A 51,499-nucleotide genomic window follows, 5' to 3' on the forward strand; every position below is an offset into this window, starting at 1 on the left:
ACTGATCGCGCCGATCGCGATGGAAGAAAGCCTGCGCTTCGCCATCCGCGAAGGCGGCCGCACGGTCGGCTCGGGCGTCGTCTCGAAGATCATCGAGTAACAACACCGGCCCGCCTCAACGGCGGGCCAGTTAGAAATTTCGGGCGCGACGAGGGGGCCGGGTGGTCCGTCCTCCTCCTCTCCGCTCCAACGCCTAATCGAAGGCTGACAAGAACATGCAAAGCCAGACCATTCGCATCCGGCTCAAGGCGTTCGACTACCGCGTGCTGGACGCCAGCACGCAGGAAATCGTGAACACCGCCAAGCGCACCGGTGCCGAGGTTCGCGGTCCGATCCCGCTGCCCAACAAGATCGAGAAGTTCACCGTTCTGCGCGGTCCGCACGTCAACAAGAAGTCGCGCGACCAGTGGGAAATCCGCACGCACAAGCGGATGCTCGACATCGTCGACCCGACCCCGCAGACCGTGGACGCCCTGATGAAGCTCGACCTCGCCGCCGGCGTGGATGTCGAGATCAAGGTGTAAGGAGGGCAGGAACAGATGCGCTCTGGAGTGATTGCAAAGAAAGTCGGCATGACCCGGCTGTTCATGGAAGACGGCAAGCAGATTCCCGTCACCGTGCTGCAGCTGGACAAGCTGGAAGTCGTGGCCCAACGGACCGCTGACGCGCATGGCTATACCGCCGTGCAGCTGGGCGCCGGCACCGCCAAGGCAAAACGGACCTCGAACGCGATGCGCGGCCACTTCGCCGCCGCCAAGGTCGAGCCCAAGCGCAAGGTCGTGGAATTCCGCGTCGCGCCCGAGAACCTGATCGAAGTGGGCGAGGAAATCATCGCCGATCACTACTTCGAAGGTCAGTTCGTGGACGTGACGGGCACCTCGATCGGTAAGGGTTTCGCCGGTGCCATGAAACGGCACAACTTCGGCGGCCTGCGTGCCTCGCACGGTGTCTCGATCAGCCACCGTTCGCACGGTTCGACCGGTCAGTGTCAGGACCCGGGCAAGGTGTTCAAGGGCAAGAAGATGGCCGGCCACATGGGCGCTGCCCGCGTGACGACGCAGAACCTGCAGGTCGTCCGCACCGACAGCGACCGTGGCCTCATCATGATCAAGGGCGCTGTCCCTGGATCGAAAGGTGGCTGGGTCACCATCAAGGACGCGGTCAAGAAACCGACGCCCGACAACGTGATCCTGCCCGCGGCGCTTGCCTCGGCCAAGAAGGAAGCACAGCGTCTGGCCGAAGAAGCCGCCGCTGCCGCCGAAGCCGAAGCCAAGGCCGCCGAAGAGGCACGCCTGGCCGAGGAAGCCGCAGCACAGGAAGCCGCGATGAAAGAGGCCGAAGCCTCGATCGAAGCGGATCAGGCTGCCGACGCGCAGACTGAGAAGAAGGAAGGTGACGAATAATGAAACTCGACGTCATCAAACTCGACGGCGGCAAGGCCGGTTCGGTCGACCTGTCGGACGACCTGTTCGGGCTGGAGCCGCGCGGCGACCTGCTGCAGCGCGTCGTGCGCTGGCAGCGCAACAAGGCGCAGGCGGGTACCCACAAGGTCAAGACGCGGTCCGAGACCTCGTATTCGACCAAGAAGATCTATCGCCAGAAGGGCACCGGCGGCGCACGCCACGGTGACCGCAACGCGCCGATCTTCCGTAAGGGTGGCATCTACAAGGGCCCGACGCCCCGCAGCCACGCCCACGACCTGCCCAAGAAGGTCCGCAAGCTGGGCCTCGCCCACGCGCTGTCGGCCAAGGTCAAGGAAGGCAACCTGGTTGTCATCGACACCGCTCAATCCGACGGCAAGACTGCCGCGCTGGCCAAGCAGGTCAAGGAACTGGGCTGGAAACGCGCTCTCGTCATCGACGGGGCCGAGGTCGATGCAGGTTTCGCCAAGGCGGCGGCCAACATCAACGGGCTGGACGTCCTGCCCTCGATGGGTGCCAACGTCTATGACATCCTGAAACGCGACACTCTCGTTCTGACGAAAGCGGGTGTCGAAGCACTGGAGGCTCGCCTGAAATGAGCGCCAAGGCAGAACATTACGACGTGATCCGCAAGCCGATCATCACCGAGAAAACCACGATGGCGTCCGAAAACGGCGCCGTGGTGTTCGAGGTGGCGATGGCCGCGAACAAGCCCCAGATCAAGGAAGCGGTCGAAACGCTCTTTGGTGTCAAGGTGAAGGCCGTGAACACGACCATCACCAAGGGCAAGGTCAAACGCTTCCGCGGCCAGCTGGGCAAGCGCGCGGACGTGAAAAAGGCTTACGTCACCCTGGAAGAAGGCAACACGATCGACGTCTCGACCGGGTTGTAAGGGGTGGTGGGCTAAAGCCCGGCCTACGGAATATGGAAAAGCCCCGCCGGTTGGTGGGGCTTTTCTTGGTTAGGGCAGGGTATTCCTTACTTTCTAAATAGATTATTGTCCGTAAATTTAGCGAGTTATTTCAATCGGAGAATATCAAATGTCATTGAAGAGTATCTTGGAAAGAGAGGGCTCGCTTAGCTTGCATCTCAAGAGTTTTGAAGAAGCTGACGCGACAATCGCGGCTTTAGAAGAAGTGGTGGAGTCAAGGCAATTGTCTGTCTTAAGGGAAGCGCAAACCCTTGCTAAATCAAGCGCGGAAAAATTTAGTATGCTGACTGGAGAAAATGACAAAGAGCCTAGCGATGACACGCCGCCGATTAAGGTCTCAATCGTTTTTCACGGATTTGAAATTTACTCCTTTGAATTCTTGCCTTTTATTGAAATGAACATCGAAATAAATGTTACGATGCCGCTATGAGTGATTTTGCAGTTTATGGATTTTTGGCGCTTGCCTTTCTCGGAGTCCTGGCATTCGCAGAAGTCAACGTTACATTTAAGAAATGGATGCGTGGGGACACTGCTGCAGTGATCTGCTGGAAGTGTTTGATTGTTCTAATTTTGACGGCGATTTTGATTTTGCTAGTCATATACGGTTAGGCTTATGCAAGCTGTTCTTGACCCGCCCGGTCCCAGTCTCTAACTACGCGCATCAGAAACGCTCGGGATTCGTCCAGGGCGCTTCTATTGCGCGTGTTGCAGCGCGTCTAACATAGGCAGGGCAACCTGCCGTTTGCTAAACGGAAGACAGAAAGCATGGCACTCAAGTCGTTCAAGCCGACGACGCCGGGCCAGCGCGGGCTGGTGCTGATCGACCGTTCGGAGCTGTACAAAGGACGCCCCGTCAAGGCCCTCACCGAGGGTTTGACGAAATCGGGCGGCCGGAACAACACCGGGCGGATCACATCGCGGCGTCGTGGTGGCGGGGCAAAACGCCTCTACCGGATCGTTGATTTCAAACGCACCAAAAGGGATGTCGATGGCGTCGTGGTGCGGATCGAGTACGATCCCAACCGGACCGCGTTCATCGCGCTCATTCAATACAACGATGGCGAACAGGCCTATATCCTTGCACCGCAGCGTCTGGCTGTGGGTGACAAGGTGGTCTCGGCCGACAAGGCAGACATCAAGCCGGGCAACGCGATGCCGTTCTCGGGCATGCCGATCGGGACCATCGTGCACAACATCGAACTGAAGCCCGGCAAGGGTGGTCAGATCGCGCGCGCGGCGGGCACCTATGCCCAGTTCGTCGGCCGCGACGGTGGCTACGCCCAGATCCGCCTGTCCTCGGGCGAGCTGCGCATGGTGCGTCAGGAATGCATGGCAACCGTTGGTGCCGTGTCGAACCCCGACAACAGCAACCAGAACTACGGCAAGGCCGGCCGGATGCGCCACAAGGGCAAGCGTCCGTCGGTCCGTGGTGTCGTGATGAACCCGGTCGATCACCCGCATGGTGGTGGTGAGGGTCGGACCTCGGGTGGCCGGACGCCGGTGACGCCCTGGGGTGTCGACACCAAGGGTAAGCGCACCCGCAACAAGAACAAGGCAAGCCAGAAGCTGATCATCCGGTCACGGCACGCCAAGAGAAAGGGGCGCTAAATGAGCCGCTCTGTTTGGAAAGGCCCCTTTGTCGACGCTTACGTGCTGAAAAAAGCCGAAGCGGCGCGCGAATCGGGGCGCAACGAAGTGATCAAGATCTGGTCGCGTCGTTCGACGATCCTGCCGCAATTCGTCGGTCTCACCTTCGGCGTCTACAACGGGCAGAAACACGTGCCCGTGAACGTCTCGGAAGACATGATCGGCCAGAAGTTCGGCGAATATTCCCCCACGCGGACGTATTACGGCCACGCGGCGGATAAAAAAGCGAAACGGAAGTAAGTCATGGGCAAGGAAAAGAACCCCCGCCGCGTGGCTGACAACGAAGCCATGGCGAAGCTGCGGATGCTGCGTACCAGCCCGCAGAAGCTGAACCTTGTGGCCGCGATGATCCGTGGCAAGAAGGTCGAGAAGGCGTTGCAGGACCTGACGTTCTCGCAAAAGCGCATTTCGGACGATGTCCGCAAATGCCTGCAGTCCGCGATTGCGAACGCTGAAAACAACCACAATCTGGACGTGGACGAGCTGATCGTGGCCGAGGCCTATGTCGGCAAGAACCTGATCATGAAGCGCGGTCGCCCGCGGGCGCGTGGCCGGTTCGGTCGCATTCACAAGCCGTTCAGCGAGTTGACCATCAAGGTCCGCCAGATCGAGGAGCAAGCCTGATGGGTAACAAGACGAACCCGATCGGTATGCGCGTTCAGGTCAACCGGACCTGGGACAGCCGCTGGTACGCCGACACCAAGGATTACGGTGATCTTCTGCTCGAAGACATCAAGATCCGCGACTTCATCCATGAAGAGTGCAAGCAGGCCGGCGTGGCCCGCGTCATCATCGAACGCCCGCACAAGAAATGCCGCGTGACGATCCACACGGCCCGTCCGGGTGTGATCATCGGCAAGAAGGGTGCGGACATCGAGACGCTGCGCAAGAAGGTCGCCAACATGACCGACAGCGAGCTGCACCTCAACATCGTCGAAGTGCGCAAGCCGGAGCTTGACGCGCAGCTGGTGGGCGAAAGCATCGCACAACAGCTCGAGCGTCGTGTATCGTTCCGTCGCGCGATGAAGCGTGCGGTGCAGAACGCGATGCGCATGGGTGCCCTTGGCATCCGCGTGAACGTCGCGGGCCGCCTCGGCGGGGCCGAGATCGCGCGGACCGAATGGTACCGCGAGGGTCGCGTGCCGCTTCACACCCTGCGTGCCGACATCGATTACGCCAATGTCGAGGCCACCACGGCCTATGGCATCATCGGGATCAAGGTCTGGATCTTCAAAGGCGAGATCATGGAGCACGATCCCTCGGCGCGTGACCGCAAGGCACAGGAACTGCAAGACGGACCCGCACCGCGCGGCGCCGGCGGCGGTCGGAGGAACTAATCATGCTGCAACCAAAGCGCACGAAATTCCGCAAACAGCACAAGGGCCGCATCCACGGTGAGGCCAAAGGCGGGTCGGACGTCTCGTTCGGCACCTACGGTCTGAAAGCCACCACGCCCGAGCGCGTGACGGCCCGTCAGATCGAAGCCGCCCGTCGTGCCATGACCCGTCACATGAAGCGTCAGGGCAAGGTGTGGATCCGCATCTTCCCCGACACGCCCGTGACCTCGAAACCCGTCGAAGTTCGGATGGGTAAGGGTAAGGGTTCGGTCGATTACTGGGCATGCAAGGTCAAACCCGGCCGCGTCATGTTCGAAATCGACGGCGTCAACGACGACATCGCCCGCGAGGCCCTGCGCCTCGCCGCGATGAAGCTGCCGGTCAAAACCCGCGTCGTGGTCCGCGAGGACTGGTAAGCGGGTTCGGGCTGATGCCCGACCTTTGAAATCAAAAGCCCCCGGCGCGTAAAGCGGCGGGGGCTTTTTGCTGTCAGTGTGGCGCGGGCTCTTTCCGTTTCCGTTTGGTCAGCCCCACGCGTAGTTGAAACTCACGCTCACCCGGTCCTCGTCCGTCATGTTCATCGGCACCTCGTGGCGGAGCCAGCTTTCCCACAGCAGGACCTCTCCGACCTTCGGGTTGGGATAGATGAACTGGCGCAGGTGCTCGGGCGCGTCGGCGGTCCGGGGCGGGGCGGCCATCATCATCGCAAGGCGCGGGTCCTCGAACTTGATCGAGGACGTGCCCTCGGGCAGCGCCACGTAGGTCGTGCCCGAGATCACCGAATGCGGGTGGATGTGGGCGGTATGGATGCCGCCGGGGGGCAGGATGTTGATCCAGATGTCTTCCAGCTTCAGCTCCCGGTCACCCAGATCGAAATGCAGATCGCGCGCGAAGGCGGCGACATGGGCATCGAGCGATTTGACGAGGTCGGCAAAGATCGGGAAGCGCCACGGCAGGTCGGTCAGGGACGCGTACGAAGTGTAGCCGGGAAAGTCGTTCTCGTCGCACCAGACCTGTCCGGCCTCGTCATCCTCGGCGATGGTCTGGCACGAGACGTCCAGCTCCCGTGTGTCTATTGCGGGTTCATGTTCGCCAAGGCTGGCGCGGTAAATCGGGGTCGTAAAAAGTGAAGTGATCTGGGCCATGCCCGTCCCTTACCTCACCCGCACCCACGAGGCGAGACATCACGCGGGGCCGAGTCCCAGAATCGCCGCGTTATGGCTCGGGCTGTCAGATATCACGTAACTGCCATGGGCGATCTTCCACCCGTCCGGAAACCGCTTGATTATGGTAAAGCACCGGTAAGGACGCTGCAGCAGTTTGTCCCCCTGCAACAGGCGACTGATATGTGTCGCTGCCAGAAGGTCTGCGTTGAGGTATTCGGCCGCAATGCATGTCCGTTCAAGCCGCGTCGCACCACAGGCATTGAAATGCCCGACAACCGCGTTGAAGAGGGCGCGCAACTCGGAATGGCTCTCGATCCTGACAGTGCCATCGGGCGTTTCGGTCTCGTGGGGCACGTGGAAGCATTTGCAGAAGGTATCGACATCGCCGTTGAAAAAGCACGCGCCGGTCACCCGCAGGAACCATTCGGCCATATGTGTGGCCGAGAGACGGCATTCGGTCGCTGATATGTCTTCTGTGTTTTCTGACATTTTAAAGAAAGACGTGACGTATGGCCGGTGATCTACACGCCTGATTGGAAAATGTCTTGTTCCTCGATGTCGCAGACGCCGAAAAAAATTTCAAACGATCAATAATCGGACCTTTGTCACCCGTCGCGGCGGACGAGTGCCCCGAATTTTCACGAAGAGAGCGAAGATGCGCGCGGGCCGAGGCACGCGATCACCGCGCAATTGCACCGGGTAGGGCCACGATTCTTTGCGTATCGTGGCGGCGACGCAGGGATGGGCCGCGAATTGACCTGGCGCGTGTTGACAGGCGGGCACATCGCGGCTACCCCGCACGCTCGTTGAACCTCCACCAGAATCGCGGGTGACCCGAAAGGGGCCGGCTGGTGACGTTGAAAAAGGAAAACGGCGATGGACGCCACTGATCTGCGGGACAAGACGCCCGACCAGCTTCGTGACGAGCTGGTAACCCTCAAGAAAGAAGCCTTCAACCTGCGCTTCCAGGCCGCCACCGGCGCGCTGGAGAACCCCGCACGCATCCGCCAGGTGCGCCGCGATGTTGCGCGCGTGAAGACAATCCTGAACGAAAAAGCGGCTGCTGCCGCAGGCGAGGAGTAAGCCACATGCCCAAGCGTATCCTCCGCGGCACCGTGACTTCCGCCGCCAACGAACAGACCGTCACCGTCCAGGTCGAGCGTCGCTTCACTCATCCGGTTCTGAAAAAGACGATCCGGAAGTCCAAGAAGTACCGCGCACACGACGAGACGAACCATTTCCAGAAGGGCGATGCCGTTCGCATCCGCGAATGCGCGCCCAAGTCCAAGACCAAGCGCTGGGAAGTGCTGACGCCTGACATGCTGGACGCAATGAAGGCAGAGCAAGCCGACTGAAGACAGGGCCGCGTTCTGCGGTTCTGACGAAGTCGTTGACAGACGGGCTGCGCGGGTTCATACGCGCGGCTTGACATACGAAACCCCGGGCTCAATGCCGCCAGTTTGGTGCGGGCCCGGACGTCGGGAGAAAACTCATGATCCAGATGCAGACCAATCTGGATGTGGCTGACAATTCCGGAGCCCGGAAGGTTCAGTGCATCAAGGTTTTGGGTGGGTCCAAGCGGAAGTACGCAAGCGTCGGTGACATCATCGTCGTGTCCGTGAAGGAAGCCATCCCGCGTGGTCGCGTGAAGAAAGGTGACGTCCGCAAGGCCGTCGTCGTGCGCACCGCCAAGGAAGTTCGTCGTGACGATGGCACCGCCATTCGCTTCGACCGCAACGCAGCCGTCATCCTGAACAACGCCGGCGAGCCGGTCGGCACCCGTATCTTCGGGCCGGTGGTTCGCGAGCTGCGCGCGAAGAACTTCATGAAAATCATCTCGCTCGCCCCGGAGGTGCTGTAAGATGGCAGCCAAGCTGAAAAAGGGTGACAAGGTCATCGTTCTGGCCGGCAAGGACAAGGGCAAGACGGGCACGATTTCGTCCGTGGACCCGAAATCCGGCAAGGCCGTCGTGGACGGGATCAACATCGCCATCCGCCACCAACGCCAGACCCAGACGGAACAGGGCGGCCGCATGCCCAAGGCATTGCCGATCCAGCTGTCGAACCTGGCCTTTCTCGATGCCAACGACAAACCGACCCGCGTAGGCTTCCGCATGGAAGGCGACAAGAAGGTCCGGTTCGCCAAGTCGACGGGAGATGCGATCGATGCTTGATGCAGCAGACTACACGCCGCGCCTCAAGGCCCAGTACCGCGAAAGCATTCGCGCGGCGCTGAAGGAAGAGTTCGGCTACAAGAACGACATGCAGATCCCCTCGCTCGAGAAGATCGTGCTGAACATCGGCTGTGGTGCCGAAGCGGTCAAAGACAGCAAGAAGGCCAAGTCGGCGCAGGAAGACCTGACGGCGATCGCGGGCCAGAAGGCGATGACCACGGTGGCCAAGAACTCGATCGCGGGCTTCCGCGTTCGCGAAGGCATGCCGCTGGGCGCCAAGGTGACCCTGCGCGGCGACCGGATGTACGACTTCCTCGACCGCCTGATCACCATCGCGATGCCGCGTATCCGTGACTTCCGCGGCGTGAAGCCGTCCTTCGACGGTCGCGGCAACTTTGCCATGGGCATGAAAGAGCACATCGTCTTCCCCGAGATCGATTTCGACAAGGTGGACGAAACGTGGGGGCTCGACATCGTCATCACGACGACGGCGAACTCCGACGCGGAAGCGCAATCGCTTCTGAAGCACTTCAACATGCCCTTCATGAGCTGAGCCAGGAGAGATCACATGGCAAAGAAAGCAATGATCGAACGCGAAAAGAAGCGTCAGAAGCTCGTGGACCGCTACGCTGCGAAGCGCGCCGAGCTGAAAGAGATCGCGAACGACGAATCCAAACCGATGGAAGAGCGGTTCAAGGCGCGCCTGAAACTGGCGAAACTGCCGCGCAACTCGTCGCCCACCCGTCTTCACAATCGCTGCCAGCTTACGGGACGTCCGCACGCGTACTACCGCAAGCTGAAAGTCAGCCGTATTGCCCTGCGGGAGCTGGCCTCGAACGGCCAGATGCCCGGCATGGTCAAGTCGAGCTGGTAAGGGGGAGCACCAGATATGAACGATCCTATCGGTGATATGCTGACCCGCATCCGCAACAGCCAGCTGCGTGGCAAGTCGACGGTGTCGACCCCCGCATCGAAGCTGCGCGGCTGGGTCCTGGATGTGCTGGCCGACGAAGGCTACATCCGCGGCTATGAAAAAGGCACGGATGCCAAGGGGCACCCGACGCTGGAAATCAGCCTGAAATATTTCGATGGCACGCCTGTCATTCGCGAACTCAAGCGGGTCTCGAAACCCGGCCGTCGCGTGTACATGGGTGTCGATGACGTGCCGCAGGTCCGCCAGGGCCTGGGCGTGTCGATTGTCTCCACGTCGAAAGGCGTGATGTCGGATGCAAACGCACGTGCAGCCAATGTCGGCGGCGAAGTGCTTTGCACCGTGTTCTAAGGAGGGATCCATGTCTCGTATTGGCAAAAAGCCGGTTGAGCTGCCCTCGGGTGTGTCCGCCGCCATCAGCGGTCAGACGATCGAGGTGAAGGGCCCCAAGGGCACGCAATCCTTCACCGCGACCGATGACGTGACGCTGACGGTGGAAGACAACGTCGTGAAAGTCGAACCGCGCGGCAAGTCCAAGCGCGCACGCCAGCAGTGGGGCATGAGCCGCACGATTGTGGCCAACATGGTCCACGGTGTCACCAGCACTTTCAAGAAAGAGCTGGAAATCCAGGGCGTCGGCTACCGGGCACAGCTTCAGGGCAACACGCTCAAGCTGAACCTCGGCCTGTCGCACGACGTGAATTTCGAAGTGCCCAGCGACGTCACCGTCACGGTCCCCAAACCGACCGAGATCATCGTCGAAGGTCACGATCCCCAACTGGTCGGGCAAGTCGCCGCGAACATTCGCGAGTGGCGCCGCCCCGAGCCCTACAAGGGCAAGGGTATTCGCTACAAGGGCGAGTACATCTTCCAGAAGGAAGGCAAGAAGAAGTAAGGACGCAAGACAATGGCAAACACGAAACGTCAGCTGTTTCTCAAGCGCCGCCTGCGCGTCCGGAACAAGCTTCGCAAGGTCAACTCCGGCAAGATGCGCCTCAGCGTGCACCGGTCGAACAAGAACATCAGCGTGCAGTTGATCGACGATGTCGCGGGCCGCACGGTCGCGGCGGCCTCGTCGCTCGAACCGTCGCTGGGTGTTGTTGGCAAGAACAACGTCGAAGCGGCCGCAAAGGTCGGTTCGGCCATCGCCGAGCGGGCCAAGAAGGCCGGCGTCGACGAAGCCTATTTCGATCGTGGTGGGTTCCTCTTCCATGGTCGGGTGAAGGCCCTGGCCGACGCGGCACGCGAAGGCGGGCTGAAAATCTGATGATGGCGCGGGGCGGGTGAGGTCTCATCCGTCCCGCGTCGTTTCTGCAGGCGGTTCGCCGCCTCGATGATGCGGGCGCAGTCGCGCACCAGCATTGATCCACCGCCGCGCCACGCGGCACATGAACAGGAGGCCACATGGCCGAGAGAGATAACCGCCGGGGCAACCGCCGCGACCGCGACGAAGCCCCCGAATTCGCCGACCGCCTGGTCGCCATCAACCGCGTGTCGAAAACCGTCAAGGGCGGTAAACGCTTCGGCTTCGCGGCGCTTGTCGTCGTGGGCGACCAGAAAGGCCGCGTCGGTTTCGGCAAGGGCAAGGCCAAGGAGGTCCCCGAGGCGATCCGCAAGGCGACCGAACAGGCCAAGCGCAAGATGATCCGCGTGCCGCTGAAGGAAGGCCGCACGCTGCACCACGACATCGAAGGTCGCCACGGCGCCGGCAAGGTCGTGATGCGCACCGCACCGAACGGGACCGGTATCATCGCCGGTGGTCCGATGCGCGCCGTGTTCGAGATGCTGGGCGTTCAGGACGTCGTCGCCAAGTCGATCGGTTCGCAGAACCCCTACAACATGATCCGCGCCACGATCGACGGGCTGGGCCGTGAGCAATCGCCGCGTTCGGTCGCGCAACGCCGTGGCAAGAAGGTCGCTGACATCCTGCCCAAGCGGGACGACGCACCGGCCGCCGCAGCTGAAACCGAGGAGGCCTGAGCCCCATGGCAAAGACAATCGTCGTCAAGCAGATCGGCTCGCCGATCCGCCGCCCCGCCATCCAGCGCCAGACGCTGATCGGCCTGGGCCTGAACAAGATGCACAAGACCCGCGAGCTGGAAGACACGCCCAGCGTGCGCGGCATGGTCGCCAAGATCCCGCACCTCGTCGATATCATCGAAGAGCGCGGCTGATCGCACCCGATCACACCGAATTGAAGAACCCCGCGGCGCCAACCGCGGGGTTTTTTCTTTGTCCCGCGGGGCGGCGGGGTCAGGCCGTGGCGGCTTGCCGGGCCGTGACCGTCCGACCCGCGGCCCGGCCCGCAAGGATAGCGGTGATGATCGCCGTGTACAGCCCGAACAGGTAGGCCGGGTATGCCAGCAGAACCCAGTTCACCTCGCCCACGACGATAACGGCAATGCCCGCCGCCGCGAGGTTCAGGTACCAGCAGCTCAGCGTCTCGGTCCCCGGCTCGCGGTAGGATTTCAGCACCGTCGCGACGCCACCCAGCGCGCTGATCGAGATCGAGATCGTCAGCGCATAAACCGCGTCCTCGGTCGCGTACCACAGGCCCAGACCGCAGACCGCCGCAAGCAGGGTAAGCGCGTCGGCCCGGCTGAGGTAGCTGCCCATGCCCATGCGGATCGACAGCAGGAAGACGATGATCGTCCCGCCCGACTGGACCCCGGAGAACCACAGCGAGGAGGTCGCGCCTTCATAAGCCTGCGACACGGTCGAGATCGAGGACAGCACCGCCCAGATAAGCCACGTGGCACGGTGGGGGCGGGTGTCTCCGCGCAGCGTGTCGCGCAGGTAGGGCAGGTAAGCAAGCGTGCCGAGTGCGGCTGCGGTGAGGCCCATCAGCACCACCCAGTCCGCCGGCAAAATGGTGCCGAACGTCATGATAAAATCCAAACTTAAATAGTCTTTGTAGCCTTATACGTCTTCAGACGTAGCGAAGGGATGGAGGTTTTACATACCCTCGATTGGGTAAATTGCCCTCCTATTGGCTCTTGATCAGGGCAAGGGTGGGCGCTATACGCCGCCGGTGGGCCGCAAGGCCCGGACATTATCAACGCCGTGTGCCTCCCTTTGTCGCTGTTCGGGGAGGTCTTCCGGCAAAGGAGACGCGACAATGAAACTGCATGAAATTTCCGACAATCCCGGCGCAACCAAGCGCAAGAAGCGCGTGGGCCGTGGCCCCGGTTCGGGCATGGGCAAGACCGCCGGCCGTGGTATCAAGGGTCAGAAATCCCGTTCGGGTGTGGCGATCAAGGGCTACGAAGGTGGCCAGATGCCGCTTTACCAACGTCTGCCCAAACGCGGCTTCAACAAGCCCAACCGCAAGGAATACGCCGTCACGAATCTGGGCCTGATCCAGAAGTTCATCGACGCAGGCAAACTCGACGCCGGCAACATCACCGAGGACACGCTGGTCGAATCCGGCCTCGTCCGCCGCAAGCTGGACGGCGTGCGCGTTCTGGCCAAGGGCGAACTGACCGCCAAGGCGACCATCACGGTGACCGGCGCGTCCAAATCCGCGGTCGAGGCCGTTGAAAAGGCGGGCGGCAGCCTGACGGTCGCGTAAGGCGTGCGACAGCTTCGTGACTTGTGAGCGGGCGCGTGTCCGCTTACATGTCCAAACAAGTTTCCAACTGACGCCGCCGCGGCCCGGAAACGGCCCCGGCGGCGTTTGTCTGACAGAGAGAGCCGCATGGTATCCGCAGCAGAACAAATGGCCGCCAACACGTCCTGGGGCGCGCTGGGCAAGGCAACGGACCTTCGCAACCGAATCCTGTTCACCCTCGGCCTGCTGATCGTCTATCGCCTCGGCACCTTCATCCCGGTCCCCGGCATCGACGGAACCGCGCTGCGCGAATTCATGGAGCAGGCCCAGCAGGGCATCGGCGGCGTTCTGACGATGTTCACCGGTGGCGCGCTGGGGCGGATGGGTATCTTTGCCCTTGGCATCATGCCCTATATCTCTGCCTCGATCATCGTTCAGCTGCTCACCTCGATGGTGCCGCAGCTGGAGCAGCTGAAGAAAGAGGGCGAACAGGGCCGCAAGAAGATCAACCAGTACACGCGCTACGGCACAGTTCTGCTGGCGCTGTTCCAGGCCTACGGGCTTGCCGTGAGCCTCGAGGCGGGCAACCTCGTCACCGATCCCGGCTGGTTCTTCCGCGCCTCCTGCGTGATCACGCTGGTCGGCGGCACCATGTTCCTGATGTGGCTGGGTGAACAGATCACCGCCCGCGGCGTCGGCAACGGTATCTCGCTCATCATCTATGTCGGCATCATCGCCGAGGTCCCCGCGGCGCTGGCGCAATTCTTTGCGCAGGGCCGCTCGGGCGTCCTGTCGCCGGCGATCATCGTCGGCGTGATCGTGATGGTCATCGCGGTGCTGATGTTCGTCGTGTTCATGGAACGCGCACTGCGCAAGATCACCATCCAGTACCCGCGCCGCCAGGTCGGTATGAAGATGACCGAGGCGCAGCAATCGCACCTGCCGGTCAAGGTGAACCCGTCGGGCGTGATCCCGGTGATCTTCGCCTCGTCGCTGTTGTTGCTGCCGACGACGATCAGCACCTTCTCGGGGTCGCAAACCGGGCCGATCATGTCGACGATCCTTGCCTATTTTGGCCCCGGCCAGCCGCTCTACCTGCTGTTCTTCGCGGCCATGATCGTCTTCTTCGCGTACTTCTATACGTTCAACGTGTCGTTCAAACCCGATGACGTGGCCGACAACCTGAAGAACCAGAACGGGTTCGTGCCGGGTATCCGGCCCGGCAAGAAGACGGCGGAATACCTCGAATACGTGGTCAACCGCGTGCTGGTCCTTGGTTCGGCCTACCTTGCGCTGGTCAGCCTCCTGCCGGAAATCCTGCGCGCGCAACTGGCGCTGCCGTTCTTCTTCGGCGGTACCTCGGTCCTGATCGTCGTGTCCGTGGCCATGGACACGATCCAGCAGATCCAGTCGCACCTTCTGGCACACCAGTACGAAGGTCTGATCCAGAAATCGCAATTGCGCGGCCGCGGTGGCGCACGGAAGAAAGGCAAGCGGGCGCCGACACGTCGATAAGGCGGCGGTGCCCCCACGGGGGACAAGACCATGAACATCATCCTGTTGGGGCCTCCGGGCGCCGGTAAAGGCACGCAGGCACGCATCCTCGTGGATGGCCGCAACATGATCCAGCTGTCGACCGGCGACATGCTGCGCGAAGCCCGCACCTCGGGCACCGAGATGGGCCAGAAGGTCGCCGCGATCATGGATGCCGGGGAGCTTGTCACCGACGAGATCGTGATCGGCCTGATCCGCGAGAAGCTGCAGGGCGACAAGGCCGGTGGATTCATCTTCGACGGTTTCCCGCGCACGCTGGCGCAGGCGGATGCGCTGGGCAACCTTCTGTCGGAAATGGGTGAGACGCTCGACGCCGTGGTCGAGATGCGCGTCGATGACGAGGCGCTCGTCGCCCGCATCACCGCGCGGTCGACCTGCGGCAATTGCGGCGAGGTCTACAACGACATCACCAAGCCGATCCCGGCCGACGGCAAATGCACCAATTGCGGCGGGACCGAGTTCAAGCGCCGGGCGGACGACAACGAGGAAAGCCTCAAGACCCGCCTGATGGAATACTACAAGAAAACCTCTCCGCTCATCGGCTACTACTATGCCAAGGGCGATCTGCGCTCGGTCGATGGCCTGGGCGAGATCGACGAGGTCAAGGATCGCATCGCGGGCGCGCTGGACGGCTGATTCCGGGGAACATCGGCGGACCCTTTCGCGTTGCCTCGACAAGCAACTGCAAAGGAGATTTCCGATGAACTGGGACCAGATCCAAGGCAAGTGGAAAGAGCTGAAAGGTCAGGCGCAGGCCAAGTGGGGCGAACTGACCGATGACGAGCTCGACGAAGCGCAAGGCAACCGCGAAAAGCTGGTGGGCCTCGTGCAGCAAAAATACGGCAAGGCCAAGGACGAGGCCGAGCGCGAAGTCGACGAATGGGTCGCCAAGCACTGACGCCGGAACATGCCGGATCAAGGGCTCGCGCAGGTGCTGCGCGGGCCCTTTTTCATTAGGGGCTTGACGCTTTCCGGCACAGACCCTAATTGCCACTATCTCTAGCGAGAATCATATGCGGACCCCATTCGCGAGGGGATGCGCAGACCACCTCAAGTCGTGAAGCCCGATGCGCCAGACCGCCTCGGGCTTTGGTTGTGAAAAAAGGGCCTGGGATCACGGGTCCGCAACGAAAGGAACGAACCTTTGGCTCGTATCTCCGGGGTCAACATCCCCACTGGCAAACGCGTGCCCATCGCGCTCACCTACGTCACCGGCATCGGCCACGCCTCGGCGAAAGCCATCTGCGAAGCCGTCGGCATCGAACCGTCGCGCCGCGTGAACGAACTGTCGGACAGCGAAGTCCTGCAACTGCGTGAACACATCGACGCGAACTACACCGTCGAAGGTGACCTGCGCCGCGAAGTGCAGATGAACATCAAGCGCCTGATGGACCTTGGCTGTTACCGTGGCCTGCGCCACCGTCGCAACCTGCCGGTCCGCGGCCAGCGCACGCACACCAATGCGCGCACCCGCAAAGGCCCGGCGAAACCCATCGCCGGCAAGAAGAAGTAAGGGAGGGCGCGAGACATGGCACGTGATACCCGTCGTGGTAAGAAAAAGGTCTCGAAGAACATCGCAGCAGGCGTTGCGCATGTGAATTCGTCCTTCAACAACACCAAGATCCTCATCTCGGACGTTCAGGGCAACGCGATCGCGTGGTCCTCGGCCGGGACCATGGGCTTCAAGGGCTCGCGCAAGTCGACGCCCTATGCCGCGCAGATCGCGGCAGAGGACGCTGGCAAGAAGGCGCAGGAACACGGCGTGAAGACGCTGGAAGTCGAAGTGCAGGGCCCCGGTTCGGGCCGTGAATCGGCGCTGCGCGCGCTGGCTGCCGTCGGCTTCAACATCACGTCGATCCGTGACGTGACGCCGATCGCGCACAATGGCTGCCGCCCGCCGAAGCGCCGCCGCGTCTAAACTGTTTGGCGCGCCCGACACATGGGCGCGCCCCATCGATCAACCTCGGGAGCGGTGGCCTAGGATCCGGGCTCATCGCAGGCATGGAGGGACTTAAATGATCCATAAGAACTGGGCCGAGCTCATCAAACCGACGCAGCTGGATGTCAAACCCGGCAACGACCCGATGCGTCAGGCGACCGTTGTCGCCGAACCGCTGGAGCGCGGCTTTGGCCTCACGCTGGGCAACGCGCTGCGCCGCGTTCTCCTGTCGTCGCTGCAGGGCGCTGCCATCACCAGCGTCCAGATCGACAACGTGCTGCACGAGTTCTCGTCCGTGGCAGGTGTCCGCGAGGACGTGACCGACATCATCCTGAACCTCAAGGGCGTTGCCCTGCGCATGGAAACCGAGGGGCCGAAGCGCCTGTCGATCCAGGCGAAAGGTCCGGGTGTCGTCACCGCCGGTGACATCAGCGACAGCGCGGGCATCGACGTGCTCAACCGCGAGCACGTGATCTGCCACCTCGACGAGGGCGCGGACGTCTACATGGAACTGACGGTCAACACCGGCAAGGGCTATGTCGCGGCGGACAAGAACAAGCCCGAAGACGCCCCCATCGGCCTGATCCCGATCGACGCGATCTATTCGCCGGTCAAGAAGGTCAGCTACAACGTGCAGCCCACCCGCGAGGGCCAGGTGCTGGATTACGACAAGCTGACCATGAAGGTCGAAACCGACGGTTCGATCACGCCGGATGACGCCGTGGCCTTTGCCGCGCGCATCCTGCAGGACCAGCTGTCGATCTTCGTGAATTTCGACGAGCCGGAATCGGCCACCGCGGCGGCAGAAGACGACGGGCTGGAATTCAACCCGCTGCTGCTGAAGAAGGTGGACGAGCTGGAACTGTCGGTGCGTTCGGCCAACTGCCTGAAGAACGATAATATCGTTTATATCGGCGACCTTATCCAGAAGACCGAGGCAGAGATGCTGCGCACGCCGAACTTTGGCCGGAAGTCGTTGAACGAGATCAAGGAAGTGCTGTCCGGCATGGGCCTGCATCTTGGCATGGATGTCGAGGACTGGCCGCCCGACAACATCGAGGACCTCGCCAAGAAGTTCGAGGACTCGTTCTGATCTGACATGTAGGTCGGCTGATCCTCAGCCGACCTGCCTCACACCCGGGCAATCCCGCCCCAATAGGAGAGCGGTCCGCACGCACGGACCGCCGGACAAAGCACAAAACGAAGGATTGAACTCATGCGTCACGCTCGCGGATACCGCCGCCTCAACCGCACCCACGAACACCGCAAGGCCCTGTGGGCCAACATGGCGGGCAGCCTGATCGAACACGAACAGATCAAGACGACCCTGCCCAAGGCCAAGGAACTGCGCCCCATCGTGGAAAAGCTGATCACTCTGGCCAAGCGCGGTGACCTGCACGCCCGCCGCCAGGCCCGTGCCCAGCTGAAGCAGGACATGCACGTCGCCAAGCTGTTCGACGTCCTCGGCCCCCGCATGGCTGAACGTCAGGGCGGCTATATCCGCATCATGAAAGCGGGCTTCCGCTACGGTGACATGGCGCCGATGGCGATCATCGAATTCGTCGATCGTGATGCCGACGCCAAGGGCGCCGCCGACAAGGCGCGCCTCGCCGAAGAAGAGGCGATGGCCGAAGAATAAGCGCGCACCCCGCGCAAGCGACAAGGCCCCCGAGCGCGTGCTGCGCCGGGGGCCTTTTTCGTGTCAGGCCGCGTCCAGCTCGGCCTTCACCAGTTTCTCGATCTCGTTGACGGGATGGTTGGTCAGCGTTTTCGGCACCTCGGCCACCACGCGGTCGGCGACTTCCTTGTGCATCTCGTCCCGCAGCACGCCCAGCACCTGCGGCGACGCGACGATCACCAGCCGCTCGAACTTGCCGGCATGGGCTTCCTTGTACAGCCGTTCCGCAAGGTCCTTGGCAAACCGTTCCTTCTGCAACTCGTGCCAGTCGGTGTCGTCCAGTGCCGAGCGTTGGCCGTGCCCGGTATCGGGCATGCGCCCCGGTCGGTTTGCCGATTGCTCGATGTCCGACGGGTTCTCTTCCTCGTCCACGTCCTTGACGTCGAAATTCGGGTTCTCGTGATCGGTCAGGTTGCGCAGGAACAGGGCCTTTTCGCTGTCGGTGACCACGATCAGCGTATCGTTCTTCAGGCGCGCCATGTCAGTCTTCTCCAGTGCCGTGATGTCCGCCAAGATTGCCCTCGCCTTTCTCGTCGGACTTGCGCACGCGGGTCACGCCCGGCCGGTCCTGCGTCGCCCGTTTCAGGGTGTCGCGGGTGCCGACCTTGCGTTCGAGGTTGCCCTGCGCGCGTCCCTGCTGTGCGGGCGTCGGCGCATCGTCGAGATAGGCGTCGGTTTCCTTCTCTCCATCGTTCGAGCGGTAGCGTTCTGCCATGATATGTCCTTTCTTTGAGGGACAAACCCGCGTCCCCCGATGCCGGTTCCCACCCATTGCATTCGCCCCGCGCGGGTCGCATATGATGCGACATGCGTGTCCTTTTCCTGACGATACTGGCCCTGGTCGCGGCATTGCCCGCCATGGCACAGACATCCCGCTGGGCCGAGGTTCCGACGAGCCAGGCGCAGATCAACCTCACCTTCGCCCCCCTCGTGAAGGAGGCCGCGCCCGCGGTCGTCAACATCTATGCCCGCCGCGTGGTGGCCGAACGCCAGCCGCGCATGTTTGCCGACGACCCGTTCTTCGGGTCGCTGTTGCGGGAGTTCGGGCAACCGCGCCAGCGCATGCAGAACTCGCTTGGATCGGGCGTGATCCTCAGCGCGGATGGCATCGTGGTATCGAACTACCACGTGGTCGGTATGGCGACCGATATCCGGGTCGTTCTGAACGACCGCCGCGAATTTACCGCGCGCGTGCTCCTGGGGGACGAGGAAAGCGACCTCGCCGTGCTGCAACTGGAAGGGGCGACCGACCTGCCATACATTGACTTGCGCAATTCCGACACGGTCGAGGTGGGGGAACTGGTCCTTGCCATCGGCAACCCGTTCGGGATCGGGCAGACGGTGTCGTCGGGCATCGTGTCCGGCCTTGCGCGGTCCGGTGCGGCCACCGGTAACGCGCGCGGTTACTTCATCCAGACCGATGCCGCGATCAATCCCGGCAATTCCGGCGGCGCGCTGATCGACGTGAACGGCGATCTCATCGGCATCAACACCTCGATCCTCACCCGGTCCGGCGGGTCGAACGGCATCGGGTTCGCGATCCCCTCGCTGCTTGTCTCGCAATTCGTCGAACAGGCGCGGGCGGAGGTCTCCCGCTTCCAGCGCCCGTGGGCCGGCGTGACCGGGCAACCGGTCTCTCCCGACATGGCCGAAGCCTTCGGCCTTGTTCTGCCCGAAGGCGTGATCCTGAGCGATCTTCACCCGGCCAGCCCGTTTTCCGCGGCCGGGTTCGTCCCCGGTGACGTGATCCGGCTGGTGGACGGCCAACCGGTCAATACCCCGGCAGAGATGATCTTTCGCATGACCGTTGCCGGGATCGGGCACGCGGCCACGATCAGTGCGACCCGCGAGGGGCAGGACTTCGAAGTGGTCGTGCGGATGATCGAACCGCCCGAGGACCCGCCGCGCAACCAGATCGTCCTGCGCGAGGACGAGGTTCTGCCGGGCCTGACACTGGCGCGCACCAATCCCGCCGTGCTGGCCGAGCTTGACCTGTCGATCGGCGTGGAAGCCGTGGTTGTCGTCGATGCCGGCCCGGTCGCGCCGCGCATCGGGTTGCGTCGTGGTGACGCGATCCTGTCGATCAACCGGTTCCGCATCGAAAGCCCGCTGGATGTGCGCCGCGCCCTGCTGTCGGCCGGACGTCGCGTGACGCTGGATGTCATGCGCGGCGGGCGGCGTGTGTCGCTCGCCTTCCGGCTTTAGCCATGGCCGATCTGTTCGATCGCGCCGATCTTGCCGCCGATGCGCCGCGTCCGCTTGCGGACCGGCTGCGCCCGGCGACACTGGCGGACGTGATCGGGCAGACCCACGTGCTCGGTCCCGAGGCACCGCTGGGCGTCATGCTCGCCTCGGGCGCGCTCACGTCGCTCGTGTTCTGGGGGCCTCCGGGTGTCGGCAAGACGACCATCGCCCGCCTTCTGGCCCATGAAACCGACCTTCACTTCGTCCAGATCAGCGCGATCTTTTCCGGCGTGGCCGAGTTGAAGAAGGTGTTCGAGGCCGCCCGCCAGCGCCGCCGCGCGGGGCAGGGGACGCTGCTTTTCGTCGACGAGATCCACCGCTTCAACAAGGCCCAGCAGGACAGTTTCCTGCCGCACATGGAAGACGGCACCATCCTTCTCGTCGGGGCCACGACCGAGAACCCGTCGTTTGAGTTGAACGCCGCCCTTCTCAGCCGCGCGCAGGTCCTGGTGCTGGAGCGCCTGCCGCTCGCCGACCTCGAACGCCTGACGCAAAGGGCTGAAAAGGCGCTGGACCGTCGCCTTCCGCTCGACGGTCCGGCGCGCGAAAGCCTGCAGGAGATGGCCGATGGCGACGGTCGGGCGCTTCTGAACCTGGTCGAACAGGTCGCGGCGTGGGAGGTGGACGGCACGCTCGACACGGCGGCGCTTGCACAACGGCTGTCGCGCCGTGCGGCGCTTTACGACAAGTCAGGCGACGCGCATTACAACCTGATCTCGGCCCTGCACAAATCGGTGCGCGGGTCCGACCCGGATGCCGCGCTGTACTGGTTCGCCCGGATGCTCGAAGGCGGTGAGGACCCGCGATACCTCGCCCGCCGCATCACGCGCATGGCGGTGGAGGATATCGGCCTCGCCGATCCGCAGGCGCAGGCCGTGTGCCTGCAAAGCTGGCAGACCTTTGAACGCCTCGGATCGCCCGAGGGGGAACTGGCCCTTGCGCAGGCGCTGATCTACCTCGCGCTCGCGCCGAAATCGAACGCCACCTATGTCGCCTACAAGGGCGCGCGGCGGCTGGCCAAAGACACCGGATCACATGCGCCCCCGAAACACATCCTGAACGCGCCGACGCAGTTGATGAAGGATCAGGGCTATGCCGACGGCTACGCCTATGACCACGACGCCGAAGACGGCTTTTCCGGGCAGGACTATTTCCCCGACGGGATGGACCGCCCCGACCTCTACGATCCGGTAGAGCGCGGATACGAGCGTGATCTGAAGAAAAGGCTGACCTATTTCGCCCAGCTCAGGGCCAAGCGGCAGGGCGGTTGACATCGCGCGCGCGGGCGCAGATGTGGAGGCCATGATCCTGATCTACGTGGCTTTCGGCGGCGCGCTTGGCGCGGTTCTGCGATACCTGCTTGCAGGTCTCGTCGCGTTCCCGATGGGCACACTGATGGTCAATGTCGCGGGCTCGTTCCTGATGGGTGTTGCCTTTGCCGCGTTGCTTGCCGGGACAGTCCAGCCGCGGTTCGCGGCGGCGCTCATGCCGGGGCTTCTGGGTGGCTTCACGACCTTTTCTGCCTTCTCGCTCGACGTCGTGCGACTGGTCGAGGATGGGCGGATCGCGTTCGCGGGCAGTTATGTCGCGTTGTCGGTGGTCGCCTCGATCCTGGCCTGTTTCGCGGGTCTTGCCCTTGCGCGGAGCGTGATCTGATGCCGGGAGTTCAAACGGTCACGGTCGCGCCTGACGATGATGGCAGCCGCATCGACCGCTGGCTGCGCCGGATGTATCCGCAACTGACCCAAGGCCGGATCGAGAAGATGTGCCGCAAGGGTGAATTGCGGGTCGACGGGGGCCGGGTGAAACCCGCCGCGCGGCTGGAGCAGGGTCAAAGCGTGCGCATCCCGCCCGTGCCAGACGGCGCCGCGCCCGAACCGCGCCCCGCCTCCCGCGTCAGCGACGCCGATGCGCGGATGATCCAGTCCTGCGTGCTGTACAAGGACGATCACATCCTTGCGCTCAACAAGCCCTCGGGTCTGCCGACGCAGGGCGGCAGCGGCCAGACGCGGCATGTCGACGGCATGGGCGAGGCGCTGCGCTTTGGCTACGACGACACGCCACGCCTCGTTCATCGGCTCGATAAGGACACGTCGGGCGTGCTGCTTCTGGCGCGCAGCCGTGCTGTGGCCGCCGACCTCACCGCCGCCTTCCGGCACCGGGCCACGCGCAAGATCTACTGGGCGCTCGTCGCCGGTGTGCCGACGCCGTACCTGGGAGAAATCAAGGCAGGGCTCGTCAAGGCGCCCGGTCACGGCGCGCGGGGCGAGGGGGAGAAGATGGTCGCCGTCCACCCCCGTGACATCGACACGACGCCCGGCGCGAAACGCGCGCACACGCTTTACGCCACGCTCTACCGCGTGGCCGGGCGGGCCAGCTGGGTCGCGCTGGAACCGCTCACGGGCCGCACCCACCAGTTGCGCGCGCACATGGCTGAAATGGGCCACCCGATCGCGGGCGACGGCAAGTATGGCGGGTCGGCTCAGGAAAACCTTGGCGACGGGTGGGGCGCGCAGATGGGCGGCATCATCAGCCGCAAGCTGCACCTGCACGCCCGCAACCTGACCTTCGAACACCCCGCAACGGGGCGTCCGATCACCCTCACCGCACCCCTGCCGCCGCACATGGCGGAAAGCTGGAAAACCTTTGGCTGGACCGAGGACCTCGCCGCCGAAGACCCGTTCGAGGCGATCCGGTGAGCGACCTGCGCCTGATCCTGTTCGACGTCGACGGCACGCTGGTCGACAGCCAGGCCGACATCGTCGGCTCGATGGCCGAGGCGTTTGCCGCCGTCGACATGCCCGCACCCTCGCGCAGCGCGATCCTCGGGATCGTGGGTCTGTCGCTGCCGCAGGCCATGGCGCGGCTGGCGCCGGGCCGGGACGAGGCGCAGCTTGATCGCATGGTCGATGCCTACAAGGAGGCGTATTTCGCGCGGCGGGCCGCCAAGGGCAGCAAGGCGGCCTCACCGCTTTATCCGCATGTTGCCGAGATCCTCGAACAGCTGGGCGCACGCGATGACCTGATCCTCGGCACGGCCACGGGCAAATCCCGCCGTGGTCTGGATGCGTTGGTGGATGCGTTCGACATCCGGCGGCATTTCACCACCCTGCAATGCGCCGACGACCACCCGTCGAAACCGCATCCGTCGATGATCGAAACCGCGATGGCGGAAACCGGGATCGCGGCACGGTCCACGGTGATGATCGGCGATACCAGTTTCGACATGGACATGGCCCGCGCCGCCGGGGTGACACCGCTCGCGGTTAGCTGGGGGTATCACCCGCGCGGTCTGTTGCGCGCATCGGGCGGCATCCTCGACGACATCCGCGATCTGCCCGCATGGATCGACAACACATGGAGCAGCACATGACCGAGTGGGCGGCAAAACGGTTCTGGACCGAAACCAGGGCAGTCCCTGCCGAAGGCGACGCCTTTACCGTCGAACTCGATGGCCGGCGCGTGCGCACCCCGGCCAAAAGCGCGCTGATCGTGCCGACGCAAGCGCTGGCTGACGAGATCGCCGGCGAATGGGCGGCGCAGGAAGACCGGATCGATCCCCTGTCGATGCCGGTCACCCGGTCCGCAAATGCCGCGATCGACAAGGTCGCCACGATGCATGCCGATGTCGTCCAGATGCTGGCCGATTACGCGGGGTCCGACATGCTGTGCTATCGCGCGGAAGGGCCGGACGGGCTGATCGCGCGGCAAGCCGAAACGTGGGACCCGCTCTTGCGATGGAGCGCCGAGGCCATGCAGGCACCGCTGGAGATCACCTCCGGTATCGTCCCGGTCGCGCAACCCGCCGAAAGCCTCTCGCGCTACCGCGATCACCTTGCCGAGATGACGTATTTCGAACTCGCCGCGATGCACGATCTGATCAGCCTTTCGGGGTCCGCCGTCATCGGTTGCGCGGTCGCGGCGGGCCACGTCACGGCGGTTGAAATCTGGCCGGCGACGCGCCTGGACGAGCTGTGGCAACAGGAGCAATGGGGCGTCGACGAAGAGGCCGAATCAATGGCTGCGACGAAACGCGCCGCTTTCCTGCACGCGGAACGATTCCTGCATCTTTCCCGCGCGTCCTGAACGGGACGCGGCACAAAAAAGTTGCTTGCCCGAGGGCGGATTGCCGGATTCACGGGCACCCCGTTTGGGTCAGCAATCCGGACCTAACCGCGATTCAACCCGCCCGTATTGTCGATATTGATCCCAAACGGCCATGTCGTTTGGTGAAATTGTCCGGATGACATCGAAAAACGCCAAGGTGCCTTAAGGTCAACCGGCATGAAGACCCTGAAATCAGACGCGCCGCGCGACTCGAAAGGTCAAGTATATTGACGTTTTGGGCGATGGACGGGTCACGGGCGTCCCGGATTTTTCCTTGACGGTGCAGGGTCGCTGCTGAATTGTCCTGTGCGTGACTGCGGACGCCCTGCGCCCGCATCCCCACCTGTACGCAGGTGGCAAAAATCCCTCGGGGAGATCAGGAAGAGGTAAACATGAAAAAATCCGTATTCTTCGGTGCAGCAACTGTTGCGGCTCTTGCAGCCGGTGCAGCAGCAGCTGGCACCCTCGACGACGTCAAGGCACGCGGCAAGCTGAACTGCGGCGTGACCACCGGCCTCGTCGGCTTCGCGGCTCCGGACGCGAACGGCGAATGGAAAGGTTTCGACGTGGCCGTGTGCCGTGCCGTTGCAGCCGCCGTTCTCGACGATCCGAACGCCGTGGAATTCGTTCCCACGACCGGCAAGACGCGCTTCACCGCGCTGGCGTCGGGCGAAATCGACATGCTCGCACGGAACACCACCTGGACGTTCTCGCGCGATGTCGACCTGAAGTTCGAATTCACCGGCATCAACTACTATGACGGCCAAGGCTTCATGGTGCCCAAGGACCTCGGCGTTTCGTCGGCCAAGGAACTGGACGGCGCGACCGTCTGCATCCAGACCGGCACCACCACCGAGCTGAACCTCGCGGACTTCTTCCGCGCGAACAACATCAGCTACGAGCCGGTTCCGATCGAAACCAACGCCGAAGCGCAGCAGCAGTACCTGGCTGGCGCATGTGACGTCTACACCACGGACGCCTCGGGCCTGGCCGCAACGCGCGCCACGTTCGAAGATCCGTCGGCGCACGTCGTTCTGCCGGAAATCGTGTCCAAAGAGCCGCTCGGCCCGCTGGTCCGTCACGGCGACAACGAGTGGGGCGACCTCGTCCGCTGGACGCTGAACGCACTCATCACGGCTGAAGAGCTGGGCGTGACCTCGGCCAACCTGGCCGAAATGGCGGCTTCGGCCGGCGGCAACCCGGAAATCAACCGTCTGCTCGGCACAGAAGGCAACCTGGGCGAAATGCTCGGCCTGCCCGCCGACTGGGCTGTCAAGGCTCTGGCCGTTGGCGGCAACTACGGTGAAATCTTCGAAGCGAACATCGGTGAAGCAACCCCGATCGGCCTCGCGCGCGGCCTGAACGCGCAGTGGACCGACGGTGGCCTGCTGTACTCGCCCCCGTTCCGCTAAGAAATTGATGAAGGGCGCGGCAATTGTCGCGCCCTTCTCATATCCAGCGCCATAAAAACTCGGCCTCGCCCAAAAACCGGCGCACAGTTCAGAGGCTGAACAACGGGGAACCCCAATGACAACGATGACCGACCCGCCGAAGGAGTCGTTCCAGCTGTCTATGCTGTTGAATGATACCCGCTACCGGTCCCTTACGTTTCAGGCGATTGCCGCGATCCTGCTGGCCCTGTCGATCTGGTACCTTGGCAATAACCTGATCCAGAACCTGCGCGCCGCCGGCCTGAACATCTCCTACGAATTCCTCGGCAATCCGTCCGGTTACGACATCAACCAGACGCTGGTCGAATATGATAGCCAGTCCACCCATGCCCGTGCCGCGCTTGTCGGCATCCTGAACACGCTGCTGGTCGCCTTCCTCGCCTGCGTGACCGCGACCGTGTTCGGCGTGATCGCCGGTGTGCTGAGGCTGTCCAAGAACTGGCTCGTCGCCAAGCTGATGGCGGTCTATGTCGAGATTTTTCGCAACATCCCGGTCCTGATCTGGATTGTGATCATCTTCACGATCATGATCGCCGTCCTGCCCGGCCCGCGGGAATTCCGCGGGGCCGACCCCGATGCAAGCATGTTCCTGGGCGTCGCGGCCTTCACCAACCGTGGTGTGTATATCCCGCAGCCCTATTTTATCCGCGGGTTCGGGGGCGTCGCCGACCTGCTTCTGGTCATCGCGTTTCTCGCCGGATCGTTCTTCGCGGTGCGCGCGGTCAATGCCCGCGCCACCCGCATCCAGGAAGCAACGGGTGAACGCCCGCAGACGCTATGGACCAACCTCGCGATCTGGTTCGGTCCGCTGATCGTCCTGTTCCTCGCGCTGGGCCTGACTTTCGACGTGCCCGCGCTGAAGGGTTTCAACTTCGCCGGCGGGATCAAGATCGGCGGCCCGCTGATCGCGCTGTGGTTCGCGCTGTCGATCTACACCGGTGCCTTCATCGCCGAGAACGTGCGTGCGGGCATCCAGGCGGTCAGCAAGGGCCAGACCGAGGCCGCGTCGGCCCTTGGCCTGCGTCCGGGTCGCGTGATGAACCTCGTGGTGCTGCCGCAGGCGCTGCGCGTCATCATCCCGCCGCTGATCTCGCAATACCTCAACATCACCAAGAACTCGTCGCTGGCGATCGCCGTGGGCTATGCCGACATCACGGCGACCCTTGGCGGGATCACGTTGAACCAGACCGGGCGCGCGATCGAATGCATCCTGTTGCTGATGCTGTTCTACCTGACGGCGTCGCTGCTGATCTCGGCGTTCATGAACGTCTACAATGCGTCAATCAAGCTGAAGGAGCGTTGAGATGAGCGATACACACGCACATTCCGTCGCCTTCGTCCGCAAGACCGAAATCCCGCCAGCGCCGCCCCCGGCGTCGCAGACGGGAATCGTCAAGTGGCTGCGCGAGAACCTGTTCGCGACATGGGCCAATGGCCTTTTGACCATCGCCGCGCTTTACGTGATCTACCTTGTCCTGTCGGTCATCCTGCCATGGCTGTTCGGCGGCGTCTGGAACACCTCCAGCCTTGCCGAGTGCCGCGAGGTGCTGCAGGGCCGGGTCGGCGGTTGCTTCTCGGTCCTGACCGAACGCTGGCCGCAGCTGATCTACGGCTTCACCTATCCGACCGACCAGTATTGGCGGCCGAACGTGGCCTTCCTGTTCATGCTGGTCGCCATCGCGCCGGTCCTGTTCTTCGACCTGCCGCGCAAGCTCTTGTACTTCACGGCAGCCTTCCCCTTCGTCGCCTACTGGCTGATCTGGGGCGGATCGATCCTTGTTCCGATCGTCGCCGCCGTGGGGATCATCGCGGGCTATTTCGTGTTCGACCGCCTGAACAAGTCGAGCTTCGCGGCGGGCTTCTTCGGGGCCATCGCGACGGCCTTCGTGATCTGGTACCTTGGCGGGTTCCTCATCCCCGAGGACCAGTCCGGCGCGATGCTGTCGCCCGTGCCCTCCCGTGACCTGGGCGGGTTCATGCTGAACATGATGCTGGGCCTGACCTGCGTGTCGCTGTCGCTGCCGCTTGGCATCGCGCTGGCGCTGGGGCGCCAGTCGGACATGCCGTTCATCAAGTGGATCTGCGTGATCTTCATCGAGTTCGTCCGCGGCGTGCCGCTGATCACGCTGCTCTTCGTGGCGTCGGTCATGCTGGCCTACCTGTTCCCTCCGGGAACGACGACCGACCTGTTCCTGCGGGTGGTGATCATGATCACCATGTTCTCCTCGGCCTATATTGCCGAGGTGATCCGCGGCGGCCTCGCCGCACTGCCCAAGGGCCAGTACGAAGGCGCGGACAGCCTTGGCCTTGATTACCCGCAGGCGATGCGGCTGATCATCCTGCCGCAGGCGCTGAAGATCTCGATCCCCGGCATCGTCAATATCGCCGTGGGCCTGTTCAAGGACACCACGCTGGTGTCGGTGATTTCCATGTTCGACGTGCTGGGCATGATCCGGGGCCCGATCCTCGCCTCGACCGAATGGAACGGCGTCTACTGGGAGCTTCTGGGCTTCGCCAGCCTGCTGTTCTTCGTCACCTGCTACGGCATCTCGCAATACTCACAGTGGCTCGAGCGTCGCCTCGCCACCGATCACCGTTAAGGAGGGCCTTTCCATGAGCACGGAAACCCAGAACCAACTTCCCGATACCGGCGATCTGGCCGCGGTCGACCAATCGGCCATGAAAGTGTCGAACGAGGTCGCGATCTCGATCCAGAACATGAACAAGTGGTACGGTTCGTTCCACGTGCTGCGCGACATCGACCTGACGGTCTATCGCGGCGAGCGTATCGTGATCTGTGGCCCGTCAGGGTCCGGCAAGTCCACGCTGATCCGCTGCATCAACGCGCTGGAAGAGCACCAGAAGGGCCTGATCGAGGTCGACGGCACGGTCCTGTCGTCGGACCTGAAGAACATCGACAAGATCCGGTCCGAGGTTGGCATGTGCTTCCAGCACTTCAACCTCTTCCCGCACCTGACGATCCTTGAAAACTGCACGCTGGCGCCGATCTGGGTCCGCAAGATCCCCAAGAAGGAAGCCGAAGAGACGGCGATGCACTTCCTTGAAAAGGTGAAGATCCCCGAACAGGCCGACAAGTATCCCGGCCAGTTGTCGGGCGGTCAGCAGCAGCGGGTCGCCATCGCGCGTTCGCTGTGCATGAAGCCGCGCATCATGCTGTTCGACGAACCGACCTCGGCGCTTGACCCCGAGATGATCAAGGAGGTGCTCGACACCATGATCGAGCTGGCGCAGGAGGGCATGACCATGCTCTGCGTCACGCACGAGATGGGCTTTGCCCGCCAGGTCGCGAACCGCGTGATCTTCATGGATGCGGGCCAGATCGTGGAGCAGAACGAACCCGAAGCGTTCTTCACCAACCCGCAGAACGACCGGACAAAGCTTTTCCTGAGCCAGATTCTGGGGCATTAAGGTTACGGACACAGTCTCTGGGTGGGGGCACCCTGGGCGATCCAAAGGGCGTCGGAGCAATCCGGCGCTCTTTTTCGTAGGACTTGCCGGTCAGTCGAGAAGATCGCGCGGGACGACGAAATCCACCGCCCGCCCCGTCGTCGCATCGCGCCAGTTGTCGACGTTGAAATCGACCACCAGCGTCGCGCCAGTGGGATAATCGAAGAACCGGACGTGGTCGGGTGGCCGCGATACCACCTGCGCGGCGAAGGTCGCGATTCCGGGATTATGCGCGACGACAAGCACGGTGTTCCCCGTGGCACCATGCAGGGCGTCCCGCAATTGTCGGGTCGAGGCAAGGTACAGCCCGTCCAGAACGGTCACCGGCGCATCCAGCTCCAGCAAGGCGCAAGTCTCCTGTGTGCGGGCGGAAGACGAACACAGGATTTCGTGCGGCAGGTATGCCCGCTTCCGCAGCCAGTTGCCCAGCGCCTTGGCACTTGCGCGGCCGCGCTTGTTCAACCGGCGCGCGTGATCGTCCAGCGCGAGATCATCCCAGCTTGATTTCGCGTGACGCATCAGGATCAGGCGACGGGTCATCGTGGGTGAAACGCTGCCATGTGCAGCGCCGATTGTTCCGGTGGGCGGCCAAAGGCCCGGCTTACCGGGCAGGCGCGCCGGGCCTTGCAGCCATGTGCCAGGCAATCCAGCCCGCCTTCGGTATCAAGATAGGCGTGACAGGCGGCCACGTCATATCCCGTCTCGGCGCTCAGCGCATCGACCGGGCAGGCCGATACGCAGGGGGCATCGCACGTTGTGCAGGGCTTCTCACGGGCCGCGCCGAGCGGCAGATGCCCGTCATAGATCAGCGCGCCGCGATACGAAATCATCAATCCCGCCTCGGCATGGACCAGCATGCCGACCGGGCTTTGCCACGCGGCGCCTGTCGCCTCCGCCCAGCGGAGGAACGGCGCGTAGGGCGGTCCGCCGAACGGGAAGGCCGTGTCCGTCGCCCCCGTGGTCACCGCCAGTTCACCGATCACGCGCCGCGACCAGCGGTCCACCGGGTCGGCATGCCCGTCGCGGTATTCGGGGGACGCGGTGAAGACGGCCCAGAAGCCGGGGCCGGTGCCGACGAGCGCGAGCGTCTGGGCTCCCTCTTCGGTGTCCCTGTGAAACGCGCCCATATGGATGAGGCCATGCCGCGCGGCGGCGCCCGCAAGGTCCACGCCGGTATCGGCGGTCAGCGGCGGGCGAATGGCAGCCACAGGCTCCATCCCAGTCTGGACGGGCGATCGTCCTGCCACTCCAACCCGATATCCATCTCCTCGTGGCCCCCTGACGGCTGCGCGATGTAGGTCCCGAACATACGATCCCAGATGGACAATGCAAAACCGTAATTGCTGTCATGTTCATGCCGGTGGACCGAGTGGTGGACGCGGTGCATGTCCGGGGTCACCAGCACCTGCCGGACGATGGCGTCCAGCCACAGCGGCAGGCGGATATTGGCGTGGTTGAACATCGCGGTACCGTTCAGCAGGATTTCGAAGATCACCACCGCGACGGCGGCGGGGCCCAGCAGGTAGACCAGCCCGATCTTCAGGATCATCGACAGCCCGATTTCCACCGGGTGGAACCGGATCGCCGTGGTCACGTCGAAATCGACATCCGCGTGATGCACCCGGTGCAGCCGCCACAGGATCGGCACCTTGTGCGTCACGAGGTGCTGCGCCCAGATCGCGAGGTCGAGGATCAGGATCGCAGCAAGGATCTCGATCCAGACCGGCCAGTCGGTCTGGTTGAACAGGCCCCAGCCCTGCGCCTGCGCGTCGACGGCGGCACCCACGGCCAGCAGCGGCAGGGCCAGCGCCAGCGCGCGCAGCGTGACGGTGTTGAGGATGGTGATGCCCCAGTTGGTCACCCAGCGCGTCTTGCGCGGCTGCCTGCGCACGCGCCGCGGCGCCAGCGCCTCGGTCACCGCGAGAATGGCGAACAGGCCAAGGAAGATGGCCAGACGGATGATGCCTTCATATTCCATGATCTATATGTGACCTCGGGCGCGGCATTCGTCCATGCGGCGCGTGATCACGGTTGCGTCAGGACCGACGGATGATCGATCCCGCCCCGTGATCGGTGAAAAGTTCCAGCAGGCAGGCATTGGCCGCGCGACCGTCAAGGATCACCGCCGCGCGCACGCCGCTGAGGATCGCGTCGACGGCGGTTTGCGTCTTGGGGATCATGCCGCCCGCGATCACGCCCTCGTCGGTCATGTCGCGCACCCGGTCCACCGTCAGGTCGGTCACGAGCGCGCCGGAGGCGTCCTTCACCCCCTCGACATCGGTCAGGAGCAGGAGGCGGTCCGCTTCCAGCGCGCCGGCGATGGCGCCCGCCGCCGTGTCGCCGTTGATGTTGTAGGTCGCTCCGTCCTCGCCGAAGCCCAGCGGTGCGACCACCGGGATCGCCCCGGCGCCCGCGAGGTCGCGCAGGATCGAGGGATCGACCTGCGCCGGCCTGCCGACGAGACCCAGCGCGGGATCGGCGGGTTCACAGCGCATCAGCCGCGCATCCTTGCCCGACAGGCCCACCGCGCGGCCGCCCTGTTCGTTGATCGCCTGCACGATGCGCTTGTTCACGCGGCCCGACAGCACCATCTCGACCACTTCCATCGTCTCGGCATCGGTGACGCGCTTGCCGTCCACGAAGTGCGAGGTGACGCCCAGCCGGTCGAGCATCGCGTTGATCATCGGCCCGCCGCCATGCACGACAACCGGGTTCACGCCCACCTGCCGCATCAAGACGACGTCGCGGGCGAAACTCGCCATGCCGTCATCGGACCCCATCGCGTGGCCGCCCAGCTTGATGACGACGGTCGCGCCCTCATACCGTTTCAGATAGGGCAGCGCCTCGTTCAGGGTGCGGGCTGTGGCGATGGAATCTCGGGTCATGGCGTGCGGGCTCGGGTCAGGTTGGTCGCGGTTCCAACCTGTTACCCGCCAGCGGCGCGCGGGCCAAGGGCGATTGCGGCGCGCGGGTGCAGGGACTAGGCTGGTGCCATGGACCGGGCAGGGGGCGCGACATGGCCGAAACGAAGACCCTTTTGCTGACGGGCGCCAGCCGCGGGATCGGCCACGCGACGGTGCGGAAGTTCAATTCCGAAGGCTGGCGCGTCATCACCTGTTCCCGCCACCCGTTTCCCGCCGAATGTCCGTGGGGCGGCGGCGAAGAGAACCACGTGCAGATCGACCTCGCGGATCCCAACGACACGATTGCCAAGGTGGCCGAGATCAAGTCCCGGCTTGGCGGGCGGCTGGACGCGCTGGTGAACAATGCGGGGATCTCGCCGAAAGGGCCGGACGGGGCGCGACTCAACACCATCGACACCGACCTGCGGACATGGGGGCATGTCTTCCACGTCAATTTCTTCGCCTCGGTCGTGCTGGCGCGCGGGTTGAAGGAGGAGCTGGCCGCGGCCGGTGGCGCGGTCGTGAACATCACCTCGATCGCCGGCAGCCGGGTGCATCCCTTCGCGGGCGCGGCCTATGCCACGTCGAAGGCGGCGCTTGCGGCCCTGACCCGCGAGATGGCGCATGATTTCGGCCCGATGGGCGTGCGCGTCAACGCGGTGGCTCCGGGCGAAGTTGAAACGGCCATCCTGTCCCCCGGCACCGACAAGATCGTGGAAACGCTGCCCCTGCGCCGCATCGGCCAGCCCGAGGAAGTGGCCGCCACGATCTTTTTCCTGTGCTCCTCTCCGGGATCCTACATCACCGGGACCGAGATCGAGGTGAACGGCGGCCAGCACGTCTGACCTGATCGGGCGCTGGCGCGCAAGGGTGCGCCGCGACCCCCTCCCTGACCCTCCCCCCGGGGGAGGGAAGCCCGTGGCGGGCCGGGCGCGTCATGCCGGTCGGGTCAAGCGTGGCGGATCGGCCCTCCGGGGGACATATTTGTAAAAGAGAAGAAGATCAGACGAGGGTGGCGATCGTCGCGCGGAGCGTGTCGATGCCGGCGCCGGTTTCGCTGCTCGTGAGGATGAGTTCGGGGAAGGCGGCGGGGTGTTTCGCAAGCTTGCCGCGGACCTGGGCGAGGAGTTTAGGCTCGTCCGCCGCCTTGATCTTGTCGGCCTTGGTCAGGACCGTCTGGAAGGGGACGGCGGCGGTGTCGAGCAGCGCCATGATCTCTTCATCCACGGGCTTGATGCCGTGGCGCGCGTCGACGAGGACGAAGGCGCGGCGCAGGGACTGGCGGCCCTGCAGGTAGGCCTTGAGCAGGCGCTGCCATTTTTCGACCACGGCGACGGGGGCCTTGGCGAAGCCGTAGCCGGGCAGGTCGACGAGGTAGTGGCTGTCGGCCAGGGTGAAGAAGTTGATTTCCTGCGTGCGGCCCGGCGTGTTGGAGGCGCGGGCGAGGGCGCGGCGGCCCGTGAGGGCGTTGATCAGGGTCGATTTGCCGACATTCGAGCGGCCCGCGAAACAGACTTCCATGCGGTCGGCGGGGGGCAGGCCCGACATGGCGACGACGCCCTTGAGGAAGTCCGCGCCCTGCCGGAAGAGGCGCGTGGCGGCTTCCTGCGCGTCGCGGTCGGGTGCCTCGGCGAGGGGGAAGGGCAAGGCGTTGGTCATGCGGGCACCACGGCGTCACCGTCGGCGACGTGTCCGGGTGTGACCACCACCGCCTGGACCGAGAAGTCGCGGTGGCCCCACGTGTCGAGCACGTCGAGCAGGGGGATGTCGCGCTTGCCGGTGTCGGGGTTGGCATGGGTCATGAGGCAGCGTTCGGTGCGTTCCAGCACCTCCAGCGTAGCGGTGCCGAGCGTGATGCGCTGGCCGACCCAGTCGAACTCCTCCCACGGGGCGAGCCCGTCGATCCAGGCATTGCCGCGCCAGCGGTGGATCGAGAGGTCCGCGCCGGCCTTTTGCGACACCGCGCGGTGCGAGGCGAGGTTGCAGAGCGTGATGGTGGGGTGATCGCAATCGGTCATGCCGCGCGCAGTCGCGCGGACCACGCGGGCGGATGCCGATCGACCCTCGGGCTGCAGGGGGGCCGTCCACGCGATCAGTCGATCGGCGTCCCGTTCGGGGTGCGCGGTGAGCGATCCGAGGTCAGGGTGGTCGAAGGTCACCGTTTCGCTGGCCTCGTCAAGGATGCAGGTCATGGCTTGCAGGCCCGGCGCCTTGGCCGCGCGCATGAAGTTGGAGCAGCGGGCCCAGTCCGACCCGTCGGCGGTGCTGTCTTCATGGGCGACGGCCCAGGTGCGGTCCCAGGGCAGGCACTGGCCGGGCGTCAGGTCGGCGGCACCGATCCGTTCGCGGCCATGTGCCTTGACCGGGTAGCGCCACAGGCTGTCGACCCGGCCGGTCATTCCCTCGACTTGCGTTTGAAGCCAGCCTTGATGTTGCCGAAGAGGTCGGGTTTGTAGCCCTGGCTGCGCATGATGATGTATTGCTGCGCGAAGGTGATCAGGTTGTTCGCGATCCAGTAAAGCACGAGTCCGCTGGCGAACGTGCCCAGCATGAACATGAAGACCCACGGCAACCAGGCAAAGATCATCGCCTGTGTCGGGTCGGTCGGGGCCGGGTTCAGTTTCTGCTGCAGCCACATCGAGATCCCGAGGAAGATCGGCAGGACGCCCAGCGAGAAGATGAACAGGATCGAGGACGGGTCGGGCGTGCCGTAGGGCAGCAGGCCGAACAGGTTCAGGATCGAGGACGGATCGGGTGCCGAGAGGTCGCGGATCCAGCCGATCCACGGCGCATGCCGCAAATCGAGCGTGACGAAGATCACCTTGTAGAGCGAGAAGAAGATCGGGATCTGCAGAAGGATCGGCAGGCAGCCTGCGGCGGGGTTCACCTTTTCCTTCTTGTAGAGCGCCATCATCTCCTGCTGGAGCTTCTGGCGGTCGTCACCGGCGCGCTCCTTCAGTTTCTCCATCTCGGGCTGGAGTTCCTTCATCTTGGCCATCGACACGTAGGACCGGTAGGCCAGTGGGAACAGCAGCGCCTTGATGAACAGCGTCAGGCCGATGATCGCCCAGCCCATGTTGCCGATGAGCAGGTTGAACCAGTGCAGGACGATGAAGATCGGTTTGGTGAGGAAGAAGAACCAGCCCCAGTCGATCGAGTCGACGAAGCCCTCGACGCCCGCATCCTGGTAGGCGGTGATCGATTCCCACACCTTGGCACCGGCAAAAAGCTGCGTCGTCACCGCGGCGCTGTCGCCCGGCGCGACGGTCTGCGTCGGCAGGACCGCTTCGGTCTGGTAGATGTCGCGAGTGTCGATGTATTTGGCCGAGGCGCGGAACGGTGTGCCGGGCTGGGGGATGATCGTGGTCATCCAGTAGTGGTCGGTGAAGCCGATCCAGCCATTCTGCTCGACGGATACGGTGTCGGCGCGGACACCGCGCGCGTCGGGTTCGAAATCCGCCATGTCACCATAGTCGATCTCGCTCAACTCGCCGTCCGCCATGCGGATGCCGCCTTCGTGCAGGATGAAGAAGTTCTTAAGATCCTCGGGCTCGCCGTGACGGGCGAGGATACCGTAGGGGGCAAGGGCCGCGTTCTGTGATGTGCCGTTGGTCACGGATTGCGTGACCGTGAACATGAAATCATCGTCAACAGAGACGGTGCGCGTGAAGGTCAGACCGCTGGCGCCGGTCCATGTCAGCGTGACGGGGGTGGCGGGCGTCAGGGATCCTTCGCCCACTTGTGTCCATTCGCTGCGGGGGCCGGGGACGTCTTCGGGTGTGACGCCGGGGCCGGGGGCCCAGCCGTACAGGGCATAATAGGCATGGTCGCTGCCGACAGGCGACAACAGCGTCACGATGGGTGAGTCGTCTTCGATTGTCTCGCGGTAGTCCTTGAGCTTCAGCGTGTCGATACGACCACCCGCCAGCGACAGCGAACCGGTCAGGCGCGGTGTCTCGATCGCGATGCGCGGCGCATCGATCGGGTCGACCGGAGTGGTCGTGGCCGTGGCAGGAGCGTTCGTGGTTGGCGTGGCGACATCGGCGGGTTGTGCCGTCTGGGCGGTACCGTCTTGTGGTGCGGTTGCCGGTTCGATCGGCTCCGGTGGCGGGAACAGGACAAACCAGACAAGGATCACCACGAAGCTGAGCACCGTGGCGAGAATGAGATTCCGGTTCTGTTCGTCCATCGAAAGACACCATGCGTCTGTTGAAGAGCTTTGTGCGGTTCAACAGAGTGGGTCGGGAAAGGTCAAGGCGATTCCCGGCAACGGGCGCGGTGATCAGCCAGTCCTGCGCCCGATTACCGGCGTCTTGTGGCGTTGAGCGTTGTATTCGCGGATCCAGTCGACCGTCTTGTCGAAGGGCATCGGGCGCGCGATGCCAAAGCCCTGCACCGATCCGCAGCCAAGCTGCGCGACCATTGCATGCTCTCCCGGTGTCTCGATCCCTTCGGCCAGCGTTTGCAGGTCCAGCCGTTCGGCCATCGTCAGGATGGCCGAGATCATGCGCTGCTGATCGACCGACTGGTCGGCATTGCTGACAAAGGAGCGGTCGATCTTAAGCCGCGTCACCGGAAAGCGCCGCAGCGACGAGATGGAGGTATTGCCGGTTCCGAAATCGTCGAGGTCGATGGTGCAGCCCAGCTCCGCGAGCCGCTTGATATTGCGCGAGGTCACGTCGTCGGGCGCGCGCGACACCACGTCTTCGAGGATTTCCACGCACAGCCGGTCGGGCGTCACGTCATGCCGGTCGAGGGCCCATTCGACGCGGTCCACAAGCCGCGGGTTGCGCAATTCGTCTGCCGTGAAATTGACCCCGACGCGGGGCACGGTGACATCCGCCTGGTCCCACAAGGCCAGCGCGCGCAGCGCCTGGTTCAGCATCGTCTGGCCCAGCCGGTCGAGCTGCCCGTTCCGCTCCATCAACGGCAGGAACTCGCCCGGCGAGACCAGCCCGCGCGTCGGGTGCAGCCAGCGCGCAAGCGTTTCAAAGCCCGAGATCTCGCCGGTATCGGTCGATATCTGCGGCTGGAACCATGCATGGAACTGTTCGGCATCCAGCCCGGCGGTGATATCCTCGCACAGGGCCAGCCGCTGGCTTTGCAGCAGGCGCACCTCTTCGGAATAGGACCGGATGGTCGAGGGCCCGGTGCGCTGCGCTTCGGCCAGAGCGGTCACCGCGCCGTCATGCAGCGCCTTCGCACCCCGGCCCGGCGCGCGGTTCGACAGGCAGAAGCCGACACAGCAGCTGACGTAATACAGGTTGCCATCCGCCGAGATCGGCTCCTCTATCGCGGTCTGCAGGCGCGTCGCCAATTGGATGCTGGATTCAAGATCGAGGTTGCGGACCGGGTCCAGCGCGACGGAGAACCTGAAATCGCCCGAACGCGACACCATTTCACGGTCGCGCATCACCCCCTGTAGGCGATGGGCGGTGCAGGACAGCAGCGCCTCGCTTACATCCGGGCCGTATTTCTCGGCCAGTCCGGCGAATTCATCAAGTTCGATGGCGAAATACGCGGTTTTCCTGTGGGTCCGGTCCAGATCGTGCAAATGCGCGTCGAGCGTGTCGAGAAACTGCGAGCGATGCACAAGGCCGGTCACGGTATCGCGGGGCAGGGGAGGCGGCGCATTGTCTTCGGCAGCGTGCGTCAATCGCCCGACAATCAGCGGACAGACCAGCGCGGTCGCGATCAGCGCGGCCTCTCCCCCCAGCCAGAACGCGCCCAGCGTCGCCGCCGGGACAAAGGCCATCACCTGCGGGCCCGACAACGCGCGGCGAAGTGCTCCGGCCCAGCCGGAGATGCGAGTCATCATGGATTGAACCATTTGCAACCCCTCTCGTTGCGGCGGTCTTCAGCCGCATCTTCGGGTGACGCTAGGTACAAACGGTGATCGCGCGGTTAATGCGCGCCAAGAAAATGCCCTATTCCGGACCGTTTTCCCCGATTCCGCGTGAAAGTCCCGCAAAGTCGAACAATTTCGGATCCAGAAGATGGGACGGGCGCGCGTTCATCAGGGCGCGGAACATCACCTGCCGGCGTCCGGGGCTGTTCGCTTCCCAGCCGTCGAGAATCTGTTTGACCTGCTGGCGCTGCAAACCGTCCTGGCTTCCGCACAGATCACAGGGAATGATCGGATACTGCATGGCGCGGGCGAACTTGTCGCAATCGGCCTCGGCCACGTGCGCCAGCGGGCGATAAACGAACAAATCGCCCTCCTCGTTCACAAGCTTCGGCGGCATCGTCGCCAGCCGCCCGCCGTGAAAGAGGTTCATGAAGAACGTCTCGAGGATGTCGTCGCGGTGATGGCCCAGCACGACCGCCGAACAGCCTTCCTCGCGCGCGATCCGGTAGAGGTTGCCACGGCGCAGGCGCGAACACAGCGCGCAGAAGGTGCGGCCTTGCGGGACCTTGTCGACGACGATGGAATAGGTGTCCTGGTATTCGATCCGGTGCGGCACGCCCATCCGGTCGAGGAACTCGGGCAGCACCGTCGCGGGGAACCCCGGCTGCCCCTGGTCGAGGTTGCAGGCCAGCAGGTCGACCGGCAACAGCCCGCGCCATTTCAACTCGTACAGGATCGCCAGCAACGTGTAGCTGTCCTTCCCGCCCGACAGGCAGACCAGCCAGCGCGCGCCGGGTTCCACCATGCCGTACTGGTCGACGGCCTCGCGCACGTCCCGCACCAGCCGCTTGCGCAGCTTGCGGAACTCGGTCGTCTTGGGCGCCCCGTGGAACAGCGGATGGATGTCGTCGGCATCGTCGAGCATGGGCGCGGCTTGGCAGGGCGGGGCGGCGATTGTCAAGCGCGCGGGCGGCTTTCGCTTGATCGGCGGCAAGCGGCTTTCTACCCTGCCGGGCGAGAGGTCGAACATGTCCGAACCCGAAGCCAGCCCCGAGTTCAAGCTCCCGGCCAGCCGGTTGCCGGTTGTCTTTGGCCTGCTCATCTTCGGATTCGGGATCGCGGCGGGCTTTCTTCTGGCCTTCTCGCAGGCCGGGCTGGAGGACAGCGCGGCGCTGATCGTATCCGTCTTCCTTGGCGCGATCCTTGTCCTGTCGATTATTGGCGTGGTCCTTTTCGTCTTTCGCGGCATCCTCATGCGCCGCGCCTTCGGCGTGGTCGAGGCGCAGATGGAAAGCTTCGCAGGCCCCCTCGCCGACATCGCGCAGGGCGCGGCGGACCGTGATCCGACCGGCACGATCCAGGCCGGGCGCAACCTGTTGCAACTGTCCTTCGCGCGCTACGCGTGGCTCAGCGCGCGGCGCTGGATCATCGCGTCGCTCACCGGCCTGATCGCGGCGATGGCCGCGCTTGCGGGCACGGCGCTCCTCTTCAAGCAGAACCAGCACCTCGAAGACCAATTGCGCGCGCTGGAGGTGCAGAACCAGCGCATCAGCGATCAATCCGCGCTTCTGGCCACGCAGGTCGAACTGGCCGAAGCCGCCCGCAACGCCGAGATCGCGGTCGAGATCACCAATATTGCCGCCCTTCTGGGAGAAGCGCTTGACCGCAAGGCGGCCCGCGACGCGGCCGAAGGCGCGCCTGCGCACGAAAACCCTTGGGCGGGAATGGTGCCCGTGCTCGACCCGGTCACCGATATCGACCAGTCGCTGCGGATGCGGATCGTGGCGGCCAGCCGCGCGGCCAAACCCTATCGCTTCCTCGAACCGCTCTACCGGGCCTATGACGACAACGACAAGATTCGCGTTGCCATGCAGCGCCGGACGGACCTGTTCGGGTCGAACCCCGGCCTTGCCGCCGCGATGTCAACGGGGCAGGACGTGGCCGAACAATCCCTGATCGCGCGGCCCGCGAGCCCCGAACGCGCGCAGCTTCTGCTGACGCTGGTGCAATCCGGCCTGCGCGACACCGAAAGCCTCAGCTATTACGGGCTCGACCTCAGTTTTGCCGCCGCCGAGGATCTGACCTTCACCGCCGTCTCGCTGGAAAACGCCATGCTCAGCTATGCCGCGTTCGACCGTTCGGCGATCCTCGAAGGGCGGTTCGGCGGCGCCCAGCTGGAAAACGCGAGCTTTGCCTCGGCGTGGCTGCGCGACACCACCTTTGCCTCGCTCCCCGGTGAAGAGGCCCGCGGGCCTTACAGGGCAGAGGGAGAGGTCTATCCCACCTTCATGGCCGGGACGAGTTTTGCCGATGCCTTCATCCAGCGCAGCATCTTCGACAATATCCAGGCCATCGCGGTGCAGTTCGACGGGGCGACGCTGATGGGCGCGCGGTTCGACGGCGCTGCGCTGCCCGGCGCCACCTTCCGCAACGCGGTCCTGTTCGACGTGTCGTTCGACGGAGCGGCGCTGAACTCGGTGGATTTCGACGGTGCTTATGTCGCGCGCCCGGATTTCATCAACATGCTGGCCGAACGCGCGGCCCCCGGCACCTTCCGGCCCGACCGTTACGAGATCGACGAGGTCCCGATGGGCGAGGTCGCGGCGGCGCTCGCCACGCGCGCGGTCTTCTCCCCCGACGACCTGGCTGACATGGCGGGCGGCTTCACCGCGTGGCGCATCCGGCGGGTCGAGGATTTCTAGATCCGGCCAAGCGCCTTCAGCCGCGCGCGCAACTTCGTAGCTTCCGCCGCTCCGCATTCAAGCGCGAAGACATAGGCGTGCGTGAGAAAGAACGCCTGCGCCTCTTCGGATGCCGCGCCGTCCGCCGCCTCGGAATAAAGACGCACAAGGGCGGGCCGGTCACCTGCCTCGTGCGCCGCGATCAGTGCGGCATCAAGGTCCCGCTTCATTCCGCCGCAAGGCGTTGCCGCGCGTTGCTCACCCGTCCGGCCACCCAGGCGTGGAAGCAATGCGTCGGCCCGTCCATCGCCGGGCTGAACCGCCCGCCGTCAAATCCCGGCCCGTGCCGCCCGCGCTGCATGCCTTCGACCACGAAGATGTCTTCCTCGAACACGACCTTCCACTGTTCCGCGTTCTTCCGGCGCAGCGCGTCGTCGGTTTCGTCGGACGCGTAGTAGAGGTGAATGTGTTCGACCGTGCGATCCACCGCCTTTGGTTCCAGCACGATGGCAAAGGCATGGTCGCGCTGGGCACCCAGCAGGACGTTTGGATAGACGGTGATGTATTCCGCGCCCTCGTCCCACTTGTCAGACAGGCCCGCGAAATCGGGAAAGACCTCGCCCGCTTCGCCGGTCAACTGGCGGTAGACCAGCGTGCCTTGTCCGGAATAACGGCCCTGTTCCTCGATATTGTAATGGTCTTCCAGCCGGGAATAGCTGTTCAGGCCGGGATGAACCCACGGCAGGTGATAGCTTTCGCAGTAGTTTTCGACCGCAAGCTTCCAGTTCGTCTGCACATCCAGCGTGAACCGGCTGTCTGCGCCGCCGTGGTGCATCGGGCTGGCATCGAACTCCGACCAGCGGGCGATCAGGTCGGCATGCACCTCTTCGAACGGGGCTGCGGTACCCGAGATGTTGACGAACACCACGTCGCGCCAGACGTGGGAGGGCACCTCGATCAGGCCCAGCGTGTCGCGGTCCATGTCCGCGTGCGTGTTCATGCCCGGCCCGCCCACATGCGGGGTCGCAACCAGCTTGCCCTTGGTGGAATAGCACCACGAATGGTACGGGCAGCGGATCGCGCCCTCGATCCGGCGCGGTTCCGAGACAAGGATCATGCCCCGGTGCCGACAGGTGTTCTGGAACACGCGCACATCGCCATCGCGGTCGCGGATCAGGAGAAGCGGCAGGCCAAGGAACTCGATCGGTTTCGCGTCGCCCGGTTCGGGCACGTCCGCGGCAACGCCGATCCCCGACCACGTTCCGAACAAGAGCGCGTCCCGCTCTTCGGCAAAGACCGCCGGATCGGTGTAATGCGCGTTGGGCAGGCCATTGGCTTGCGAGATGGGGCGGGTGACGGACGACAGATCGGTGGTCATGGGCAAACTCTTGGACAAAAGCTGCCCGACCCTACCACATCCGGCGCGGCGCATTTGCCGCAAGGCGACAGGATTTTCCTCATGGCGACGCGGGCAGCGTCGTTCAGTCCGGCACGTTGTCGATCCCCGACCCGCCCCACGGGTGGCAGCGCATCACGCGCCGGAAGGTCAGCCAACCGCCCTTGATCCCGCCATGCTTCTGCAGCGCCTCCATCGCATAGGCCGAACATGTCGGTTGATACCGGCAGGCGTGGCCGACCCACGGGCTCCCGACAAGCCGGTAAAGGCGGATGGGCAGGGAGAAGAGAAAGGCCAGCGGGGTCATGCGCGGTCCCCGGCATGCAGCTTGTCGAGGGCCGCACGCAAATCACCGACAAGCGCATCGAAGGGGCGGGTCGCCGTCGCCGTTGCGCGCCCGATCAGGACGTAATCCATGCCGGGCCTCGCACGTTCGGGCAGAACCGCCCGCGCCGCCTCCCGCAAGCGGCGCTTGGCGCGGTTACGGGCGACCGCGTTGCCGACCTTCTTGGAACAGGTGAACCCGACGCCCACGTGATCGCCGTCATCCCGCCGGGCACGGGCCTGCACGATCATCGACGGCATCGCGACCTTCCGGCCCCTCGCGGCGGCAAGGAACTGGCTGCGGTTTTGCAGGACCTCCACATGCGAAAAGCCCGCGTCCCTCGCAGGCGCGGGCTTGGCAAAAGGCATGGATCGCGGCTCAGGCGCTGAGCGACTTCCGACCGCGGGCGCGGCGGGCGTTCAGGATCTTGCGGCCGGCCTTGGTGGCCATGCGCGCGCGGAACCCGTGGCGGCGTTTGCGCACAAGGTTCGAAGGTTGGAACGTGCGTTTCATCGCGTCTCTCCGTCTGTCGGCACGCGGCATCCCGGATGGATTCGCGCTGCCTTGTCATGTCAGACCCCGCGCATACGCCGCCGATGTTTCAAAGTCAAACCGGCTGACCCGCCTTCTGCGCACTTTTTTGTCACGACCCTCACGGACCTGTCACCGCAGGTGGGGCGTTTCGTGATCGTGGGGCCGATTGTTACAGCCTCGCGTCACCGCCGATCAAGCGCGCGTGAGCGGGAGTATCGCCGTCGCCCGCGATGCATCAGATAAGTGGCCAAGACCCGAGCGAAAAGGCTATGCACATGACCGACATGACCGAAAATGCCCCCAGGACGACCGGCGACGGACTGAAATCGAAACTGCCGCTGATCGCGATCGTCGTGGCGGCGGTCGTGGGCTATTTAACGCTGGGCGATTACCTCAGCTTCCAGACGCTGGCCGACAACCGCGAGGCGCTGATCGCCTTCCGCGACGCCAATTACGTGCTGACCGTGGGTCTGTTCATCCTCGCCTACACGATCATCGTCGCCTTCTCCCTTCCGGGTGCGACCATCGCGACGCTGACCGGCGGGTTCCTGTTCGCCACTTTCCCCGGCGCCCTGTTCAACATCACCGGGGCGACACTGGGCGCCATCGCCATCTTTCAGGCCGCGCGCATGGGGTTCGGGGAGCGGCTGGGTGCGCGGCTTGAACACAGCCAGGGCATGGTCAAGCGCATCAAGGACGGGCTGGACGAAAACCAGTGGTCGATGCTGTTCCTGCTGCGGCTTGTGCCGGCGGTGCCGTTCTTCATGGCGAACCTCATCCCCTCGTTCCTCGAAGTGCCGCTGCACCGCTTCGCCATCTCGACCTTCCTCGGCATCATTCCCGGCGCTATCGTCTACACCTCGGTCGGGGCGGGGCTGGGAGAGGTGTTTGCCCGTGGCGAGACCCCCAATCTCGGCATCATCTTCGAACCGCACGTGATCCTGCCGATCCTCGGCCTCTGCGCGCTCGCCGCCATGCCCATCCTCCTCAAGGCCGTGCGCGGCAAGAAAGGGCTCTGACCGATGGAACGGATCAAGACGGACATACTGGTGATCGGTGCCGGGTCGGGCGGATTGTCGGTCGCTGCCGGCGCGGTGCAGATGGGCGCGGATGTCGTCCTGCTGGAAGGCCAAAAGATGGGCGGCGACTGCCTCAACTTCGGCTGCGTGCCCTCGAAAGCCCTGATCGCCAGTGGCAGGGCCGCCCACGGGATGGAAACGGCCGCGCAATACGGCGTCGCCTCGGTCACGCCCAGCGTCGATTACGCCGCGGCCAAGGACCACGTGCATGACGTGATCGCGCAGATCGAACCGGTCGACAGCCAGGAGCGGTTCGAAGGGCTGGGCGTGCGGGTGATCCGCGAATTCGGTCGCTTCATCGACGACCGCACGGTCGAGGCCGGGCCCTACCGGATCACCGCGCGCCGCATCGTGATCGCGACCGGTTCCTCCCCGCTGGTCCCTCCGATCCCCGGCCTTGATGCCGTCCCGTTCCAAACCAACGAGACCATCTTCGACCTGCGCGACCGCCCCGATCACCTGCTGATCGTCGGCGGCGGCCCGATCGGGATGGAAATGGCGCAGGCCCATGTCCGCCTTGGCTGCAAGGTCACCGTGATCGAGGGCGAAACCGCGCTGGGCAAGGACGACCCGGAAATGGCCGCCATCGTGCTCGACAACCTCCGCGCCGAAGGGGTGGAGATCGCCGAAGGCGCGCTCGCCTCCGAAATCCGGGGAAGCGACGGCGCGATCGAGATCGAGACGAAGGATGGCCGTACCTTCAAGGGCTCTCACCTCTTGATGGCCGTGGGGCGCAAGTCGAACACCGACCGGCTGGACCTTGACGCCGCCGGGATCGAAACGACCCGCACGGGGATCAAGGTGGACGACCGCCTGAAGACGACCAACAGCCGCGTCTATGCCATCGGTGACGTGGCGGGCGGGATGCAGTTCACCCATGTCGCGGGCTACCACGCGGGCATCGTCATCCGCTCTGCCGTGCTGGGCCTGCCGGCCAAGGCCAAGACCGCGCACATCCCGTGGGCGACCTATACCGACCCCGAGCTTGCCCAGGTCGGCCTGACCGAGGCGCAGGCGCGGAAGGAACACGGTGACCGCCTTGAAATTGCGCGCTTCCACTTCTCCCACAACGACCGCGCCATCGCCGAACGCAAGACGGCGGGGCTCATCAAGGTGATGGTGGTCAAGGGCCGCCCCGTGGGCGTGTCCATCGCGGGCCACCAGGCGGGAGAGTTGATCAACCTCTGGTCCCTGGTGATCGCCAACAACATGAAAATGAGCCAGGTCAGCGCGATGGTGTCGCCCTATCCCACCATCGGCGAGGTCAACAAACGCGCCGCGGGCGCCTATTTCTCGCCAAGGCTGTTCGAAAGTGACAAGGTCAAGGCGGTTGTCCGTTTCGTGCAAAGGTGGCTGCCCTGATTTGAGAACGCCGCCGGGCATGGTATCACCCGGCAAACCATCGGACCGCGCATGTTCAATTCCCTTTCCGGCCGCTTCCTGATCCTGACGACGGTTTTCGTCTTCCTCGCGGAAGTGCTGATTTTCGTCCCGTCGGTCGCGCGCTATCGCGAGGATTACCTGCTTTCGCGGCTGGAGCGCGCGCAGATCGCGTCCCTGACGCTGCTGGCCGCCGACATGATCGATGCCGACCTCGAAGAGGAACTGCTGCGCAATGCGGGCGTCTTCAACATCGTGCTGCGGCGGGACGAGGCGCGCCAGCTGATCCTGTCGGCGCCCATGCCGGTGCCCGTGTCGCAGACCTATGACATGCGCGACGCGCCCGCCATGCTGCTGATCCGGGACGCCCTGTCGCGCCTCGTCACTCCCGAACGCGAGATGATCCGCGTCATCGGCACGCCGGTGCAGGATGCGGGCCTCGTGATCGAGGCGACGATGGACAGCGCCCCCCTGCGCGCGGCGATGATTGATTACGGCCTGCGGATCCTCGCCCTGTCGGCCATCATCTCGATCTTCACGGCAACACTTCTGTTCCTTGCGGTGCGCGTGCTTCTGGTCAAACCGATCACGGGCGTTGTGGAACACATGCAATCCTATGCCGCCGCGCCCGAGGACGCCCGGCGCATCATCCAGCCGTCGGCCAGCGTGCGCGAGTTGCGCGAGGCGGAAGAGGCGCTGCAATCCATGCAGACGCAACTCACCGCCTCCCTGCGGCAGCGCGAGCGGCTGGCGCAATTGGGCGAAGCGGTCGCCAAGGTGAGCCATGACCTGCGCAACATCCTCACCTCGGCGCAGCTTTTCACCGACCGGATCGAGCAATCCGAAGACCCCGCCGTGCGCCGCATGGCGCCGAAACTGGTCAACTCGATCCGCCGCGCCGTCAGCCTGTGCGAATCGACGCTCGCCTTCGGCCGCGCCGACGAACCCGCGCCGAAACTGACCATCCTGTCTCTGTCCCACGTGGTCGACGACGTGTTCCAGTCCGAACGGCTTGCCGTGGGCGATTACGACCTGACCTTCGTGGACGAGGTGCCGCCGATGCTCGACGTGCGCGGCGACCCCGAACAATTGTACCGCGCGCTGGGCAACCTCGTTCGCAACGCGCGGCAGGTCATCATGGGCACCGGCAAGCCCGGCACCATCACCATTTCCGCCCGCGAGGATGACGCCAACTGGATCATCTGCGTGCGCGACAACGGGCCGGGTTTCCCGCCGAAAGCGCGGGAGAACCTGTTCAAGGCTTTCGCAGGCGGTGCCCGGAAGGGCGGAACCGGGCTTGGCCTGACAATCGTGCAGGAACTGATCCGCGGCCACGGCGGGTCCGTCGACCTGGTCGAGACGGGAGAGGAGGGGACGGTGTTCGAGATCTCGTTGCCCAAGGGGGCGCTGATTTCGCAGGTCTGAGTGCCGGGCGGGAAGGTTGCGCTTCCGACGACTGCGCCAGGACCACGCCCGTCAAGACAAGGACCAGCGCGGCAAGCCCGGCGGGGCTGACACTCTCTCCCAACCATATCGCGCCCATCAGCACGCCGAAGACCGGGATCAGGTTCAGGAACACGCCGCTGCGCCGCGCCCCGACAACCCGCGTGCCCAGCTGCCAGCACCAGAAGGCGGCCACCGACGCGCCCGCGCCAAGGTAAAGGACGGCGCCCACAAGTGCCGTGGGCCATGGCGTGGCTGGCCAGTCGGACATCACGGCGAACGGAGCCATCAGCACCACGCCGATCCACGTCGTCAGCGCCAGAACGATCACCGGGCGTTCTGCCTGCGCCAGCCGCGTGACAGCGACGGTATACCCCGCCCAGATCAGCGCCGCCGCCAGCACCAGCGCCGCGCCCGGCGCAAGGAACCCCGCCTGTCCGCCCGTCGGCCACAGCACCCCGCCCACGCCGATCACGGCAAGCGCCGCCCCGATCCAGACCCGGCGCGGGCAGCATCCGCCATGCCACACCCGCGCGATCACGATCACGCAGACCGGCGTGATCCCGAACAGGATGCCGGCCTCCCCGGCGCCAATCCGGCCAAGGCCGGCATAGAGGACGGTGTTGAACCCGACGACACCCAGCACGGCCAGCGCGACGAGGGCCCGCGCGTGACCGCGCAGCAGGAGCAGGGCCGCGCGCCTGTGCGTCACCAGCACGGGAGCAAGCAGAAGGGCGGCCACCACCCATCGCGCGAAATTCAGTGCCAGCGGGTCCAGCGCGTCATGCGCCGCGCGCCCCACGATGAAATTACCGGACCAAAGGAGCGGGGCGAGGGTCAGAAATACCCAGGCCCGCGCATGCGAGATACCTGACATGAGACTCACTGACGCGAACGAGAATGCATTGGTCTTGAATTGCAGGGATGATGCCCCGGCCCCATCGCCGCGCGCATCCCCCGATTGGGGTAAAAAGCCTTGCAGTCAGCGCGCCATTTCCGCTTGCAAAGCGCGCGGGCCGCGTCTATTTCACGCCCTCACGCACCGGTAGCTCAGCTGGATAGAGTACTTGACTACGAATCAAGGGGTCGGGGGTTCGAATCCTCCCCGGTGCGCCACTTCCCCCTGAACACTCCAGCACGTGTCGGCCCGGCCAGCCCGTTTGACCCGCCGGACCCTGTTGCCGTCAGCCGACCACGTTGTGATCCGGGCCGTAGGGGAAGCCGGTGATGTTCTCGTTGCCGTCCTCGGTGATCACCAGGATGTCGTGCTCCCTGTAACCGCCCGCGCCGGGCTGGCCTTCGGGGATCGTCAGCATCGGCTCCATCGAGATGACCATGCCGGGCTTCAGCACCGTGTCGATGTCCTCGCGCAATTCCAGGCCCGCCTCGCGCCCATAGTAATGGCTCAGCACGCCGAAGGAGTGGCCATAGCCGAAGGTCCGGTATTGCAGCAGGTCGCGCTCTGCGAAGAAGGTGTTGATCGCCTCGGTCACCTCGGCGCAGGAGATGCCGGGCTTCAGAAGGCTCATCCCGTATTCATGCGCGGCCACGTTCGCCTCCCAGATCGCGAGGCTGGCGTCATCCACCGTTTCCACGAACAAGGTGCGTTCCAGCGCCGTGTAATAGCCCGAGATCATCGGGAAGGTGTTGAGGCTCAGGATATCGCCGCTTTGCAGCCTGCGGCCCGTGACGGGGTTGTGCGCGCCGTCGGTGTTGATGCCCGACTGGAACCACACCCACGTGTCGCGGTATTCCGCATCCGGGAACCGGCGCGCGATCTCCAGCTCCATCGCGTCACGCCCGGCCATCGCCACGTCGATCTCCCGCGCGCCCGCGCGGATCGCGTCGCGCACGGCATAGCCGCCCACGTCAGCCGTCGCCGCACCGGCGCGGATCAGTTCGATCTCTGCCGGGGACTTGTTGAACCGCTGCCGCATGGTCGCTTCGGCGATGTCGACCGTGCCGGTCGGAGAGAGGAAAGCATCCATCAGGCCCATCTGCGCGATCGTGAGGTGATCGCCTTCGAACCCGATGACGCGCCCTGGCCCCGTCACCGAAAGGATCGCCCGCCAGTAATTGTTCCGCTGCCAGTCGGTATAGGTGATGTTGTCGCCGTAACAGCGCCGCCACGGCTGGGCCGCGTCGATCCCCGCGCTGAAGGTCACGGTATCGGTCGCGGTGACAACCTGCGCATAGGGCCGCCCGAAGGCGCAGTACAAAAAGCCCGAATAGTAGGCGATGTTGTGCATCGAGGTCAGCACGCAGGCGTCGACCCCGTGTTCGGCCATGATCGCCCGCAACCCGGCAAGCCGCGCCTCGTATTCGGCATCGGCAAAGGGCAGCACCTTGTCACCCTGGTGGAAGCGGTAGAAGTCCGGGCGCGCGTGCGCCGTGAAATTGGAAGCTGTGTCCATCGGTTCACTCCGTTACAAGCCGCATCGCGGTGGTGAGGAGTGCCCCTTTACGCCGGTCGCACCTTCCATCACCGCAGCCACGCGGCAAGGCAAGATCCCGGCGTTCAGGATGGTTGGTTGGGGACAGTCTGATTGCCTGCAATCAGCGACGACGCCATCGCCAGTCCCTGTCCATGGCGTAACCGAAGCGCTGCCGTCAGATCAAGCGTTTCGTCAGGCGCTGCGCCTGCGACCGGCGCGGGCCAGCTTCTCGGCCTCGGCGGCGTACCGCGCCGCCGCACGCTTGAACCCGCGCCGCAGGGGCGCTGTCAGCGGGTGCAACTCGGCGCAGGCCATGCCGTTGCGGCACAGGGCCGCCGCGAAATCCGGGTGCCGCCCCACGTCGTCCCGTTCGATGATCTTGGCGCGCGAACGATAGCCGCGCTTCTCGGTCTCCCGCTGGATCAGGTCCAGCCGCTGCAGGATGTGGAACGTCGTGTAAAGGCCGAGATAGGAAAGGTAGTCATCCACGTCGCCCACGTCGTGGTCGGGCAGCATGGATTCCAGCAGGGTGAACATCTCGGTCGCCGGCACCGGCCAGCTTTCATCGCCGATCAGCCACGCGATGTCCTCTGCCCCGTGGCGCATCCCGCAATATTCGAAATCGAACCAGCACAGGCGCCCGCGCATGTCCCGCGCCGCGTTGCCCGAACGGCAATCCCATTTCAGGAACTGCACCGGCGCGGCGCGCAAGGCATCGATGGCCGCGTCGTGGTTCAGCATCGGCACCCGCTCGCGGTCGTGCTCTTCAAGGTTCCGCGTGGCACCCACCATCGCCGCGACCCAGTCCCGCGACTGGCCAAGCGGTGGCACCGGCACGTCCGCCAGCGCGATCCGCGCCGCCGACTGGATTTCGAGGATCGAGGCCAGCGCATCCCGCGCCAGCACCCGCTGTCCCTCCTTGTCCGCGGTCCAGGCCAGCTGGCTCAGCCGCCGCCCGCCCACGTCGCTTTGCAGCAGGACGTCGTCCTGCAGGCCGAGGAAGGTGGGCACATGCCGCGTCCGCGCCGACAGCGCCTTCAGCACCGCCGCCTCAAGATGGGTCCGCCGGAAGTTGGGGCGCTTGGTCGCGATGATGGTGCGGTCCTTCAGGATCACGCGGCAACTGGCGCGCGCCGAACCGCCCGGCGTATCGATCGAACGCACCGTTTCGCCCAGCAGGTCTTCGACCACCTGGATGATGCGTTTTTTCGAGCTGGAGCGGCGTTCAGACATCAATCATTCTTTCCTGCACGTAAACAGACATGCGAGCGCGGCGCGCGTGTGACCGAAGTATGACCGATTCGTGACAAGGAGAGGGTTTCACAAATCGCAGTGTTTTTCATGCTGAAACAATAAGTCTGCGTTCCCGCGATTGCGTGTCGGCAAAAGGTTAATAAACCCCTCGATTGCTGCGTTTTCGTCGAAAAACTTTCACAAAATGAACCCTCCGGCCATCCTTTCGGTAGCGCCTAACGATTAGGCATTTCGAATTTTTGGAGAGGAGCGACAGCCATGTCCGACACCCAGATGGACTCCGCAGATTTTGGCACCGACACGTATTACAACGGTGGCGTTGAAGGCGATGACCTGAGCACGTGGTTCGAAGCGAACTACGGCGGAGGCGTCGACGACAAGGACGATGGCAAGGGCTCCGGCGGCACCGCCGGCACCGGTGGTTCTGGCGGCTCGGGCGGTTCGGGCGGCAGCAAGGGTACCGGCGGGTCCGACGGCTCGGGTGGCACGAAGGGCACCGGCGGGTCCGGTGGCTCGGGTGGCTCGGGTGGCACGAAGGGCACCGGCGGGTCCGGTGGCTCGGGTGGCACGAAGGGCACTGACGGGTCCGGCGGCTCGGGTGGCACCGGCGGGTCTGGTGGCTC

68 protein-coding genes, 1 tRNA gene and 1 pseudogene are annotated in these 51,499 nt (G+C 64.3%); 48 read left to right on the forward strand and 22 right to left on the reverse strand.

Annotation, left to right across the window (positions count from 1 at the left end):
* The 12 genes from ATO11_RS21285 to rplP form a co-directional block, all read left to right on the forward strand.
* Positions 1-100 (forward strand): EF-Tu C-terminal domain-related protein (locus tag ATO11_RS21285; RefSeq protein ID WP_207382986.1); only part of this gene is annotated, 100 nt, incomplete at its 5' end.
* Between the two features lie 115 nt (positions 101-215).
* Positions 216-524, forward strand: coding sequence for a 30S ribosomal protein S10 (gene rpsJ, locus ATO11_RS17970; protein WP_050532312.1), 309 nt, complete (start codon positions 216-218; stop codon positions 522-524).
* Between the two features lie 15 nt (positions 525-539).
* On the forward strand, positions 540-1,403 hold the full coding sequence (gene rplC / locus ATO11_RS17975) for a 50S ribosomal protein L3 (protein WP_050532313.1): 864 nt from the start codon (positions 540-542) through the stop codon (positions 1,401-1,403).
* Positions 1,403-2,020 (forward strand): 50S ribosomal protein L4, encoded by a 618-nt coding sequence (rplD, locus tag ATO11_RS17980; protein WP_050532314.1) that lies wholly within the window; start codon positions 1,403-1,405, stop codon positions 2,018-2,020. The genes rplC and rplD overlap by 1 nt, the downstream gene beginning before the upstream one ends.
* Positions 2,017-2,313 (forward strand): 50S ribosomal protein L23, encoded by a 297-nt coding sequence (locus ATO11_RS17985; protein ID WP_050532315.1) that lies wholly within the window; start codon positions 2,017-2,019, stop codon positions 2,311-2,313. The genes rplD and ATO11_RS17985 overlap by 4 nt, the downstream gene beginning before the upstream one ends.
* 148 nt (positions 2,314-2,461) lie before the next feature.
* Positions 2,462-2,782, forward strand: coding sequence for a hypothetical protein (locus tag ATO11_RS17990; RefSeq protein ID WP_050532316.1), 321 nt, complete (start codon positions 2,462-2,464; stop codon positions 2,780-2,782).
* Positions 2,779-2,961: a hypothetical protein gene (locus tag ATO11_RS21865; protein ID WP_134643154.1), complete on the forward strand. Its 183-nt coding sequence runs from the start codon at positions 2,779-2,781 to the stop codon at positions 2,959-2,961. The genes ATO11_RS17990 and ATO11_RS21865 overlap by 4 nt, the downstream gene beginning before the upstream one ends.
* A 156-nt stretch (positions 2,962-3,117) precedes the next feature.
* Positions 3,118-3,960 carry a 50S ribosomal protein L2 gene (gene rplB, locus ATO11_RS17995; RefSeq protein ID WP_050532317.1) on the forward strand — a complete coding sequence of 281 codons (843 nt, stop codon included), beginning with the start codon at positions 3,118-3,120 and terminating at the stop codon, positions 3,958-3,960.
* Positions 3,961-4,239: a 30S ribosomal protein S19 gene (gene rpsS, locus ATO11_RS18000; RefSeq protein ID WP_043752460.1), complete on the forward strand. Its 279-nt coding sequence runs from the start codon at positions 3,961-3,963 to the stop codon at positions 4,237-4,239.
* 3 nt (positions 4,240-4,242) lie between these two features.
* Positions 4,243-4,623: a 50S ribosomal protein L22 gene (rplV, locus tag ATO11_RS18005; protein ID WP_050532318.1), complete on the forward strand. Its 381-nt coding sequence runs from the start codon at positions 4,243-4,245 to the stop codon at positions 4,621-4,623.
* A complete protein-coding gene (rpsC, locus tag ATO11_RS18010) occupies positions 4,623-5,336 on the forward strand; it encodes a 30S ribosomal protein S3 (RefSeq protein WP_050532319.1) in 714 nt (237 codons plus the stop codon). The genes rplV and rpsC overlap by 1 nt, the downstream gene beginning before the upstream one ends.
* Before the next feature lie 2 nt (positions 5,337-5,338).
* The gene (rplP, locus tag ATO11_RS18015; RefSeq protein ID WP_050532320.1) at positions 5,339-5,752 is read left to right on the forward strand and encodes a 50S ribosomal protein L16; all 414 of its coding nucleotides are present in this window, start codon (positions 5,339-5,341) and stop codon (positions 5,750-5,752) included.
* A 108-nt stretch (positions 5,753-5,860) separates the two neighbouring features.
* Here the strand turns inward: rplP and ATO11_RS18020 are convergent, their stop codons facing one another.
* A complete protein-coding gene (locus ATO11_RS18020; protein WP_050532321.1) occupies positions 5,861-6,481 on the reverse strand; it encodes a 2OG-Fe(II) oxygenase family protein in 621 nt (206 codons plus the stop codon).
* A gap of 39 nt (positions 6,482-6,520) precedes the next feature.
* Positions 6,521-6,934 (reverse strand): hypothetical protein, encoded by a 414-nt coding sequence (locus tag ATO11_RS18025; protein WP_050532322.1) that lies wholly within the window; start codon positions 6,932-6,934, stop codon positions 6,521-6,523.
* Positions 6,935-7,378: 444 nt separating this feature from the next.
* Here ATO11_RS18025 and rpmC point away from each other — a divergent pair, with 444 nt between their 5' ends.
* The 11 genes from rpmC (at position 7,379) to rpmD (ending at position 11,781) form a co-directional block, all read left to right on the forward strand.
* Complete coding sequence (gene rpmC / locus ATO11_RS18030; RefSeq protein ID WP_050532323.1) at positions 7,379-7,585, forward strand: 50S ribosomal protein L29; 207 nt, start codon at positions 7,379-7,381, stop codon at positions 7,583-7,585.
* 5 nt (positions 7,586-7,590) lie between these two features.
* Positions 7,591-7,857, forward strand: coding sequence for a 30S ribosomal protein S17 (gene rpsQ / locus ATO11_RS18035; RefSeq protein ID WP_050532324.1), 267 nt, complete (start codon positions 7,591-7,593; stop codon positions 7,855-7,857).
* Between the two features lie 137 nt (positions 7,858-7,994).
* Positions 7,995-8,363: a 50S ribosomal protein L14 gene (gene rplN, locus ATO11_RS18040; protein WP_050532325.1), complete on the forward strand. Its 369-nt coding sequence runs from the start codon at positions 7,995-7,997 to the stop codon at positions 8,361-8,363.
* A 1-nt stretch (position 8,364) separates the two neighbouring features.
* Entirely contained in the window at positions 8,365-8,676 is a 312-nt protein-coding gene (rplX, locus tag ATO11_RS18045; RefSeq protein ID WP_050532326.1) for a 50S ribosomal protein L24, read from the forward strand.
* On the forward strand, positions 8,669-9,229 hold the full coding sequence (rplE, locus tag ATO11_RS18050) for a 50S ribosomal protein L5 (RefSeq protein WP_050532327.1): 561 nt from the start codon (positions 8,669-8,671) through the stop codon (positions 9,227-9,229). The genes rplX and rplE overlap by 8 nt, the downstream gene beginning before the upstream one ends.
* A gap of 15 nt (positions 9,230-9,244) precedes the next feature.
* Positions 9,245-9,550 (forward strand): 30S ribosomal protein S14, encoded by a 306-nt coding sequence (gene rpsN, locus ATO11_RS18055; protein WP_050532328.1) that lies wholly within the window; start codon positions 9,245-9,247, stop codon positions 9,548-9,550.
* 15 nt (positions 9,551-9,565) lie between these two features.
* On the forward strand, positions 9,566-9,958 hold the full coding sequence (gene rpsH / locus ATO11_RS18060) for a 30S ribosomal protein S8 (RefSeq protein ID WP_050532329.1): 393 nt from the start codon (positions 9,566-9,568) through the stop codon (positions 9,956-9,958).
* A 10-nt stretch (positions 9,959-9,968) separates the two neighbouring features.
* A complete protein-coding gene (gene rplF / locus ATO11_RS18065) occupies positions 9,969-10,502 on the forward strand; it encodes a 50S ribosomal protein L6 (protein WP_050532330.1) in 534 nt (177 codons plus the stop codon).
* A 12-nt stretch (positions 10,503-10,514) separates the two neighbouring features.
* Positions 10,515-10,874 (forward strand): 50S ribosomal protein L18, encoded by a 360-nt coding sequence (gene rplR, locus ATO11_RS18070; protein WP_050532331.1) that lies wholly within the window; start codon positions 10,515-10,517, stop codon positions 10,872-10,874.
* 137 nt (positions 10,875-11,011) lie between these two features.
* Entirely contained in the window at positions 11,012-11,587 is a 576-nt protein-coding gene (gene rpsE / locus ATO11_RS18075; protein ID WP_050532332.1) for a 30S ribosomal protein S5, read from the forward strand.
* 5 nt (positions 11,588-11,592) lie between these two features.
* Positions 11,593-11,781, forward strand: coding sequence for a 50S ribosomal protein L30 (gene rpmD / locus ATO11_RS18080; RefSeq protein ID WP_050532333.1), 189 nt, complete (start codon positions 11,593-11,595; stop codon positions 11,779-11,781).
* A gap of 79 nt (positions 11,782-11,860) precedes the next feature.
* On the opposite strand, the gene ATO11_RS18085 is transcribed toward rpmD, so the two are convergent.
* Complete coding sequence (locus ATO11_RS18085) at positions 11,861-12,493, reverse strand: hypothetical protein (RefSeq protein WP_050532334.1); 633 nt, start codon at positions 12,491-12,493, stop codon at positions 11,861-11,863.
* Between the two features lie 232 nt (positions 12,494-12,725).
* On the opposite strand from ATO11_RS18085, the gene rplO reads away from it, so the two are divergent.
* The 8 genes from rplO (at position 12,726) to rplQ (ending at position 18,289) form a co-directional block, all read left to right on the forward strand.
* Positions 12,726-13,178: a 50S ribosomal protein L15 gene (gene rplO, locus ATO11_RS18090; RefSeq protein WP_050532335.1), complete on the forward strand. Its 453-nt coding sequence runs from the start codon at positions 12,726-12,728 to the stop codon at positions 13,176-13,178.
* 126 nt (positions 13,179-13,304) lie between these two features.
* Positions 13,305-14,672, forward strand: a complete 1,368-nt coding sequence (gene secY / locus ATO11_RS18095) for a preprotein translocase subunit SecY (RefSeq protein WP_050532336.1) — start codon at positions 13,305-13,307, stop codon at positions 14,670-14,672.
* A gap of 30 nt (positions 14,673-14,702) precedes the next feature.
* Positions 14,703-15,347 (forward strand): adenylate kinase, encoded by a 645-nt coding sequence (locus tag ATO11_RS18100; RefSeq protein ID WP_050532337.1) that lies wholly within the window; start codon positions 14,703-14,705, stop codon positions 15,345-15,347.
* A 64-nt stretch (positions 15,348-15,411) separates the two neighbouring features.
* On the forward strand, positions 15,412-15,609 hold the full coding sequence (locus ATO11_RS18105; RefSeq protein WP_050532338.1) for a CsbD family protein: 198 nt from the start codon (positions 15,412-15,414) through the stop codon (positions 15,607-15,609).
* A gap of 246 nt (positions 15,610-15,855) precedes the next feature.
* On the forward strand, positions 15,856-16,224 hold the full coding sequence (gene rpsM / locus ATO11_RS18110) for a 30S ribosomal protein S13 (RefSeq protein ID WP_050532339.1): 369 nt from the start codon (positions 15,856-15,858) through the stop codon (positions 16,222-16,224).
* 15 nt (positions 16,225-16,239) lie between these two features.
* Positions 16,240-16,629, forward strand: coding sequence for a 30S ribosomal protein S11 (rpsK, locus tag ATO11_RS18115; protein ID WP_050532340.1), 390 nt, complete (start codon positions 16,240-16,242; stop codon positions 16,627-16,629).
* A 97-nt stretch (positions 16,630-16,726) separates the two neighbouring features.
* Complete coding sequence (locus tag ATO11_RS18120; protein WP_050532341.1) at positions 16,727-17,743, forward strand: DNA-directed RNA polymerase subunit alpha; 1,017 nt, start codon at positions 16,727-16,729, stop codon at positions 17,741-17,743.
* A gap of 123 nt (positions 17,744-17,866) precedes the next feature.
* Positions 17,867-18,289: a 50S ribosomal protein L17 gene (rplQ, locus tag ATO11_RS18125; RefSeq protein WP_050532342.1), complete on the forward strand. Its 423-nt coding sequence runs from the start codon at positions 17,867-17,869 to the stop codon at positions 18,287-18,289.
* A gap of 63 nt (positions 18,290-18,352) precedes the next feature.
* Here the strand turns inward: rplQ and ATO11_RS18130 are convergent, their stop codons facing one another.
* Complete coding sequence (locus ATO11_RS18130; protein WP_050532343.1) at positions 18,353-18,808, reverse strand: host attachment family protein; 456 nt, start codon at positions 18,806-18,808, stop codon at positions 18,353-18,355.
* 1 nt (position 18,809) lies between these two features.
* Positions 18,810-19,043 (reverse strand): hypothetical protein, encoded by a 234-nt coding sequence (locus ATO11_RS18135; RefSeq protein WP_050532344.1) that lies wholly within the window; start codon positions 19,041-19,043, stop codon positions 18,810-18,812.
* Between the two features lie 92 nt (positions 19,044-19,135).
* Between ATO11_RS18135 and ATO11_RS18140 the strand changes: the two genes are divergently transcribed.
* The 10 genes from ATO11_RS18140 to ATO11_RS18185 all read left to right on the forward strand — a co-directional run bounded on the left by ATO11_RS18140 (position 19,136) and on the right by ATO11_RS18185 (position 29,559).
* Positions 19,136-20,533 carry a trypsin-like peptidase domain-containing protein gene (locus tag ATO11_RS18140; protein WP_050532345.1) on the forward strand — a complete coding sequence of 466 codons (1,398 nt, stop codon included), beginning with the start codon at positions 19,136-19,138 and terminating at the stop codon, positions 20,531-20,533.
* A gap of 2 nt (positions 20,534-20,535) precedes the next feature.
* Complete coding sequence (locus ATO11_RS18145) at positions 20,536-21,843, forward strand: replication-associated recombination protein A (protein WP_050532346.1); 1,308 nt, start codon at positions 20,536-20,538, stop codon at positions 21,841-21,843.
* A gap of 31 nt (positions 21,844-21,874) precedes the next feature.
* Entirely contained in the window at positions 21,875-22,228 is a 354-nt protein-coding gene (locus tag ATO11_RS18150) for a fluoride efflux transporter FluC (protein ID WP_050532347.1), read from the forward strand.
* The gene (locus tag ATO11_RS18155) at positions 22,228-23,271 is read left to right on the forward strand and encodes an RluA family pseudouridine synthase (protein WP_050532348.1); all 1,044 of its coding nucleotides are present in this window, start codon (positions 22,228-22,230) and stop codon (positions 23,269-23,271) included. Before ATO11_RS18150 ends, ATO11_RS18155 begins: the two co-directional genes overlap by 1 nt.
* Positions 23,268-23,945 (forward strand): HAD-IA family hydrolase, encoded by a 678-nt coding sequence (locus ATO11_RS18160; protein WP_050532349.1) that lies wholly within the window; start codon positions 23,268-23,270, stop codon positions 23,943-23,945. Before ATO11_RS18155 ends, ATO11_RS18160 begins: the two co-directional genes overlap by 4 nt.
* Positions 23,942-24,658: an ATP12 family chaperone protein gene (locus ATO11_RS18165; RefSeq protein ID WP_050532350.1), complete on the forward strand. Its 717-nt coding sequence runs from the start codon at positions 23,942-23,944 to the stop codon at positions 24,656-24,658. Before ATO11_RS18160 ends, ATO11_RS18165 begins: the two co-directional genes overlap by 4 nt.
* Before the next feature lie 413 nt (positions 24,659-25,071).
* On the forward strand, positions 25,072-26,091 hold the full coding sequence (locus ATO11_RS18170) for an amino acid ABC transporter substrate-binding protein (protein WP_050532351.1): 1,020 nt from the start codon (positions 25,072-25,074) through the stop codon (positions 26,089-26,091).
* A 115-nt stretch (positions 26,092-26,206) separates the two neighbouring features.
* A complete protein-coding gene (locus ATO11_RS18175) occupies positions 26,207-27,433 on the forward strand; it encodes an amino acid ABC transporter permease (protein WP_050532352.1) in 1,227 nt (408 codons plus the stop codon).
* A gap of 1 nt (position 27,434) precedes the next feature.
* A complete protein-coding gene (locus tag ATO11_RS18180; protein WP_050532353.1) occupies positions 27,435-28,730 on the forward strand; it encodes an amino acid ABC transporter permease in 1,296 nt (431 codons plus the stop codon).
* A 79-nt stretch (positions 28,731-28,809) separates the two neighbouring features.
* The gene (locus ATO11_RS18185; RefSeq protein ID WP_110553770.1) at positions 28,810-29,559 is read left to right on the forward strand and encodes an amino acid ABC transporter ATP-binding protein; all 750 of its coding nucleotides are present in this window, start codon (positions 28,810-28,812) and stop codon (positions 29,557-29,559) included.
* 90 nt (positions 29,560-29,649) lie between these two features.
* Here ATO11_RS18185 and ATO11_RS18190 read toward each other — a convergent pair whose 3' ends face one another.
* From ATO11_RS18190 to argB, 4 genes are read right to left on the reverse strand one after another with little or no spacing between them, the layout of a single operon-like run.
* Complete coding sequence (locus tag ATO11_RS18190) at positions 29,650-30,138, reverse strand: SixA phosphatase family protein (RefSeq protein ID WP_050532355.1); 489 nt, start codon at positions 30,136-30,138, stop codon at positions 29,650-29,652.
* Positions 30,135-30,815, reverse strand: a complete 681-nt coding sequence (locus ATO11_RS18195) for a hypothetical protein (RefSeq protein WP_050532356.1) — start codon at positions 30,813-30,815, stop codon at positions 30,135-30,137. The genes ATO11_RS18190 and ATO11_RS18195 overlap by 4 nt, the downstream gene beginning before the upstream one ends.
* Positions 30,782-31,576, reverse strand: coding sequence for a sterol desaturase family protein (locus ATO11_RS18200; RefSeq protein ID WP_050532357.1), 795 nt, complete (start codon positions 31,574-31,576; stop codon positions 30,782-30,784). The genes ATO11_RS18195 and ATO11_RS18200 overlap by 34 nt, the downstream gene beginning before the upstream one ends.
* Before the next feature lie 58 nt (positions 31,577-31,634).
* Positions 31,635-32,483: an acetylglutamate kinase gene (argB, locus tag ATO11_RS18205; protein WP_050532358.1), complete on the reverse strand. Its 849-nt coding sequence runs from the start codon at positions 32,481-32,483 to the stop codon at positions 31,635-31,637.
* 131 nt (positions 32,484-32,614) lie between these two features.
* On the opposite strand from argB, the gene ATO11_RS18210 reads away from it, so the two are divergent.
* Positions 32,615-33,346 carry an SDR family NAD(P)-dependent oxidoreductase gene (locus tag ATO11_RS18210; protein WP_050532359.1) on the forward strand — a complete coding sequence of 244 codons (732 nt, stop codon included), beginning with the start codon at positions 32,615-32,617 and terminating at the stop codon, positions 33,344-33,346.
* A gap of 157 nt (positions 33,347-33,503) precedes the next feature.
* Here the strand turns inward: ATO11_RS18210 and yihA are convergent, their stop codons facing one another.
* The 5 genes from yihA to ttcA form a co-directional block, all read right to left on the reverse strand.
* Positions 33,504-34,160, reverse strand: coding sequence for a ribosome biogenesis GTP-binding protein YihA/YsxC (gene yihA / locus ATO11_RS18215; protein ID WP_050532360.1), 657 nt, complete (start codon positions 34,158-34,160; stop codon positions 33,504-33,506).
* A complete protein-coding gene (locus ATO11_RS18220; RefSeq protein ID WP_050532361.1) occupies positions 34,157-34,900 on the reverse strand; it encodes an MOSC domain-containing protein in 744 nt (247 codons plus the stop codon). Before ATO11_RS18220 ends, yihA begins: the two co-directional genes overlap by 4 nt.
* The gene (gene yidC, locus ATO11_RS18225) at positions 34,897-36,690 is read right to left on the reverse strand and encodes a membrane protein insertase YidC (RefSeq protein WP_050532362.1); all 1,794 of its coding nucleotides are present in this window, start codon (positions 36,688-36,690) and stop codon (positions 34,897-34,899) included. The genes ATO11_RS18220 and yidC overlap by 4 nt, the downstream gene beginning before the upstream one ends.
* A 93-nt stretch (positions 36,691-36,783) precedes the next feature.
* Positions 36,784-38,319, reverse strand: a complete 1,536-nt coding sequence (locus ATO11_RS18230; RefSeq protein WP_207382984.1) for a putative bifunctional diguanylate cyclase/phosphodiesterase — start codon at positions 38,317-38,319, stop codon at positions 36,784-36,786.
* Between the two features lie 109 nt (positions 38,320-38,428).
* On the reverse strand, positions 38,429-39,274 hold the full coding sequence (gene ttcA, locus ATO11_RS18235) for a tRNA 2-thiocytidine(32) synthetase TtcA (RefSeq protein ID WP_050532364.1): 846 nt from the start codon (positions 39,272-39,274) through the stop codon (positions 38,429-38,431).
* Between ttcA and ATO11_RS18240 the strand changes: the two genes are divergently transcribed.
* Positions 39,273-41,051, forward strand: coding sequence for a pentapeptide repeat-containing protein (locus tag ATO11_RS18240; protein WP_050532365.1), 1,779 nt, complete (start codon positions 39,273-39,275; stop codon positions 41,049-41,051). The two genes, ttcA and ATO11_RS18240, sit on opposite strands and share 2 nt — an antisense overlap.
* Here the strand turns inward: ATO11_RS18240 and ATO11_RS18245 are convergent.
* From ATO11_RS18245 to rpmH, 5 genes are all read right to left on the reverse strand, one after another.
* Positions 41,048-41,260: a hypothetical protein gene (locus ATO11_RS18245; protein WP_050532366.1), complete on the reverse strand. Its 213-nt coding sequence runs from the start codon at positions 41,258-41,260 to the stop codon at positions 41,048-41,050. The genes ATO11_RS18240 and ATO11_RS18245 overlap by 4 nt on opposite strands.
* Positions 41,257-42,408: an aromatic ring-hydroxylating oxygenase subunit alpha gene (locus ATO11_RS18250; protein ID WP_050532367.1), complete on the reverse strand. Its 1,152-nt coding sequence runs from the start codon at positions 42,406-42,408 to the stop codon at positions 41,257-41,259. The genes ATO11_RS18245 and ATO11_RS18250 overlap by 4 nt, the downstream gene beginning before the upstream one ends.
* A 103-nt stretch (positions 42,409-42,511) precedes the next feature.
* Positions 42,512-42,733: a membrane protein insertion efficiency factor YidD gene (yidD, locus tag ATO11_RS18255; protein ID WP_050532368.1), complete on the reverse strand. Its 222-nt coding sequence runs from the start codon at positions 42,731-42,733 to the stop codon at positions 42,512-42,514.
* Positions 42,730-43,119 carry a ribonuclease P protein component gene (gene rnpA / locus ATO11_RS18260; protein WP_050532369.1) on the reverse strand — a complete coding sequence of 130 codons (390 nt, stop codon included), beginning with the start codon at positions 43,117-43,119 and terminating at the stop codon, positions 42,730-42,732. Before rnpA ends, yidD begins: the two co-directional genes overlap by 4 nt.
* A 10-nt stretch (positions 43,120-43,129) precedes the next feature.
* Positions 43,130-43,264, reverse strand: a complete 135-nt coding sequence (rpmH, locus tag ATO11_RS18265) for a 50S ribosomal protein L34 (RefSeq protein WP_012177012.1) — start codon at positions 43,262-43,264, stop codon at positions 43,130-43,132.
* 296 nt (positions 43,265-43,560) lie between these two features.
* Between rpmH and ATO11_RS18270 the strand changes: the two genes are divergently transcribed.
* The 3 genes from ATO11_RS18270 to ATO11_RS22430 are packed head-to-tail and all read left to right on the forward strand — an operon-like array spanning position 43,561 to position 47,169.
* Positions 43,561-44,304 (forward strand): TVP38/TMEM64 family protein, encoded by a 744-nt coding sequence (locus ATO11_RS18270; protein ID WP_423212719.1) that lies wholly within the window; start codon positions 43,561-43,563, stop codon positions 44,302-44,304.
* Between the two features lie 3 nt (positions 44,305-44,307).
* Positions 44,308-45,726 (forward strand): dihydrolipoyl dehydrogenase family protein, encoded by a 1,419-nt coding sequence (locus ATO11_RS18275; RefSeq protein WP_050532370.1) that lies wholly within the window; start codon positions 44,308-44,310, stop codon positions 45,724-45,726.
* A 51-nt stretch (positions 45,727-45,777) separates the two neighbouring features.
* The gene (locus ATO11_RS22430; RefSeq protein ID WP_050532371.1) at positions 45,778-47,169 is read left to right on the forward strand and encodes a sensor histidine kinase; all 1,392 of its coding nucleotides are present in this window, start codon (positions 45,778-45,780) and stop codon (positions 47,167-47,169) included.
* A 49-nt stretch (positions 47,170-47,218) separates the two neighbouring features.
* Here ATO11_RS22430 and ATO11_RS22325 read toward each other — a convergent pair.
* Positions 47,219-48,064 (reverse strand): annotated as a pseudogene (locus ATO11_RS22325) (DMT family transporter); the annotation flags it as partial.
* Positions 48,065-48,226: 162 nt separating this feature from the next.
* Between ATO11_RS22325 and ATO11_RS18290 the strand changes: the two are divergent.
* Positions 48,227-48,303: transfer RNA gene (locus ATO11_RS18290), tRNA-Arg, on the forward strand.
* Positions 48,304-48,371: 68 nt separating this feature from the next.
* On the opposite strand, the gene ATO11_RS18295 is transcribed toward ATO11_RS18290, so the two are convergent.
* Both ATO11_RS18295 and ATO11_RS18300 read right to left on the reverse strand, forming a co-directional pair.
* Positions 48,372-49,601, reverse strand: coding sequence for an aminopeptidase P family protein (locus ATO11_RS18295; protein WP_050532373.1), 1,230 nt, complete (start codon positions 49,599-49,601; stop codon positions 48,372-48,374).
* 213 nt (positions 49,602-49,814) lie between these two features.
* Positions 49,815-50,855, reverse strand: coding sequence for a hypothetical protein (locus ATO11_RS18300; protein ID WP_050532374.1), 1,041 nt, complete (start codon positions 50,853-50,855; stop codon positions 49,815-49,817).
* 279 nt (positions 50,856-51,134) lie between these two features.
* On the opposite strand from ATO11_RS18300, the gene ATO11_RS22215 reads away from it, so the two are divergent.
* Positions 51,135-51,499: hypothetical protein (locus tag ATO11_RS22215; protein WP_207382985.1), on the forward strand; the 365-nt coding region annotated here is incomplete at its 3' end.

Origin of the sequence: Pseudaestuariivita atlantica (assembly GCF_001205715.1) — a bacterium.
GTDB lineage: Bacteria > Pseudomonadota > Alphaproteobacteria > Rhodobacterales > Rhodobacteraceae > Pseudaestuariivita > Pseudaestuariivita atlantica.

Excerpts from the sequence above, each read along its gene's own strand:
- ATO11_RS18300 (WP_050532374.1), bottom strand. The coding sequence starts at position 50,855 with ATGTCTGAACGCCGCTCCAGCTCGAAAAAACGCATCATCCAGGTGGTC.
- rplE (WP_050532327.1), top strand. The coding sequence starts at position 8,669 with ATGCTTGATGCAGCAGACTACACGCCGCGCCTCAAGGCCCAGTACCGC.
- rnpA (WP_050532369.1), bottom strand. The coding sequence starts at position 43,119 with ATGCCTTTTGCCAAGCCCGCGCCTGCGAGGGACGCGGGCTTTTCGCAT.
- secY (WP_050532336.1), top strand. The coding sequence starts at position 13,305 with ATGGTATCCGCAGCAGAACAAATGGCCGCCAACACGTCCTGGGGCGCG.
- rplO (WP_050532335.1), top strand. The coding sequence starts at position 12,726 with ATGAAACTGCATGAAATTTCCGACAATCCCGGCGCAACCAAGCGCAAG.
- ATO11_RS18165 (WP_050532350.1), top strand. The coding sequence starts at position 23,942 with ATGACCGAGTGGGCGGCAAAACGGTTCTGGACCGAAACCAGGGCAGTC.
- ATO11_RS17990 (WP_050532316.1), top strand. The coding sequence starts at position 2,462 with ATGTCATTGAAGAGTATCTTGGAAAGAGAGGGCTCGCTTAGCTTGCAT.
- rpsH (WP_050532329.1), top strand. The coding sequence starts at position 9,566 with ATGAACGATCCTATCGGTGATATGCTGACCCGCATCCGCAACAGCCAG.
- rplQ (WP_050532342.1), top strand. The coding sequence starts at position 17,867 with ATGCGTCACGCTCGCGGATACCGCCGCCTCAACCGCACCCACGAACAC.
- ATO11_RS18210 (WP_050532359.1), top strand. The coding sequence starts at position 32,615 with ATGGCCGAAACGAAGACCCTTTTGCTGACGGGCGCCAGCCGCGGGATC.
- ATO11_RS17985 (WP_050532315.1), top strand. The coding sequence starts at position 2,017 with ATGAGCGCCAAGGCAGAACATTACGACGTGATCCGCAAGCCGATCATC.
- ATO11_RS18250 (WP_050532367.1), bottom strand. The coding sequence starts at position 42,408 with ATGACCACCGATCTGTCGTCCGTCACCCGCCCCATCTCGCAAGCCAAT.
- ATO11_RS18120 (WP_050532341.1), top strand. The coding sequence starts at position 16,727 with ATGATCCATAAGAACTGGGCCGAGCTCATCAAACCGACGCAGCTGGAT.
- ATO11_RS18190 (WP_050532355.1), bottom strand. The coding sequence starts at position 30,138 with ATGACCCGTCGCCTGATCCTGATGCGTCACGCGAAATCAAGCTGGGAT.
- rplX (WP_050532326.1), top strand. The coding sequence starts at position 8,365 with ATGGCAGCCAAGCTGAAAAAGGGTGACAAGGTCATCGTTCTGGCCGGC.
- yihA (WP_050532360.1), bottom strand. The coding sequence starts at position 34,160 with ATGACCAACGCCTTGCCCTTCCCCCTCGCCGAGGCACCCGACCGCGAC.
- ATO11_RS18270 (WP_423212719.1), top strand. The coding sequence starts at position 43,561 with ATGACCGACATGACCGAAAATGCCCCCAGGACGACCGGCGACGGACTG.
- ATO11_RS18145 (WP_050532346.1), top strand. The coding sequence starts at position 20,536 with ATGGCCGATCTGTTCGATCGCGCCGATCTTGCCGCCGATGCGCCGCGT.
- rpsS (WP_043752460.1), top strand. The coding sequence starts at position 3,961 with ATGAGCCGCTCTGTTTGGAAAGGCCCCTTTGTCGACGCTTACGTGCTG.
- ATO11_RS18105 (WP_050532338.1), top strand. The coding sequence starts at position 15,412 with ATGAACTGGGACCAGATCCAAGGCAAGTGGAAAGAGCTGAAAGGTCAG.
- rpsN (WP_050532328.1), top strand. The coding sequence starts at position 9,245 with ATGGCAAAGAAAGCAATGATCGAACGCGAAAAGAAGCGTCAGAAGCTC.
- ATO11_RS18245 (WP_050532366.1), bottom strand. The coding sequence starts at position 41,260 with ATGAAGCGGGACCTTGATGCCGCACTGATCGCGGCGCACGAGGCAGGT.
- ATO11_RS18135 (WP_050532344.1), bottom strand. The coding sequence starts at position 19,043 with ATGGCAGAACGCTACCGCTCGAACGATGGAGAGAAGGAAACCGACGCC.
- ATO11_RS18020 (WP_050532321.1), bottom strand. The coding sequence starts at position 6,481 with ATGGCCCAGATCACTTCACTTTTTACGACCCCGATTTACCGCGCCAGC.
- yidD (WP_050532368.1), bottom strand. The coding sequence starts at position 42,733 with ATGACCCCGCTGGCCTTTCTCTTCTCCCTGCCCATCCGCCTTTACCGG.
- ATO11_RS18175 (WP_050532352.1), top strand. The coding sequence starts at position 26,207 with ATGACAACGATGACCGACCCGCCGAAGGAGTCGTTCCAGCTGTCTATG.
- ATO11_RS18180 (WP_050532353.1), top strand. The coding sequence starts at position 27,435 with ATGAGCGATACACACGCACATTCCGTCGCCTTCGTCCGCAAGACCGAA.
- ATO11_RS18130 (WP_050532343.1), bottom strand. The coding sequence starts at position 18,808 with ATGGCGCGCCTGAAGAACGATACGCTGATCGTGGTCACCGACAGCGAA.
- ATO11_RS18185 (WP_110553770.1), top strand. The coding sequence starts at position 28,810 with ATGAAAGTGTCGAACGAGGTCGCGATCTCGATCCAGAACATGAACAAG.
- rpmD (WP_050532333.1), top strand. The coding sequence starts at position 11,593 with ATGGCAAAGACAATCGTCGTCAAGCAGATCGGCTCGCCGATCCGCCGC.
- yidC (WP_050532362.1), bottom strand. The coding sequence starts at position 36,690 with ATGGACGAACAGAACCGGAATCTCATTCTCGCCACGGTGCTCAGCTTC.
- rplB (WP_050532317.1), top strand. The coding sequence starts at position 3,118 with ATGGCACTCAAGTCGTTCAAGCCGACGACGCCGGGCCAGCGCGGGCTG.
- ATO11_RS18220 (WP_050532361.1), bottom strand. The coding sequence starts at position 34,900 with ATGACCGGCCGGGTCGACAGCCTGTGGCGCTACCCGGTCAAGGCACAT.
- ATO11_RS21865 (WP_134643154.1), top strand. The coding sequence starts at position 2,779 with ATGAGTGATTTTGCAGTTTATGGATTTTTGGCGCTTGCCTTTCTCGGA.
- ATO11_RS18150 (WP_050532347.1), top strand. The coding sequence starts at position 21,875 with ATGATCCTGATCTACGTGGCTTTCGGCGGCGCGCTTGGCGCGGTTCTG.
- rpsQ (WP_050532324.1), top strand. The coding sequence starts at position 7,591 with ATGCCCAAGCGTATCCTCCGCGGCACCGTGACTTCCGCCGCCAACGAA.
- ATO11_RS18155 (WP_050532348.1), top strand. The coding sequence starts at position 22,228 with ATGCCGGGAGTTCAAACGGTCACGGTCGCGCCTGACGATGATGGCAGC.
- ATO11_RS22430 (WP_050532371.1), top strand. The coding sequence starts at position 45,778 with ATGTTCAATTCCCTTTCCGGCCGCTTCCTGATCCTGACGACGGTTTTC.
- rplP (WP_050532320.1), top strand. The coding sequence starts at position 5,339 with ATGCTGCAACCAAAGCGCACGAAATTCCGCAAACAGCACAAGGGCCGC.
- rplR (WP_050532331.1), top strand. The coding sequence starts at position 10,515 with ATGGCAAACACGAAACGTCAGCTGTTTCTCAAGCGCCGCCTGCGCGTC.
- ATO11_RS18100 (WP_050532337.1), top strand. The coding sequence starts at position 14,703 with ATGAACATCATCCTGTTGGGGCCTCCGGGCGCCGGTAAAGGCACGCAG.
- rplD (WP_050532314.1), top strand. The coding sequence starts at position 1,403 with ATGAAACTCGACGTCATCAAACTCGACGGCGGCAAGGCCGGTTCGGTC.
- rpmC (WP_050532323.1), top strand. The coding sequence starts at position 7,379 with ATGGACGCCACTGATCTGCGGGACAAGACGCCCGACCAGCTTCGTGAC.
- rplV (WP_050532318.1), top strand. The coding sequence starts at position 4,243 with ATGGGCAAGGAAAAGAACCCCCGCCGCGTGGCTGACAACGAAGCCATG.
- rpsC (WP_050532319.1), top strand. The coding sequence starts at position 4,623 with ATGGGTAACAAGACGAACCCGATCGGTATGCGCGTTCAGGTCAACCGG.
- argB (WP_050532358.1), bottom strand. The coding sequence starts at position 32,483 with ATGACCCGAGATTCCATCGCCACAGCCCGCACCCTGAACGAGGCGCTG.
- ATO11_RS18025 (WP_050532322.1), bottom strand. The coding sequence starts at position 6,934 with ATGGCCGAATGGTTCCTGCGGGTGACCGGCGCGTGCTTTTTCAACGGC.
- ATO11_RS18085 (WP_050532334.1), bottom strand. The coding sequence starts at position 12,493 with ATGACGTTCGGCACCATTTTGCCGGCGGACTGGGTGGTGCTGATGGGC.
- rpmH (WP_012177012.1), bottom strand. The coding sequence starts at position 43,264 with ATGAAACGCACGTTCCAACCTTCGAACCTTGTGCGCAAACGCCGCCAC.
- ATO11_RS18195 (WP_050532356.1), bottom strand. The coding sequence starts at position 30,815 with ATGGAGCCTGTGGCTGCCATTCGCCCGCCGCTGACCGCCGATACCGGC.
- rpsJ (WP_050532312.1), top strand. The coding sequence starts at position 216 with ATGCAAAGCCAGACCATTCGCATCCGGCTCAAGGCGTTCGACTACCGC.
- rplF (WP_050532330.1), top strand. The coding sequence starts at position 9,969 with ATGTCTCGTATTGGCAAAAAGCCGGTTGAGCTGCCCTCGGGTGTGTCC.
- ttcA (WP_050532364.1), bottom strand. The coding sequence starts at position 39,274 with ATGCTCGACGATGCCGACGACATCCATCCGCTGTTCCACGGGGCGCCC.
- ATO11_RS18275 (WP_050532370.1), top strand. The coding sequence starts at position 44,308 with ATGGAACGGATCAAGACGGACATACTGGTGATCGGTGCCGGGTCGGGC.
- ATO11_RS18170 (WP_050532351.1), top strand. The coding sequence starts at position 25,072 with ATGAAAAAATCCGTATTCTTCGGTGCAGCAACTGTTGCGGCTCTTGCA.
- rplN (WP_050532325.1), top strand. The coding sequence starts at position 7,995 with ATGATCCAGATGCAGACCAATCTGGATGTGGCTGACAATTCCGGAGCC.
- rpsE (WP_050532332.1), top strand. The coding sequence starts at position 11,012 with ATGGCCGAGAGAGATAACCGCCGGGGCAACCGCCGCGACCGCGACGAA.
- ATO11_RS18200 (WP_050532357.1), bottom strand. The coding sequence starts at position 31,576 with ATGGAATATGAAGGCATCATCCGTCTGGCCATCTTCCTTGGCCTGTTC.
- rpsK (WP_050532340.1), top strand. The coding sequence starts at position 16,240 with ATGGCACGTGATACCCGTCGTGGTAAGAAAAAGGTCTCGAAGAACATC.
- ATO11_RS18230 (WP_207382984.1), bottom strand. The coding sequence starts at position 38,319 with ATGATGACTCGCATCTCCGGCTGGGCCGGAGCACTTCGCCGCGCGTTG.
- ATO11_RS18295 (WP_050532373.1), bottom strand. The coding sequence starts at position 49,601 with ATGGACACAGCTTCCAATTTCACGGCGCACGCGCGCCCGGACTTCTAC.
- rplC (WP_050532313.1), top strand. The coding sequence starts at position 540 with ATGCGCTCTGGAGTGATTGCAAAGAAAGTCGGCATGACCCGGCTGTTC.
- ATO11_RS18240 (WP_050532365.1), top strand. The coding sequence starts at position 39,273 with ATGGGCGCGGCTTGGCAGGGCGGGGCGGCGATTGTCAAGCGCGCGGGC.
- ATO11_RS18140 (WP_050532345.1), top strand. The coding sequence starts at position 19,136 with ATGCGTGTCCTTTTCCTGACGATACTGGCCCTGGTCGCGGCATTGCCC.